Source organism: Paracraurococcus lichenis (genome assembly GCF_030657435.1).
GTDB lineage: Bacteria > Pseudomonadota > Alphaproteobacteria > Acetobacterales > Acetobacteraceae > Paracraurococcus > Paracraurococcus lichenis.
The window spans coordinates 1-55,542 of sequence record NZ_JAUTWS010000041.1; the positions used below are offsets into that span (position 1 = coordinate 1).

Annotated in this window: 48 protein-coding genes; 19 read left to right on the forward strand and 29 right to left on the reverse strand. The window is 73.3% G+C overall.

All coding sequences use genetic code 11. The features are described from left to right. Window positions 1–107: 107 nt before the first annotated feature. A complete protein-coding gene (locus Q7A36_RS27615; protein ID WP_305106999.1) occupies window positions 108–233 on the forward strand; it encodes a hypothetical protein in 126 nt (41 codons plus the stop codon). Window positions 234–757: 524 nt separating this feature from the next. Further along, on the forward strand, window positions 758–1,009 hold the full coding sequence (locus tag Q7A36_RS27620; protein ID WP_305107000.1) for an SDR family NAD(P)-dependent oxidoreductase: 252 nt from the start codon (window positions 758–760) through the stop codon (window positions 1,007–1,009). A gap of 56 nt (window positions 1,010–1,065) precedes the next feature. Here the strand turns inward: Q7A36_RS27620 and Q7A36_RS27625 are convergent, their stop codons facing one another. The 9 genes from Q7A36_RS27625 to Q7A36_RS27665 form a co-directional block, all read right to left on the reverse strand. Continuing rightward, window positions 1,066–3,111 (reverse strand): hydantoinase/oxoprolinase family protein, encoded by a 2,046-nt coding sequence (locus Q7A36_RS27625; RefSeq protein WP_305107001.1) that lies wholly within the window; start codon window positions 3,109–3,111, stop codon window positions 1,066–1,068. Window positions 3,112–3,118: 7 nt separating this feature from the next. Beyond that, on the reverse strand, window positions 3,119–4,882 hold the full coding sequence (locus tag Q7A36_RS27630) for a hydantoinase B/oxoprolinase family protein (RefSeq protein WP_305107002.1): 1,764 nt from the start codon (window positions 4,880–4,882) through the stop codon (window positions 3,119–3,121). Beyond that, window positions 4,879–5,877, reverse strand: coding sequence for an ABC transporter ATP-binding protein (locus Q7A36_RS27635; RefSeq protein ID WP_305107003.1), 999 nt, complete (start codon window positions 5,875–5,877; stop codon window positions 4,879–4,881). The genes Q7A36_RS27630 and Q7A36_RS27635 overlap by 4 nt, the downstream gene beginning before the upstream one ends. Next, complete coding sequence (locus tag Q7A36_RS27640; protein WP_305107004.1) at window positions 5,870–6,838, reverse strand: ABC transporter ATP-binding protein; 969 nt, start codon at window positions 6,836–6,838, stop codon at window positions 5,870–5,872. Before Q7A36_RS27640 ends, Q7A36_RS27635 begins: the two co-directional genes overlap by 8 nt. Continuing rightward, complete coding sequence (locus Q7A36_RS27645) at window positions 6,835–7,677, reverse strand: ABC transporter permease (protein WP_305107005.1); 843 nt, start codon at window positions 7,675–7,677, stop codon at window positions 6,835–6,837. Before Q7A36_RS27645 ends, Q7A36_RS27640 begins: the two co-directional genes overlap by 4 nt. Then, a complete protein-coding gene (locus Q7A36_RS27650; RefSeq protein WP_305107006.1) occupies window positions 7,674–8,687 on the reverse strand; it encodes an ABC transporter permease in 1,014 nt (337 codons plus the stop codon). The genes Q7A36_RS27645 and Q7A36_RS27650 overlap by 4 nt, the downstream gene beginning before the upstream one ends. Before the next feature lie 7 nt (window positions 8,688–8,694). Beyond that, window positions 8,695–10,272, reverse strand: coding sequence for an ABC transporter substrate-binding protein (locus Q7A36_RS27655; protein WP_305107007.1), 1,578 nt, complete (start codon window positions 10,270–10,272; stop codon window positions 8,695–8,697). 157 nt (window positions 10,273–10,429) lie between these two features. Then, window positions 10,430–11,599: an MFS transporter gene (locus Q7A36_RS27660; RefSeq protein ID WP_305107008.1), complete on the reverse strand. Its 1,170-nt coding sequence runs from the start codon at window positions 11,597–11,599 to the stop codon at window positions 10,430–10,432. An 83-nt stretch (window positions 11,600–11,682) separates the two neighbouring features. Beyond that, entirely contained in the window at window positions 11,683–12,177 is a 495-nt protein-coding gene (locus Q7A36_RS27665) for a cupin domain-containing protein (RefSeq protein WP_305107009.1), read from the reverse strand. Between the two features lie 492 nt (window positions 12,178–12,669). On the opposite strand from Q7A36_RS27665, the gene Q7A36_RS27670 reads away from it, so the two are divergent. Continuing rightward, window positions 12,670–14,061, forward strand: a complete 1,392-nt coding sequence (locus tag Q7A36_RS27670; RefSeq protein WP_305107010.1) for a TIGR00366 family protein — start codon at window positions 12,670–12,672, stop codon at window positions 14,059–14,061. A 385-nt stretch (window positions 14,062–14,446) separates the two neighbouring features. On the opposite strand, the gene Q7A36_RS27675 is transcribed toward Q7A36_RS27670, so the two are convergent. Beyond that, window positions 14,447–14,899, reverse strand: a complete 453-nt coding sequence (locus Q7A36_RS27675) for a hypothetical protein (protein ID WP_305107011.1) — start codon at window positions 14,897–14,899, stop codon at window positions 14,447–14,449. A 107-nt stretch (window positions 14,900–15,006) separates the two neighbouring features. On the opposite strand from Q7A36_RS27675, the gene Q7A36_RS27680 reads away from it, so the two are divergent. Together Q7A36_RS27680 and Q7A36_RS27685 are read left to right on the forward strand one after the other, a co-directional pair. Continuing rightward, a complete protein-coding gene (locus tag Q7A36_RS27680) occupies window positions 15,007–15,756 on the forward strand; it encodes a GNAT family N-acetyltransferase (protein ID WP_305107012.1) in 750 nt (249 codons plus the stop codon). Window positions 15,757–15,917: 161 nt separating this feature from the next. Then, on the forward strand, window positions 15,918–17,303 hold the full coding sequence (locus tag Q7A36_RS27685; RefSeq protein WP_305107013.1) for a tetratricopeptide repeat protein: 1,386 nt from the start codon (window positions 15,918–15,920) through the stop codon (window positions 17,301–17,303). Between the two features lie 67 nt (window positions 17,304–17,370). Here the strand turns inward: Q7A36_RS27685 and Q7A36_RS27690 are convergent, their stop codons facing one another. The 3 genes from Q7A36_RS27690 to Q7A36_RS27700 are packed head-to-tail and all read right to left on the reverse strand — an operon-like array spanning window position 17,371 to window position 19,833. Beyond that, entirely contained in the window at window positions 17,371–18,279 is a 909-nt protein-coding gene (locus tag Q7A36_RS27690) for a LysR family transcriptional regulator (protein WP_305107014.1), read from the reverse strand. Between the two features lie 55 nt (window positions 18,280–18,334). Beyond that, entirely contained in the window at window positions 18,335–19,303 is a 969-nt protein-coding gene (locus tag Q7A36_RS27695) for a quinone oxidoreductase family protein (protein WP_305107015.1), read from the reverse strand. After that, complete coding sequence (locus tag Q7A36_RS27700) at window positions 19,300–19,833, reverse strand: methylated-DNA--[protein]-cysteine S-methyltransferase (RefSeq protein ID WP_305107016.1); 534 nt, start codon at window positions 19,831–19,833, stop codon at window positions 19,300–19,302. The genes Q7A36_RS27695 and Q7A36_RS27700 overlap by 4 nt, the downstream gene beginning before the upstream one ends. A gap of 157 nt (window positions 19,834–19,990) precedes the next feature. Between Q7A36_RS27700 and Q7A36_RS27705 the strand changes: the two genes are divergently transcribed. The 7 genes from Q7A36_RS27705 to Q7A36_RS27735 all read left to right on the forward strand — a co-directional run bounded on the left by Q7A36_RS27705 (window position 19,991) and on the right by Q7A36_RS27735 (window position 26,643). Next, the gene (locus tag Q7A36_RS27705; RefSeq protein ID WP_305107017.1) at window positions 19,991–20,338 is read left to right on the forward strand and encodes a (2Fe-2S) ferredoxin domain-containing protein; all 348 of its coding nucleotides are present in this window, start codon (window positions 19,991–19,993) and stop codon (window positions 20,336–20,338) included. A gap of 180 nt (window positions 20,339–20,518) precedes the next feature. Then, window positions 20,519–21,844 (forward strand): tRNA uridine-5-carboxymethylaminomethyl(34) synthesis GTPase MnmE, encoded by a 1,326-nt coding sequence (mnmE, locus tag Q7A36_RS27710; protein ID WP_305107018.1) that lies wholly within the window; start codon window positions 20,519–20,521, stop codon window positions 21,842–21,844. Window positions 21,845–21,848: 4 nt separating this feature from the next. Further along, the gene (locus tag Q7A36_RS27715; RefSeq protein WP_305107019.1) at window positions 21,849–22,472 is read left to right on the forward strand and encodes a hypothetical protein; all 624 of its coding nucleotides are present in this window, start codon (window positions 21,849–21,851) and stop codon (window positions 22,470–22,472) included. Between the two features lie 38 nt (window positions 22,473–22,510). Continuing rightward, a complete protein-coding gene (gene mnmG / locus Q7A36_RS27720; RefSeq protein ID WP_305107020.1) occupies window positions 22,511–24,382 on the forward strand; it encodes a tRNA uridine-5-carboxymethylaminomethyl(34) synthesis enzyme MnmG in 1,872 nt (623 codons plus the stop codon). Then, the gene (gene rsmG / locus Q7A36_RS27725) at window positions 24,379–24,996 is read left to right on the forward strand and encodes a 16S rRNA (guanine(527)-N(7))-methyltransferase RsmG (RefSeq protein WP_305107021.1); all 618 of its coding nucleotides are present in this window, start codon (window positions 24,379–24,381) and stop codon (window positions 24,994–24,996) included. Before mnmG ends, rsmG begins: the two co-directional genes overlap by 4 nt. Beyond that, window positions 24,989–25,780, forward strand: a complete 792-nt coding sequence (locus tag Q7A36_RS27730) for a ParA family protein (RefSeq protein WP_305107044.1) — start codon at window positions 24,989–24,991, stop codon at window positions 25,778–25,780. The genes rsmG and Q7A36_RS27730 overlap by 8 nt, the downstream gene beginning before the upstream one ends. After that, a complete protein-coding gene (locus Q7A36_RS27735; protein ID WP_305107022.1) occupies window positions 25,777–26,643 on the forward strand; it encodes a ParB/RepB/Spo0J family partition protein in 867 nt (288 codons plus the stop codon). The genes Q7A36_RS27730 and Q7A36_RS27735 overlap by 4 nt, the downstream gene beginning before the upstream one ends. A gap of 50 nt (window positions 26,644–26,693) precedes the next feature. Here the strand turns inward: Q7A36_RS27735 and holA are convergent, their stop codons facing one another. Genes holA through leuS form a run of 3 tightly spaced genes read right to left on the reverse strand, consistent with a single transcriptional unit; the run spans window position 26,694 to window position 30,979 of the window. Beyond that, on the reverse strand, window positions 26,694–27,713 hold the full coding sequence (gene holA / locus Q7A36_RS27740) for a DNA polymerase III subunit delta (protein WP_305107023.1): 1,020 nt from the start codon (window positions 27,711–27,713) through the stop codon (window positions 26,694–26,696). A 4-nt stretch (window positions 27,714–27,717) separates the two neighbouring features. Further along, window positions 27,718–28,317, reverse strand: a complete 600-nt coding sequence (gene lptE / locus Q7A36_RS27745) for an LPS assembly lipoprotein LptE (RefSeq protein WP_305107024.1) — start codon at window positions 28,315–28,317, stop codon at window positions 27,718–27,720. Continuing rightward, window positions 28,283–30,979: a leucine--tRNA ligase gene (gene leuS, locus Q7A36_RS27750; RefSeq protein ID WP_305107045.1), complete on the reverse strand. Its 2,697-nt coding sequence runs from the start codon at window positions 30,977–30,979 to the stop codon at window positions 28,283–28,285. Before leuS ends, lptE begins: the two co-directional genes overlap by 35 nt. A 155-nt stretch (window positions 30,980–31,134) precedes the next feature. Between leuS and Q7A36_RS27755 the strand changes: the two genes are divergently transcribed. The 6 genes from Q7A36_RS27755 to Q7A36_RS27780 all read left to right on the forward strand — a co-directional run bounded on the left by Q7A36_RS27755 (window position 31,135) and on the right by Q7A36_RS27780 (window position 41,571). Further along, on the forward strand, window positions 31,135–32,220 hold the full coding sequence (locus Q7A36_RS27755; RefSeq protein WP_305107025.1) for an alpha/beta hydrolase: 1,086 nt from the start codon (window positions 31,135–31,137) through the stop codon (window positions 32,218–32,220). A 378-nt stretch (window positions 32,221–32,598) separates the two neighbouring features. After that, a complete protein-coding gene (locus tag Q7A36_RS27760) occupies window positions 32,599–32,844 on the forward strand; it encodes a hypothetical protein (protein ID WP_305107026.1) in 246 nt (81 codons plus the stop codon). Between the two features lie 373 nt (window positions 32,845–33,217). Further along, window positions 33,218–33,958: a hypothetical protein gene (locus Q7A36_RS27765; RefSeq protein WP_305107027.1), complete on the forward strand. Its 741-nt coding sequence runs from the start codon at window positions 33,218–33,220 to the stop codon at window positions 33,956–33,958. A gap of 442 nt (window positions 33,959–34,400) precedes the next feature. Continuing rightward, window positions 34,401–34,823: a DUF1489 family protein gene (locus tag Q7A36_RS27770; RefSeq protein WP_305107028.1), complete on the forward strand. Its 423-nt coding sequence runs from the start codon at window positions 34,401–34,403 to the stop codon at window positions 34,821–34,823. Window positions 34,824–34,998: 175 nt separating this feature from the next. Further along, window positions 34,999–38,106 carry an ATP-binding protein gene (locus Q7A36_RS27775; protein ID WP_305107029.1) on the forward strand — a complete coding sequence of 1,036 codons (3,108 nt, stop codon included), beginning with the start codon at window positions 34,999–35,001 and terminating at the stop codon, window positions 38,104–38,106. A 321-nt stretch (window positions 38,107–38,427) separates the two neighbouring features. Next, window positions 38,428–41,571, forward strand: a complete 3,144-nt coding sequence (locus tag Q7A36_RS27780) for an efflux RND transporter permease subunit (protein WP_305107030.1) — start codon at window positions 38,428–38,430, stop codon at window positions 41,569–41,571. Between the two features lie 113 nt (window positions 41,572–41,684). Here Q7A36_RS27780 and Q7A36_RS27785 read toward each other — a convergent pair whose 3' ends face one another. The 13 genes from Q7A36_RS27785 to Q7A36_RS27845 all read right to left on the reverse strand — a co-directional run bounded on the left by Q7A36_RS27785 (window position 41,685) and on the right by Q7A36_RS27845 (window position 55,189). After that, window positions 41,685–41,966 carry a hypothetical protein gene (locus tag Q7A36_RS27785; protein ID WP_305107031.1) on the reverse strand — a complete coding sequence of 94 codons (282 nt, stop codon included), beginning with the start codon at window positions 41,964–41,966 and terminating at the stop codon, window positions 41,685–41,687. A gap of 67 nt (window positions 41,967–42,033) precedes the next feature. Then, window positions 42,034–43,662 (reverse strand): glucans biosynthesis glucosyltransferase MdoH, encoded by a 1,629-nt coding sequence (gene mdoH, locus Q7A36_RS27790; RefSeq protein ID WP_305107032.1) that lies wholly within the window; start codon window positions 43,660–43,662, stop codon window positions 42,034–42,036. Window positions 43,663–43,673: 11 nt separating this feature from the next. Continuing rightward, window positions 43,674–44,288 carry a uracil-DNA glycosylase family protein gene (locus tag Q7A36_RS27795; RefSeq protein WP_305107033.1) on the reverse strand — a complete coding sequence of 205 codons (615 nt, stop codon included), beginning with the start codon at window positions 44,286–44,288 and terminating at the stop codon, window positions 43,674–43,676. Continuing rightward, complete coding sequence (locus tag Q7A36_RS27800; RefSeq protein ID WP_305107034.1) at window positions 44,285–45,010, reverse strand: PIG-L deacetylase family protein; 726 nt, start codon at window positions 45,008–45,010, stop codon at window positions 44,285–44,287. The genes Q7A36_RS27795 and Q7A36_RS27800 overlap by 4 nt, the downstream gene beginning before the upstream one ends. Then, window positions 45,010–46,251, reverse strand: coding sequence for a glycosyltransferase family 4 protein (locus Q7A36_RS27805; protein ID WP_305107035.1), 1,242 nt, complete (start codon window positions 46,249–46,251; stop codon window positions 45,010–45,012). Before Q7A36_RS27805 ends, Q7A36_RS27800 begins: the two co-directional genes overlap by 1 nt. Beyond that, window positions 46,248–47,153, reverse strand: coding sequence for a sugar phosphate isomerase/epimerase family protein (locus Q7A36_RS27810; RefSeq protein WP_305107036.1), 906 nt, complete (start codon window positions 47,151–47,153; stop codon window positions 46,248–46,250). The genes Q7A36_RS27805 and Q7A36_RS27810 overlap by 4 nt, the downstream gene beginning before the upstream one ends. After that, complete coding sequence (locus Q7A36_RS27815) at window positions 47,150–48,619, reverse strand: YcaO-like family protein (RefSeq protein WP_305107037.1); 1,470 nt, start codon at window positions 48,617–48,619, stop codon at window positions 47,150–47,152. The genes Q7A36_RS27810 and Q7A36_RS27815 overlap by 4 nt, the downstream gene beginning before the upstream one ends. Beyond that, the gene (locus tag Q7A36_RS27820; protein WP_305107038.1) at window positions 48,616–49,464 is read right to left on the reverse strand and encodes an MBL fold metallo-hydrolase; all 849 of its coding nucleotides are present in this window, start codon (window positions 49,462–49,464) and stop codon (window positions 48,616–48,618) included. Before Q7A36_RS27820 ends, Q7A36_RS27815 begins: the two co-directional genes overlap by 4 nt. Further along, a complete protein-coding gene (locus Q7A36_RS27825) occupies window positions 49,455–50,471 on the reverse strand; it encodes a Gfo/Idh/MocA family protein (RefSeq protein ID WP_305107039.1) in 1,017 nt (338 codons plus the stop codon). Before Q7A36_RS27825 ends, Q7A36_RS27820 begins: the two co-directional genes overlap by 10 nt. Further along, a complete protein-coding gene (locus tag Q7A36_RS27830; RefSeq protein ID WP_305107040.1) occupies window positions 50,471–51,565 on the reverse strand; it encodes a class I SAM-dependent methyltransferase in 1,095 nt (364 codons plus the stop codon). The genes Q7A36_RS27825 and Q7A36_RS27830 overlap by 1 nt, the downstream gene beginning before the upstream one ends. After that, the gene (locus Q7A36_RS27835) at window positions 51,562–52,521 is read right to left on the reverse strand and encodes a hypothetical protein (RefSeq protein WP_305107041.1); all 960 of its coding nucleotides are present in this window, start codon (window positions 52,519–52,521) and stop codon (window positions 51,562–51,564) included. The genes Q7A36_RS27830 and Q7A36_RS27835 overlap by 4 nt, the downstream gene beginning before the upstream one ends. Further along, on the reverse strand, window positions 52,518–53,729 hold the full coding sequence (locus tag Q7A36_RS27840; RefSeq protein ID WP_305107042.1) for an inositol-3-phosphate synthase: 1,212 nt from the start codon (window positions 53,727–53,729) through the stop codon (window positions 52,518–52,520). Before Q7A36_RS27840 ends, Q7A36_RS27835 begins: the two co-directional genes overlap by 4 nt. A 107-nt stretch (window positions 53,730–53,836) precedes the next feature. Continuing rightward, on the reverse strand, window positions 53,837–55,189 hold the full coding sequence (locus Q7A36_RS27845) for an MFS transporter (protein ID WP_305107043.1): 1,353 nt from the start codon (window positions 55,187–55,189) through the stop codon (window positions 53,837–53,839). A 158-nt stretch (window positions 55,190–55,347) separates the two neighbouring features. On the opposite strand from Q7A36_RS27845, the gene Q7A36_RS27850 reads away from it, so the two are divergent. After that, window positions 55,348–55,542: hypothetical protein (locus tag Q7A36_RS27850; protein WP_370655714.1), on the forward strand; the 195-nt coding region annotated here is incomplete at its 3' end.

Here is a 55,542-nt window from a genome sequence, read left to right on the forward strand (position 1 = left end):
AGCAGCGGTTCTTCCTGCGCGATGGCCGCCCTTGCCATGACGACCGGACCGCGGCTTGACGGGCCCATGGCCTTTCATCGGCGAAAGCCCTCGCCAGGCTGAAGGCCATGCTGCGTAAGGCAGCCGCGCGGACCGTCGCGGCGCCCAGGAACGCCGTCTTCCGCACCTTCACCCGTGCCGAGGCCGCCTCGGGTGGAGACTCGTCGGACACCACTCCGGGTTGGGCGACGTGACGATGCGCTCCTCGATATCGCCGCCGTCGAGGAGTTGCGCCGCTTCCAGGCCGATCAGGCCGAGAGCGGATGAGGCCGTTCGGCGTGGAGGAGATGCATCACAGGAAGCCGGATGCGCGGGCCGGGGATTCGGCCAGGGCATGTGCGGCGAACTCGAGTGCTGTCCGCACGGTGGAACGCGAGGCCGGTCCGCCGAGACCGACGCGGACCGCCTCCGGCAGTGAGCCGCCTGCCCCGAAGACATCACTCGCGATGACTCCCAGGCCGGCAGCGACGATCGGATCGTCCCGATCGCCGCATCGGCGATGCTGTCGTCGAAGCTCATCAGGAACGCCGCACTCAAGGTGTACGACGGCGCGCCGCACGGCATGTGCACGACGCTGAAGGACCGGGTGAATGCGGAGCTGCTGGGGTTTCTCGGCTGACATCCGGCCGACGCGCTCCGCCGCCCGGACCTCCGTGGCCGGCGATGCGCGCAGCCTGCAGCGACGATCAGGCCTTTCGACACCGCGAAAGTCACGGCCATGCCAGGCATGCTTGAAGGAAGTATCGCCGTCATCACCGGCGGCTCGACGGGCATCGGCCTCGCCACCGCCAGGTGCTTCGCGGCCGAGGGCGCCAGGGTCTTCGTCATCGGCCGCCGCGCAGCGGAACTGGCCAATGCCGTCGCCGGAATGGGGGCGAGCGCCACGGGCATCCAGGCCAGCTCCTCCGACCTGGGCGGCGCCCCAGATATGACAGCCACGATCCGGCCCCGGCCGCGCGGCGCCCCATGAGGCGGCTGCCCGGGCATCGCCCGCGTCGAGGTCCCGGCCGATGGCGGGCAGCACTCTCAGGCGCCGGCGCCCTCCCGCTCCATCAGGAGCGCGCCCGTCGGCAGCACGCGCGCGCGCCAGCCCGGCGGCACCAAGGTCGTCGCGTCGAGCTGCACCAGGATCGCCGGCCCCGCGAAGGCGGCGCCGGCGCCGAGCCGCGCGCGGTCGAGGATCGGCGCCCGGACCGGCCCCTGCGGCAGGCGCATCTCCTGCCCGCCGACCACGGCCCCCGCGGCCTCCCCGCCGCGCGGCGCCGGCGCCGCGGGGGAGGGCAGCCGGCCCGCCGCCTCCAGCCGCAGGGTCACGATCTCGATCGGCACCTCCGGCAGGTCGAAGCCGTAGAGCGCGCGGTGCGCCGCGGCGAAGCCGGACCCGAGGGCTGGGCGCGGGTCGCCCGCCTCCGGCCAGGGGATGGCGAGCTCGAAGCCCTGCTCCTCGTAGCGCATCAGGGCGACGCGCCGGGTGGCACGGTCCGGCGCCGCCACCGCCTCCTCGGCGAACCAGGCCTCGGCCTCCGCGGCCAGGGCGCGGAAGGCGGCCTCCAGGCGCGCGGGATCGGCGTGCTCCAGCCGCTCCGCGACGGTGCGGCTGAACTCCGCCTTGAGGTCGGCGGCGAGCAGCCCCTGGGCGCAGAGCACGCCCGGCGCCGGCGGCACCAGCACGCGGGTCATGCCCAGCAGATCCGCCAGCGCCGCCCCGTGCAGCGGCCCCGCGCCGCCGAAGGGCACCAGGGCGAAGCCGCGCGGGTCGTGCCCGCGCTCCACCGAAACGACGCGGATGGCGCCGACCATGTTGCTGTCGGCGATGGCGAGGATGCCGCGCGCCGCCGCCTCCACCGGAAGGCCGAGCGGCTCCGCCACATGGGCGCGGATCGCCGCCTCCGCCCGTGCCGGGTCGAGCGCCATGCTCCCCCCGAGCAGCGCCGGCGGCAGGTGGCCGAGCAGGAGATGCGCGTCGGTCACGGTCGGCCGCCCGCCGCCGCGGCCGTAGCAGGCGGGGCCGGGATCGGCGCCGGCGCTTTCCGGCCCGACCGTCAGCGCGCCCGCCGCGACGCGCGCGAGGGAGCCGCCGCCCGCGCCGATGGTCACCATGTCCACCATGGGCAGCGGCAGCGGCCATGGCCCGACCCGCCCGGACTGGGTCAGCGCGACGCGCCCCTCGCGGATCAGGCAGATGTCGGCGCTGGTGCCGCCGATATCGACGGTGATGATGTCGGGGATGCCGGCGGCGACCGCCATCGCCGCCGCGCCGACCACGCCGGCTGCGGGGCCGGAGAGCGCCGTCTGCACCGGCGCGCGGCGGATCGCCCCGGCGCCGGCGACGCCGCCATTCGACTTCATCAGCAGCAGCGGCGCGCGGATGCCGCCCGCCTCCAGCCGCTGCTCCAGCCGCGCCACATAGGTGGAGACGGCGGGCATGACGGCGGCGTTCAGCACCGTCGCCATGCTCCGCTCGTATTCGCGGACCACCGGCAGGACCTCGGAGGAGGCGGTGGCGGCGAGGCCGGGCGCCTCCTCCCGCAGGATCTCCAGCGCGCGCCGCTCATGGGCGTGGTTGGTGAAGCTGTGCAGGAAGCAGATGGCGATAGCCCGGGCGCCGGCCGCCACCGCCTGCCGCAGCGCGGCGCGGAGCGCCGCCTCGTCGAGCGGCACAAGTTCGGCGCCGTCGGCGGCGATGCGCCCGGGGACCTCGAAGACCAGGGCGGGCGGCACCGGCCGCCGCGGCTTGCGCCAGGCCCAGAGATTGTCCCGCCGCGGCAGGTCGGCGCGGCCGATCTCCAGCACGTGGCGGAAGCCCTCGGTGGTCAGCAGCGCGGCCGGCGCCGTCTTGCCCTCGAGGATCAGGTTGGTGGCGACCGTCGTGCCGTGCAGCACCCGGGCGATCTCCGCCGCGCCGCGGCAGGCGGCCTCGAGCGCCAGGCCGACGCCGGTGAGGAAGGCCTCGGAGGGATCGCGCGGGGTGGAGGGCGTCTTGGCCGTCCAGGCCTCGCCCGTCGCGGCGTCCTGCAGGGTGACGTCGGTGAAGGTGCCGCCGATGTCGACGGCGACGAGCAGATCGCGCACCCCGGGCTCAGGCGACGGCATCGGCATAGCCCCCGCGATGGAAGAGCCGCGTCCCGCCCCGCTCCGCGCGCAGCGCCGCGGTGCGCGCCGCATCCACCTGCCCGCCGGCGAGCGCCACGCCATAGTCCCGCGCCGCGGCCTCGGCGCCGACGAAGCCGCCGAGCACGTCCGCCAGCACCTCCTCCGCCGGCCGGTCGAAGGGATGCCCCCAGCCGCCGCCGCCGCCGGTCTCGAGGCGCAGCACATCGCCCCGCCGCAGCACCGTGCCGTCCGAGAGCGGCGGCAGCAGGCGCTCCTCCGCCGTGCCGGGATTCACCACGGCGCGGCCGCTGCCGCCGTTGCGCCCGCCCGCGACGCCCCAGGGCGGGTTCCGCACGCTGTCGATGCGGATCGCCACCTGCGCCGCCTCGCACATCACCTCGTACTCCCGCACCACGCCGCAGCCGCCGCGGAAGCGGCCGGCGCCGCCGCTGTCGCGGTGGATGCCGTAGCGGCGGAGCCGCACGGGGTAGGTCAGCTCCATGAACTCGGCCGGGTAGTTCTCCTGCGCGACGAAGTAGACGGCGTCCACGCCATCGGCGAAGGGCCGCGCGCCGTAGCCGACTGCGACGCCGTCGGTCATCAGGAAGCGCCGGCCCGCATGCTCGCCGCGCAGCGCCAGGATGACATAGGCGGAATGCGCCGCGGGCGCCTCGCCGCCGCGCGCCACGGCGACGAGGCCGTGCAGGGCGGCGAGCAGGCGCATCATGGTCAGCCCGCGCAGGCCGAGCGGCGCCGGCGCGCGCGGGGCGAGCAGCGAGCCCTCGCGCAGCCGCACCTCGTCGATGGCGCGCGGCCCGCCGGCGTTCAGCACCTGTCCCGCCTCGCCCTGCAGGAAGTAGAGGCCGAGCGCCATGCCCGGCACGTCCGGATGCATCAAAAGGTTCACCGGCCCGGCCGCCTGGTCGTCCGTCTCCGTCGCGTCGAGGATGAAGCGGTCCTCCTCCGTCCGGGTCAGGGCGAGGCGCAGCACGAAGGGGCCATGGCCCTGGCCGTCGCCGTCGATCGCGTCGGCGAAGCGCGTGGTGCCGACGGGGAAGGCCGCGCGCAGCTTGCTCCGCACCAGGGTCTCGGTGCGGCGGAGGAGCTGGGCGAAGGCATCGGCCAGCACCTCCGGCCCGAAGCGGGTGGCGATCTCCGCCAGCCGCGCCTCGCCCAGCCGCACCGCCGCCATCAGCGCCCGCGTGTCGCCCTGGGACTGCAGGGGGAAGCGGCTGTTGCGCCAGAAGGTGCGGAGCAGGTCCTCGTTGGTCACGCCGTCGCGCACCAGGCGCACCGGCGGGACGATGATGCCCTCCTGGAAGTGGTCGGTCGCGTCGGGGCTGAGCGAGCCCGGGCGCAGGCCGCCGATGTCGGAGAAATGCGCCCAGCCCATGACGAAGCCGACGCGCCGGCCGGCCTGGAAGACGGGCGCGAGGAAGACCTGGTCGTTGGAGTGGGAGACGGCGCCGCGGCTGCCGTAGCAGTCGTTGTACCAGTAGAGGTCGCCGGGCCGCATCTCCTCCAGCGGGTAATGGCGCAGCACCGGCCCGACGATGTCGCCGAAGATCGGCAGGTCGGAGCCGACGGCCATCGCGCCCGCGGCGTCGAAGATGGCGGTGTAGAAGTCCTTCTTCTCGCGGATGAAGGCGGACATGGCGGTGCGCTCGAGCAGTGCCTCCATCTCCGCCTGGGCGGCGCGGGCGGCGCCGCGGATGATCTCGAGGCTGACGGGGTCGCAGGTGGCGGTCATGCGGTCTCGATGCTCGGCTGGCGCGGGGCGGGCGCGGTCTCGCGCCAGCGGTGGCAGGCAACGTCCTGGCCGGGCGCCACCGTCTCGGGGAGGGGCTCCTCCGCGGCGCAGCGCGGCTCGGCCAGGGCGCAGCGCGGATGGAAGCGGCAGCCCGCGGGCACGGCACGGAGGCTCGGCGGGTCGCCCGGCAGGGAGGGACCGGCGGCGCGGCCATCGAGGTGCGGCGCGGCGGCGAGCAGCGCGCGGGTATAGGGATGCCGCGGCGCCTCGAAGAGCTGCCGGGCCGTCCCCTGCTCCACCACACGGCCGAGATACATCACCGCGACCCGGTCGCAGACGCGCCGCACCACCGAGAGATCGTGCGAGATGAAGAGGTAGGTCAGGCCGAAGCGCCCGCGCAGCTCCTGCAGCAGCCGCAGCACCGCCGCCTGCACGGAGAGGTCGAGGCCGGCGGTCGGCTCGTCCAGGATCACGACGCGCGGCCGCAGCAGCAGGATGCGGGCGAGGCCGATGCGGCGCTGCTGCCCGCCCGAGAGCTCGTGCGGGTAGCGCCCGGCGAAGGCGGGGTCGAGGCCGACCGCCGCGAGCGTCTCGGCGATCCGCGCCCGCCGCTCCGCCGCGTCGCGGAGGCCGTGGATGGCGAGGCCCTCGGCGAGGGTCGCGCCGACCCGCCACCAGGGATCGAGCGCCGCGCCCGGGTCCTGGTGCACGTACTGGATGGCGGCGCGGTCGCGCCGTGCCTCGGCCGGGGTGCGGCCGGAGACCACGCGGCCTTCCAGCCGGACCTCGCCCGCCGCCTCGCGCTGCAGGCCGAGCAGCGTGCGGGCCAGGGTCGTCTTGCCGCAGCCGCTCTCGCCGACGATGCCGAAGCTCTCGCCCGCCGCGACGGAGAGGTCGACGCCGTCCACCGCCCGCACGCCCGGCCAGTGCCGCAGCAGCCCGCGCCGGGCGCCGAGCTCGACGGTGAGGCGGCTCGCGCCGAGGATCTCAGGCAAGCTCGGCCTCCGGCAGCGCCTCCTCGTGGAAGGGGCAGGCGACGGCATGGCCGGGACCGGCCGGCAGCAGCGGCGGCGGCGCCTCGGCGCAGGCGGCGCGGGCGAGCGGGCAGCGCGGGTGGAAGCGGCAGCCCGGCGGCTGCGCCGTCGCGGCCGGCACCGTGCCGGGGATGCCGAGGAGCTCCGCGGCGCGGTCCGGGTGGCAGGCCAGCAGCATGCGCGTATAGGGGTGGCGCGGCGCGTCCAGCACCGCGCGCGTCGGCCCGGCCTCCGCCACCTGCCCGGCATAGAGCACGGCGGTGCTGTCGCAGACCGCAGCCAGCACGCCGAAGTCATGGGTGACGAAGAGCAGCGACAGGCCGCGCTCCGCGACCAGGCGCCGCAGCAGGGCGAGGATCTCCCGCTGCGTCGTGACGTCGAGCGCCGTGGTCGGCTCGTCCGCGACCACCAGGGCGGGGTCGCAGGCCAGCGCGGCCGCGATCAGCAGCCGTTGGCGCTGGCCGCCCGAGAATTGGTGCGGGTACTTCGCGAGCGCCGCCTCGGGGTCCGGAAGCTGCACGGCGCGGAAGAGCTCGACCAGCCTCGATCGGTGGTCGCGGCGCCTGCCCGGGGCATGGCGCCGCATCGCCTCCAGGATCTGGTCGCCGGCGCGGAAGACGGGGTTGAGCGAGAGATAGGGGTCCTGCGGCACGAAGCCGATCCGCCCGCGGGCGGAGGCGGCGCGGTCCGTCAGGATGTCCCGGTCCTCGAAGAGGATGGCGCCCTGGGGCAGCTCGGCGCCGCGCGGCAGGATGCCGAGGATGGCGCGCAGCAGCGTGGACTTGCCGCAGCCGCTCTCCCCGACGACGCCGAGGGTGCCGCCGCGCGGCACGGCGAGCGAGACATCCTCGAGGATGCGGGCGGTGCCGCCCTCGGTGCGGATGCGGACCGAGAGCCCCTCGACCGAGAGGACGGGCCTCACCGCCGGCTCCGCCGCAGGCGCGGATCGGCGATGTCGCGCAGCCCGTCGCCCAGCAGGTTGAAGCCCAGCACCAGCAGCAGGATGGCGAGGCCGGGGAAGGTCGGGAACCACCAGGCCTCCGGCAGGTGCTGCCGCGCCTCGCTGACGGCGAGGCCCCAGTCCGGCGAGGGCGGCGCCGCGCCGACCCCGAGGAAGCCGAGGATGGCGGCGGTCAGGATGGTGAAGCCCATGCCGATGGTGGCGCGCACCAGGATGGCCGGCGCCGCGTTGGGCAGGACGTGCAGCAGCAGGATGCGCGGGGTGGAGGCGCCGAGGCCGGCCAGCGCATCGACGAAGAGCGCGCCGCGCAGACGCCGCGTCTCGGCATGCACGGTGCGGGCGAAGAAGGGCCAGTAGGTCAGGGCCAGCGCCGCCATGGCGGTGCCGAGCCCGGGCGCCATGAGCTGGCCGAGGGCGAGCGCCAGGATGAGCTGCGGCACGGCGAGGAAGATGTCGGTGATCCGCATCAGCGCCTCCGACGCCCAGCCCTCGCGCCAGCCGGCCCAGAGGCCGATCGGCACGCCGATCAGCATGGAGCCGGCGACGACCGAGACGGCGACGACGAGCGCCCCCTGGGTGCCGAGGATGACGCGGGAGAGGATGTCGCGCCCGAGATTGTCCGTGCCGAAGGGGAACTCGGCCGAGGGCGGGCGCAGGCGCTGCAGCAGGTGGCTCTCGAAGGCGTCCTCGGGATAGGGGGCGATCCAGGGGGCGAGGACCGCGACGAGCAGGGCGAGGAGCACCAGGGCGAGGCCGAGGGCGGCGACCGGGTCGCGCAGCAGCAGGCGGAGCGCCCTCACCGACCCTCCTCCGCGATGCGGGGGTCGATCAGGGCCTGCAGCAGGTCCACCAGCACATTGACCACGGCATAGACCACGCCGACCACCAGCGTCACGGCGAGCAGCGCCTTGTAGTCGGCGGAGAGGATGGCCTGCACGGCGTAGGTGCCGAGGCCCGGCCAGTCGAAGATCGCCTCCACCGCCACGGCGCCCGAGATCAGCGCGCCGAAGAGCAGGCCGATCTGCGTCACCGTGACGGTGACGGCGTTGCGGAGGACGTAGACGGCCGCCAGCCGCACCCGCCCGTAGCCGGCGGCGCGGGCATAGAGCACGAAGTCCTTCTGCAGCGTCTCCAGCACGCCGGACCGGGTGAAGCGCGCGATGCTGGCGAGGCCGGGCAGGCAGAGCGTGACGGCGGGCAGGGCGAGGTGGCGCAGCGCGTCGGCGAAGAGGTCGGGCCGGCCGGCCAGCAGGCTGTCGACCAGGAAGAAGCCGGTGGTCTCGGGCGGCGGGCCGAGCGCGACGTCGATCCGGCCGCGCAGCGGCAGGATGTCGAGGTCCATGGCGAAGACGAGCTGCAGCATGATCGCCAGCCAGAAGGAGGCGATGGCGAGACCGCCGACCGAGAGCAGCCGCACGAGGTGATCGACCGGCCCGTTGTGGTCCAGCGCCGCCAGCAGGCCGAGCGGCACGCCGAGCAGGGTCGAGAGCAGCAGCGCGGCGAAGGTCAGCTCCAGCGTCGCGGGCAGGCGGAAGCGGATCTCCTCCGCCACCGGCCGGCCGGAGAAGATGGAGCTGCCGAGATCCCCCGTCAGCACCTGCCGGACATGCGTGACGGCCTGCCGCCAGAGCGGCTGGTCCAGCCCGTAGCGGGCGCGGATCTCGGCGAGCTGCGCCGGGGTCGCGGCATCGCCCGCCAGCGTCGCCGCCGGATCGGCCGGGACGACGCGCGCCAGCACGAAGGTCAGCAGCACCAGGCCGAACAGCGCCGGCAGCGCCAGCAGCAGGCGCCGGAGGAGGTAGCGGGCCACGCCCCGATCAGTCGGCCAGCGACAGGGTGCGGAGCTCGCCGCCCGAGCCGACCGGCGAGAAGCTGTAGCCCTGCACCCGCTTCGAGAGGCCGCGCAGGTTGACGGTGTTGTAGACCCAGATGTCCGGGCTGTCGGCGACGACGAGCTTCGTCGCCTCGGCGTAGAGCCGCGCGCGCTCGGCCTGGTCGAGGCTGGTGCGGGCCCTGGCCAGCAGCGCATCCACCTGCGGATTCGAATACCAGCTACTGGCCTTCCAGGTGCCGTGGAAGCGGCTGTCGTACATCTGGCCGATCCAGTTCTCCGGGTCGATGAAGTAGGCGCTGACCCAGTGGACCCACATGTCGGGCGTGGTCTCCGGCCGCCCCGTGGCGCCGGTGATGCCGGCCCAGGTGTCCGGCACGATCTTCAGGGTCACGCCGACGCGCTTCAGGTCGGCCTGGAACATCTGCGCGGCCTGGACGGTCTGCTCCAGCTCCGACTGGATGTGCACCTCGATCTCGCGGCCGAGCGGCGCGCCCGCGGCCCGCGCCCGGTCGCAATGCGCCTTCGCCTTCGCCAGGTCGTAGGCATAGGGCGCGAGGTCCTCGGGGTTGCCCCAGAGGTTGTTCGGGTTCGGCCCGGCATTGCGGACCACCAGCCCCTTCAGGATGATCTCGTTGAAGCCCGGGTAGTTGAAGGCATGGGCGAAGCAGAGCCGGGCGTCGTGGTTGTCGAAGGGCGGCTTCCGGTTGTTCATGCGCAGGATGAAGACGCGCATGCTCTCATCCTTCGCCACGCGGGTGCGGGCGTTCTTCTCGACGCGCTCCACCTGGTCGGTCGGCAGGTAGCTGTCGGTCGCGTCGATCTCGCCGCGCAGCAGGGCGAGCACGCGGGTGCTGGTCTCCATCACCGGCCGGGAGCGGACCAGGTCGACCGGCTTCGGGTTCTCGGACCATCCCCGGAAATGCGCCGGGTTGCGCTCGAGGTCGAGCGAGGTGCGCGGCCGGTAGGTGGCGGGGTCGATGCGGTAGGCGCCGGAGCCCGCGGCATTCGCCGCCAGCCATTCCGCGCCCCAGTCGCCGTTCTTCTCGTTCGCCTGCAGCACGCGCGGGTTGACGATGGCGACCAGCGGCATGGCGGAGAGGAAGGGCGCATAGGGCTGGGAGAGCACGAAGCGCACGGTGCGCGCATCCACCGCCGTGACGTTCTCCGCCTTCAGCACCGGCGTGAAGGCGGCGGCCGGGGCGCGGTTCATCGCCAGCAGGCGGCGGAAGGACCAGGCCACGTCCTCGGCCGTCATCGGGCTGCCGTCCTGGAAGCGGATCCCCTCGCGCAGGGTGAACTGCCAGGTCAGCCCATCCGCGCTGGTGGTGTGCGTCTCGGCCAGCCAGGGGACGAGCTGCGGCGGGTTGCCCTGGTAGCGGTAGAGCCCGTCATAGACGTTGAGCAGTATGAACTGGCTCGGCACGTCGAAGACCGCGTGCGGGTCGAGCGTCGCCGGCAGGGTGTCGCCCCAGACCAGCGGGCGCTGCTGCGCCGCGGCGGGCGGCGCGGCGGCCAGCGGGGACAGCAGAAGGGCAGCGAGCAGCGCGGCGCGCAGGCGCATGGGCGGGTCCCCCGGTCTTGGTCTCCTGCCGGGAGTGAAGCCGCCCGCCCTCCGCGGCACAAGGGGCGCCGCGGCGGCGGGATGGCGCGGCGCGGCGCCGCCTGCCTGCCGGAGAGGCAGGCCGGCGCTGCCCCGCCCGCCGCGCACGCAGCCGCGGTCAGCCGCGCGGCCGGAGCCCGAGGCCGGCGAGGCCGGCCAGCAGCAGCGCCGCGCCGATTCCCGCGACGCAGCCGGGCCAGCCGAAGGCCTCGAAGGCGAGGCCGAGCAGCGCGCTGCCCGCGATCCCGCCGGCGAAGTAGCTGGCGAGGTAGATGCCGCTCGCCGCCGCGCGGTCGCCCTGCGCGGCGCGCCCGACGAGGCCCGTCGCCGTCGCCTGCGCGAGGAAGGTGCCGATGGCGAGCAACGTGAGCCCGAGGAGGACCGCGGCCAGCGAGGAGGCGAGCAGCAGCGGCAGCGCCAGCGCGGCCAGGCCGAGCCCGCCGAGCAGCACTGCGGGGGCCCCCAGCCGGGCCACGGCCGCGCCGGCGAGCGGCGTCGTCGCGATCGAGGGCAGGAAGACGAGGCAGGCGAAGCCGATCTGCATGGGCGAGAGCGCGAAGGGCGGTCGCGCCAGCAGGAAATTCGCGTAGGTGAAGCCGCCGATGAAGGCGAAGAGGATGCAGAAGCCGATGGCGAAGCAGCGCCGCAGCACGGGATCGCGCAGATGCCCGCGCCAGGCGCCGGACATGGCGGGCATCGCCCCCTCGCCCGGGCCGATGCAGGCCGCCGCGAGCGCCGCCCCGGCCAGGTTCAGCGCGGCGAAGCCGAGGAAATTGGCGGCGAGGCCGAGATGGTCGGCGAGGCCCGCCGAGACCAGTCGGCCGATCAGGTTGCTGGCGACGTTGCCGGTGACATAGGCCGCGAAGGCGCCCGCCGCCTCGGCGGCGCCGCAGCGCTCGCCGAGATGCGCGAGCGTCAGGGTGAAGGCGGTCGCCATGCAGAGGCCCTGGACGACGCGCAGCGCGGCGAAGCTCGCCAGGTCCGGCGCCAGGGCGAGCAGCGAGGTCGGGACCGCCAGCAGCAGCAGGCCGAGCACGATGCCGCGCCGCCGGTCGATGCGGTGGCCGAGGAAGGCGACCGCGAGGCAGGCGGCCGCCATGCCGATGGTGCTGGCATTCACCGCCGTCCCCATCGCCGCCGGGCTCACCGCGTAGTGCCGGGCGAGCGAGGGCAGGATCGCCTGGGCGGCGAAGAGGTCGACGAGGGTCAGGAAGGCCATGGCGGCGATGATCGCGTGGCGCCGGAACGCGGCGCGCGGCAGGGGCGCGGCGAGGACGAGGTCGGACATGGCGGCGGGCTCCGCGGGGCGCGGGGCGGGAGAGGTATCCGCCCCGGGGCGAGGGTCACATCACCGGGGTCGCACCACCGGGGTCACATCATGTGCGGGTCCTCGCCGGTGCCGAAGACATCGGCCGAGAGGATCACCGCCGGCACGCGGCCGGTGTTGCGCCACCAGTGCACGACGCGATGGTCCTCGGGCGTCGCCTCGCCGGCGCGGTGCAGGATCGGCACGGCGCAGATGTTCTTGAACTCCGTCATCTCGCCCTCGGCGATGTAGATCAGCGCCGGGCGGCTGGCGTGGCTGTGCACCGGCACCTCGCCGCCGGGCTGCACCACCAGGCGACGCAGGCGGAGCTGGTAGCCCCGCAGCCGCACCTTCTCGGCGCCGAGGTCGAGCGTCGTCAGGACCGCGTCGGTCACGCCCTTGCCCTCCTTCGGTCCCTCGATCCCCTCGGCATTCGTGCCGCGGTCCGCCGGGCACTCGGCCGCCTGCGCGGCGGAGAGCGCGACGAGGGTGCCGCCGAGGCCGAGCGCGGCGGCGACCATGCGGCGGCGCGTGGAGTCGGTGTCGGTGCTGTCGGTCATGGCTCCATCTCCGGTGCTGGCGGCCCTGCCTGGCGGGCCGCGGCGGCCGGAGACTCGCATCCGCCATCCGGGGGCGGAAATGCCAGGCGCTGATCGTGCGGATGCCGCGGCGGCATCGCCGCGGTCAGACCAGCGTGTCGAAGGCGTGCTCCATCGGCGCCGCGGCGTCGAGCCGCGGCGCCGCACGCGGATGGCGTCCGGGGTGAGGCCGGGCCCGCCCTGCCGCCCAGGAGGAGGCGGCGCCCCGCGCGTCGCGCGCCGCGAGACCTGCCGGTGCGCGCTCGAGGTCTCGCCCACCGCCTCGGGATCCTGCTCTCGCCGGGAACGCGCCGCCCGCAGCCGCGTCCCTGCCCCTGGAGGAGACGGCCCGGCAGCATCCCCGACCGCTCGGCGGCAGGACAGGCCACGCCAGCGGGCCCGCGATGCCGCCATCGACGCTTCGCCTCCGCAGGCCCGTCCCAAGCAATTCCCGTTACGGATAAGGAGCGTCCCGTGCCGCAAGCCCCCGCGATCGAGGCCCGCATCGCTGCCCGCTCGCCGTTGCAGAAGCTGGTCGCCTTTTTCGTCTACCTGTTCGAGCGCGTCATGCCCGACCCCTTCATCCTGGCAATCGCGCTGTCGGTGCTGACCGCTGGCCTGGCCGCGCTGCTGGCGCCCAAGGGCTCGCTGCCGGTCATCCTCACCTCCTGGTACGGCGGCATTTTCAGCATCGCAGGCTTCGCCTTCCAGATGATCCTGGTGCTGGTCACCGGCCATTCCCTGGCCAGCGCGCCGGCGGTGCAGGCCGGGTTGCGGCGGCTGGTCTCGCTGGCCACCACGCCGAGCCGCGCCGTCGCGCTCAGCTTCCTCGCCGCCGCTCTCGCCTCCTGGCTCAACTGGGGCTTCGGCCTGATCATCGGCGTGCTGCTGGCCAAGGAGGTCGCCCGCCGGGTGCGGGTCGACTTCGCCTGGCTCGTCGCCGCGGGATATTCCGGCTGGGTGATCTGGGCGAGCGGCCTGTCGAGTTCCATCGCCCTGACCCAGGCCAGCCACGGCAATGCGCTGAACGTCATCGAGAAGCTGACAGGCCGGCTCACGCCTCTCGGCGAGACGGTCTTCACCACCTACAACCTCGTGCCGACCGTGCTGATCGTCGTCATCATGCCCTTCGTGCTCATGGCGACCCGGCCGTCGGAGGCCGATGCCGTCATCGTCGAGGCCGGCCGGCTCGGCCCCGACGAGGCACCGGAGCCCGCCACCGGCCGGCAGGCGGGCTTTGCCCGCCGCGTCGAGCACTCGCCCGTCGCGACCGCGGTCTTTGTCGCGGCAGGCGTCGCGGCCCTCGGCACGGCGGCCGTGCTCGGGCAGCTTTCCTTCGACATCAACGCGGTGATCTTCATCCTGCTGCTGGCCGGCCTGGCGCTGCATGGCCGGCCCATGGCCTATGTCGGCGCGGTGAAGCGGGCGGCGGGGCTCACCGGCAGCATGATGCTGCAATATCCGATCTATGGCGGCATCATGGGCATGATGACGGCGACCGGCCTCGCCGAGCGGATCTCGGAGGGATTCATGACCTTCGCGACGGCGAAGACCTTCCCCTTCTGGAGCTACATCGCCTCCCTCGTGATCACACTGTTTGTGCCGAGCGGCGGTGGCCATTGGGTGGTGCAGGGCCCCTTCACCGTGCCCGCCGCCGTCGAACTGCACGCCTCGGTGCCTGCCTCGGCGATGGCGGTGGCCATGGGCGAGCAGGTCGCCAACATGGTGCAGCCCTTCTGGGTGCTGCCGGTCGTCGCCATCGCCGGCATCGGCGTGCAGCGCGTCATGGGCCATACCATCATCACCTTCCTGGTCTGCGGCGTCATCTACGGCATCGCTCTGCTGACCCTGGTCCCGGTGGGCTGACCCGAGCGGGGAATGGTCGGGCGTATTCGCGGCCATGGCCCCAGAGGCCGGGAGGGGGCCATGGGGTATGGGCGCCTCGATGGTCGGGCGGGACAACCGGCCGCACTCACCGCGGTTGGGCATGCGCTGCCGACCGGCGGAAATCCCCGCGGAGTGACGGACGGAACCCGCCCCAGCCTGGGGCAGACCGTCCTGCGCTCCAGCGGCGACAGCAGGCCCCGCAGACAGGCCAAGGCCGCGCGGCGCGGCTCCGACCGGCCGAGCCCTGCCGCAAGCCGCATCGCCGGCCCTTCGGGATCCCGGGTCCGATCCAGCGCCGGCAACCCCGCAGCCATGCCATGCCTCCCGCAAGGACACGCTGCGATGCGGAAACCCTGCTGCAGGACTAACGCAGCAGCACCGCCGCGCCGAAACCGGCCAGCAGCGCCAGCCCGAGGACCCAGGTGCCGACGCCGAGCCCGGCACGCCGCGGCGGCGGGGTTGGCGGTCGGATGCTGCGCGCGGCTGGCGGCGGGCCGAGCGCCGCGGCCAGCTTCGCCCGTTCCCCCGCGCCCAGCCGCTGCATCTGCTTGCGCTGGATCAGGGGCGCCGCGCCGCGGCTCTCCAGCACGCGGTCGCGGAACAGCCCCGTCGCCGCGTCATGCACCGCGGCGACCAGCAGCAGCTTGACCCTGGGATGCGGGAATTCGCGGTTCAGCTCCTCGTACTGCGCCGTGGCGCCGCGGCGCGAGGCATGGCTGCCCGCGATCAGCCAGCGCCGCTCGATGCCGAGCCGCGTGCCCATATCGGCGAAGAGCAGCACCTCATAGGTCGTGGCGATGCGCGGGCTGCCGTCCATCCTGCCGCTCCCCTCCGCCCTCGCTTCAAGCACGGCGCGGGTTTCCATCCGGTTTGCCCCGCCGGCGGGGTGACCGGCCTCGCGGCGCGCGGCATCCTGGCCGCGCCATGCACGACATCGCCGCGCTCGAACGCGCCTGCCTCACCGCCCTGCCCGCGCTCCGCCATGCCTGGGATGGGCCCTTCGTCCTGAAGGCCTATCTCGGCGGCACCGGCCGGGCCAATGCCTGCTGCTCGCTCGACCCCTCGCCCGATCCGGCGCTTGCCGCCCGCATCGGCCGGATCGCCGCGACCTATCATCGCCTCGGCCTGCCCAGCCGCTTCCGCTCGACGCCGCTCGACCCGCCCGGCCTCGCCGAGGCGCTGCTCGCCGCGGGCCATGCCATCGACAAGGAGGACAGCATCGTCTTCGCCGGCCCCGCCGCGCCCGTCGCCCGCGCCGATGCCGCCGTGCGGGACGAGGGCGGGCCGGGCGAGGCCTGGACGGCATTGATCGCCACCGCCGAATACCAGACCCCCGCCCGCCGCGCCGAGAAGCTGCGCAACCCGGAATTGCTCGCCGCCCCGGGCGCCTGGCTGGTGTTGCGCGAGGACGGCGTGGACGCCGCCTGCCTCTTCGCCGTCGCGGACGGCGCGCATTGCGGCATCTTCGACCTGGCGACGCGGCCGGAATTCCGCCGCCGCGGCCTCGGTGCCCGGCTGATCCGCGCCGCGGCGCATTGGGCGCAGGGCCTCGGGGCGCAGGTGCTCTATGCCCAGGTGGCGGAGGGCAATGCCGCCTCGCGTGGCCTGCAGGAGAGCCTCGGCCTGCGGGAGGCCTATCGCTACCGCTACTACGTCAGGGCGGCCGCGGGCTGAGCCTGCGGCCCGGGAGCGCGCTCCAGGGCAGCCCCGCGCCGCCGCACGGTTGCACCTGGTCCGGGCGCCGGGCGTGAACTGCGCCACAGTCCGGCGGTCCGTGCCGTCGCATCCTTCGCCACGACAGGATGTCGCCGCCCCCGGGGCGGGAGGAGACTGCGATGGAAGGCCTCGCCAAGCGCGCCACCAACCTCGTGACGCTGAGCGCCGCGCTGCTCGGCCTCTGCCTCGCCGCGACGCTCTTCGCCATGCTCGGCGCCCGCGCGGCGAAGGAACTGCAGGGCCGGGTGCTCGAAGTGCAGCCCATCGCGGTGCAGGGCGAGAAGGCCTCGGTCCTCGACCCGCAGCGCCTTGCCGCCCGCGTCGCGGCCGAGATCAACCGGGTCCTCGCCGCCGGCAACGAGCTCGGCAGCCTGACCGCCGCGGCCGGCATCCAGGACCTGCCGGAGGTCTCCATCCCCGAGACCGGGCTCTCCCTCCGCCTCGTCGGCCAGGTCCTGGACGCCGTGCTGAAGGACCCCGCGCGCAGCGTGAGCGGGGAGCTGCAGGCCGGGGCCGAGGGCATCACGCTGACGCTCTGGCAGCCGCTCGGCGCCCGGGTCGCCAGCGGCAGGGGCACCGGCCGGGCCGATCCGGCGGGGCTCGACCGCGCCATCACGGCTGCGGTCGCCCAATTGCTGCGGGAGACGCAGCCGGTCATCTACGCCGCCCATGCCTATGCCGCCTGCCGGGAGGTGCGGGGCGTGAAGGAGGAGTGCCTCGACCCGCAGCCGGATACGGAGGGGAAGCGGCGCCCCGTGCTCGCCCTGCTGCAGGCGGCCGCGCGCGGGACGGCGGGCCTGCCGGCCGAGCCGGCGGCGCTGGCCCAGGCCGCCTATCTCCAGGGCATCTGGTTCCACGAGCACCACGACCGCGCGGCGGCGATCGAGCACTACGGCCGGGCCATCGCCCTCTCGCCCGGCGACGCCGCCACCGCCCACTACCACCGCGGCAATGCCTGGCAGGAGCTGGGCGATGCCCGGCAGGCGGAGCGCGATGCCGGTGCGGCCGGGGCGGCGCGGGACTATTACCGCCAAGCCGAGTGGGATTTCCGCCGCAGCCTCGCCCGCCGGCCGGACAATGCCTTCGCCTGGAATGGGCTGGGCAATGCCATCGCCAAGCTCGATCCGGCGGATGAGGAGGCGGCCGAGGCCTATCGCCGGGCCAGCCGGCTCATGCCGCTCTACCTCGCTCCGCAGGTCGGGCTCGGCAGGCTCTGCCTGCTGCGGCGGGACCGGCGCGGCGCGACGGAGGCCTTCGAGCGGGCGGCGCTGCTGGCCGGCCAGGAGCCGGCCCTGGTGCTGGACCTCGCCGCGGCGCTGCGGCCGCTCGACGCCGATGCCGCGCGGCGGCTGCTCGCCCGTGCCGCGATCGCGCATCCCGGCGGTCCCGAGGCGCAGACGCTGGCCGCGGCGCTCGAGGGCTGGCCGCCCGCCGCCGCCCCGGCACGCGGCAGGGCGCCGCAGGCGACGATGCTGGCGGCGCAGGCAGCGCAGCCGGGGCGTTGAGCGGGCAGCGGTCCAGCGGCCCCGTCCCGGCCGGGGCGTCGCCCCGGCCCATCCGCCCCGAGGCGTGCTACCGCGCCCGCAGCCGCGGCTCCGCCGCCGCCTTCTCCACCAGCAAATCCAGCACCGCCCGCACCCGCCGCGGCAGCGCCCGGCCGCCGGGCCAAACCGCATGCACCTCCCGCGGCTCCGCCCGCCAGCCCGGCAGCACCGGCACCAGCCGCCCCGTCGCCACCTGGCCCATGACGCTCCAGGGCGCGAGCAGGGCGAGGCCGAGGCCGGCCTCCGCCGCCACCTGCACCGCGCCGATGTCGTCGGTGGCGAAGCGGCCATGCATGGCGACCGAGGTGGCGGCGCCGTCCGGCCCCTCCAGCACCAGCACGTCGCTCGGCCGGACGCCGCGGAGGACGCAGAACTCGTGCTGCGCCAGCCCCTCCGGCTCCTCCGGCATGCCGGCGCGGGCCAGGTAGGTGGGGGCGGCGAAGAGGGCGAAATCGACCCGGCCGAGCCGCCGCGCGATCAGCGATTGCTGGCGGATGGGCCCGAAGCGGATGCCGAGGTCCATCCCTTCCTCGATCAGGTCCACCGAGCGCGGGCCGAGCCGGGCCTCGACCGAGAGGCCGGGATGGCTCTGCAGGAAGGGCGCCAGCCAGGGCAGCACCACCGCATTGTAGAAGGAGGCGACGCAGGCGATCCGCACCAGCCCGGTCGGGGCGCCCTGCAGGCCGCGGGCATTCGACTCCGCCTCCTCCAGCGCATCCAGGATCCGCACCGCCTCCTGGTGGAAGGCGGAGCCGGCCTCGGTGGCGGAGAGCCCGCGGGGGGAGCGCAGCAGCAGCGGCACGCCGAGCCGCTGCTCGAGCTCGCCGATGATGCGGGAGACGCTGGGCTGGCTCATCGCCAGGTCGCGGGCGGCACGGGTGATGTTCCCGGTCTCCACCACGCGCCGGAAGACCTGGAGTTGCTGCAGCCTGTCCATGTGGCGGGTGTAGCCGGTCGGGCGGCCTTCCGGCCGGCCCGCCGCCGGTCACATCTTACGGGATCAGCACCGTGCTGCCGGTGGTCCGGCGCGATTCCAGCGCGCGATGCGCCTCGGCCGCGTCCTTCAGCGGGAAGGTCTGGTTCACCGCGATCTTCACCGCGCCGGACTTCACCACCCCGAACAGGTCGTTCGCGGTGGCGACGAGGTCCTCCCGCTTCGCGGTATAGGTGTTGAGCGTCGGGCGGGTGACGTAGAGCGATCCCTTGGCGGCCAGCACGCCGAGATCGGTGGTGACGGGGCCGGAGGCATTGCCGTAGCTGATCATCAGCCCGAAGGGCCGGAGGCAGTCGAGGGAGGTGAGGAAGGTGTCCTTGCCGACGCTGTCATAGACCACGGGCAGCATGGCGCCGCCGGTGATCTCCTTGACGCGGGCGGGGATGGCCTCGCTGGTCAGCAGGGCATGGTCGGCGCCGAGCCCCTTGACGAGGTCGGCCTTCTCCGGCGTCGAGACCACGCCGATGACCGTCGCGCCGAGATGCTTCGCCCATTGCACCAGGATGCTGCCGACACCGCCGGCTGCGGCATGCACCAGGATGGTGTCGCCCCGTTTCACCGGATAGGTGCGCTTGACCAGGAACTGCGCGGTCATGCCCTGCAGCATCATGGCCGCGGCCTGGGTGAAGTCGATGCCGTCGGGAATCTTCACCAGCTTCTCGGCCGGGGCGCAGCGGTATTCGGCATAGGCGCCGAGCGCCCCGGCATAGGCGACGCGGTCGCCGGGCCTGAAGTCCGTGACGGCCTCGCCGACCGCCTCCACCACGCCCGCACCCTCCATGCCGATCGTCACGGGCATGGAGGGGGCCTTGTAGAGGCCGGTGCGGAAATAGACGTCGATGTAGTTCAGCCCGACCGCATGCTGCCGGATGAGGACCTCGCCCGGCTTCGGGTTCGGCTTCGGCAACTCGTCCCAGGTGAGCTTCTCGGGGCCGCCGTGCTCGTGGACGCGGATGGCGTGGATCATCGGGAGCTTTCCTGGTGTTGGCCGCCGGGCGGCGGGGAAGAGAGTGGGAGTTCGCCGGTCGGGGCGCCGGTGCGGGCCCGGGCCTCGAGGGCGAGCAGGTAACGCTTGGTAGCCGCGCCTTCGCCGCCGGAATAGCCGCCGAGCGAGCCGTCCGCCGCCACCACGCGGTGGCAGGGGATGATGATCGGGATGGGGTTGTCGCCATTGGCCTGGCCGATGGCGCGGGGTGAGCGGCAGCCGATCTCGCGCGCGATGTCGAGGTAGCTGCGCGTCTCCCCGGGCGGGATGCGGCGGAGCGCGTCCCAGACCTTGCGGCGGAACTCGCTGCCCTGTGGGTTCAGCGGCAGGTCGAAGCCGGTGCGCTGGCCATCGAAGTAGTCCTGGAGCTGTGCCGCGGCCTCGCGCAGCAGCGGCGTCGGCGCGGCGTCGTCCGCGCCGGCGCCGCGGCCCCAGTCGAGGGCGACGATGGCGCCGTCGTCTTCGAACACGGTCAGCTCGCCGAGCGGGGTGTGGAGGGTGATGTGGGGCATGGAAGGGGCGGATGGCACACCCGCGCCCGGGCTTCGTCAAGCGGGGCAAACCTATGCGAAATCAAGTAAATGCGGCGGCCCTGGCCGGGGCGGGGGCGGGTCGCTACATGGGGCGGGACGTGCCGGCACCCTCGTCGGCTGACCGGAAGGAGCCGCCGTGCCGAGCGATCCGCCCCAGTATTTCCGCGCCCATGTCTTCGTCTGCTGCAACCGTCGACCGGACGGGCACAGGCGCGGCTCCTGCGCCGCGAAAGGCAGCGAGAAGCTGCGCGACTACATGAAGGCCCGGGCGAAGGAGCTGGGGCTGGAGGGCGTGCGGGTGAACCAGGCGGGGTGCCTCGACCGCTGCGAGTTCGGGCCAACCCTGGTGATCTATCCGGAGGGGGTCTGGTACCGGCCGGAGACGCCCGCGGATGTGGACGAGATCCTGGAGGCGCACCTGCAGGAAGGCGGGCGGGTGCCGCGGCTGATGCTGACCGAGAGGGATGTTGTACCGAAGGGGTGATATGAGGGCTCTGGGGGTCCCCATCGCGCACTGCGCGATGGGGTGCCCCTGTCCCCCACGCCCCCGCCGGGAGGAAGGCTTCTCCCCGGACCTCGCCCTGAGTCTTTGCGAGGTTCAGACTCAGGCCGGTCCAGGGGGCGCTTGCCCCCTGGCGGGGGTGAAGGGGGCAGAGCCCCCTTCATGGCGCCTGTGAGCGACGACACGATCTTCGCCCTGGCGACCGGTGTCGGCCGCGCCGCGGTCGCGGTGCTGCGCCTCTCCGGCCCCGGCACCGCCGCCGCCGTCGCGGCCCTGGCGGGTGCCCTCCCCGCCCCGCGCCACGCCTCGCTCCGCCGCCTGCGTGACCCGCGGACCGCCGAGGTGCTGGACCGCGCCCTGGTCCTCTGGTTCCCCGGCCCGGCCAGCTACACCGGCGAGGACAGTGCCGAACTCCACCTGCATGGCGGCCCGGCCGTCATCGCCGGCGTGGCCGAGGCGCTGGTCGCCGCCGGCGCCCGCCCGGCGGAGCCCGGCGAGTTCACCCGCCGCGCCTTCCTCCACGGCAGGCTGGACCTGACCGCGGCCGAGGGCATCGCCGACCTGATCGCCGCCGAGACCGCCGCCCAGCGCCGCCAGGCCCTGCGGCAGGCGGAGGGCGCGCTGGCGAGCCTCTATGGCGGCTGGGCGACGCGGATCACCGCCCTGCTCGCCCGGCAGGAGGCCTTCATCGAGTTCGAGGACGAGGACCTGCCCGCGGGCCTGGACGACGTCGTCGCCGCCGCTGCGGCGGCGCTGCGGGCGGAGATCGAGGTGCATCTGGCCGATGCTCATCGCGGCGAGCGGCTGCGGGAGGGTCTGCTGGTCGCCATCATCGGCGCGCCGAATGCGGGGAAATCCTCCCTGCTGAATGCCCTGGCGGGGCGGGAGGCGGCGATCGTCTCTGCCCGGGCCGGCACCACGCGCGACGTGGTGGAGGTGCGGCTGGACCTCGCCGGCGTGCCGGTGACGCTGGCCGATACGGCCGGGCTGCGGGAGGCGGCGGACGAGATCGAGGTGGAGGGCATCCGCCGCGCCCGCCGCCGGGCGGAGGAGGCCGACCTGGTTCTGGCCGTCTTCGCCGCCGACCAGCAGCCGGATGCGGAGACGCTGGCCTGGGTGCGGCCCGGCGTAGTGGTGCTGGCGAACAAGACCGACCTGGCGCCCGCGCCGGCGGCGATCGGTGGCGAGGCGCCGCTCGCCGTCTCCGCCCGCACCGGCGAGGGGCTGGCCACGCTGCGCGCCCGGCTGGCGGAGGAGGCGACAGCCCGGGCTGGCCTTGCCGCCGAGGCTCCCCTCACCCGTCCCCGGCATCGTGCCGCCCTGACCGAGGCCGCAGGCTGGCTGGCCGAGATCGACACCGCCCCCTTGCCGGAGCTGAAGGCCGAGGCGCTGCGGGCGGCGCTGCGCGCCATCGGCCGCATCACCGGCCGGGTGGGCGTAGAGGCGGTGCTGGACGTTGTGTTCGGCGAATTCTGCATCGGGAAATGACGCCATGGCGATGACCGGCGAGGAGATCCGCGACTTCTATGGCCGCTGCGCCGAGGCCCGGACGCGGCTGCAGGAGCTCGCGCTGCATGCGGTGCCGAAGGCCAAGGTGCTGGAGCAGATGCAGCGCCTCGGCCTGAACCTGGACCCGGAGGTGGGCCAGGCCTCGGAGGAGGAACTGGCCTATGCCTTCGACCTGGCGGTCTATACGGCGCCGCCGGGCCGGTCGCGGGCCATCGAGCGGGTGGCGCGGCAGCATGCACGGCTGCCCGGCGAGGGCGCGCTGGTGCTGAACGCGCTGACCCATTCGTGGCTGTCCATCTTCCGCGTCCTCGACCGGCACCCGGAGGAAGGGCTGATCCTGGAGGATGCGCTGCTGGGCGGCGAGGTCTGGCTGGTGGACCACGCCATCGCCGAGACGGCACCACCCGGCACGATCGTCGCCAGCCGCATCGGCCGGGTCTGGGGCTTCTGCATTACCTCCGGCGTGGTGGCGGTGCTGGACGAGGGCCGGCTGGCCGGCATCCGTGGCGTGCTCGAGCGCGGTGGCGTCGGGGCGGAGGACCTGATCGTCGATCCGCGCTTCGCGCAGGCTCTGTGGCGGGACGGGTTGGGTTTCCGGGTCGGCTGAGGCTTCGTCGCGCGGCGGGGCTTCGCTATATCCCCGCCATGTACGACGTAACCTTCGACGTGGTGGTGGTGGGCGGGGGCCATGCCGGCTGCGAGGCGGCGGCGGCCGCGGCGCGTTGCGGCGCGCGCACGCTGCTGTTGACGCATCGGGTAGAGACACTCGGGGAGATGTCCTGCAACCCGGCCATCGGCGGGATCGGCAAGGGGCATCTGGTGCGGGAGGTGGATGCGCTGGACGGCCTGATGGGCCGCGCCGCGGATGCCGCCGGGATCCATTTCAAGCTGCTGAACCGCAGCAAGGGCCCGGCGGTGCGCGGGCCGCGTGCCCAGGCGGACCGCAGGCTGTACCGGCAGGCCGTGCAGGCGCTGCTGCGTGCGACCGAGGGGCTCGCCATCGAGGCCGAGGCGGCCGAGGACCTGATCCTCTCCGGCGATGGGCGCGTCGTCGGCGTGGTCGGGGCGACCGGTCGGCGGATCGGCGCCGGGGCGGTGGTCATCACGACCGGCACCTTCCTCCGCGGCATGATCCATATCGGCGAGGAGCGCATCCCGGCGGGACGGGTGGGCGAGGCGCCGTCCATCGGCCTCTCCAACACGCTGCGCCGCCTTGGCCTGCCGCTGGCCCGGTTGAAGACCGGTACGCCGCCGCGTTTGGACGGCCGGACCATCGACTGGGCGGCTCTTGAGCCAGACCCGGGCGACGACCCGCCCGAGCCGCTCTCCTGGATGACCGAGCGGATCACCAACCGCCAGGTCGCCTGCGCCATCACCGCAACCACGCCGGCGACGCATGATCTCATCCGCGCCAATCTGCATCGCACCGCCGTCTATGGAGGGCGGATCGAGGGGGTGGGGCCGCGATATTGCCCCTCGATCGAGGACAAGGTGGTCCGCTTCGCCGACAAGGCCCGGCACCAGATCTTCCTGGAACCGGAGGGGCTGGACGACGACACGGTCTATCCGAACGGCATCTCCACCAGCCTGCCGGCATCGGTGCAGGAGGCGTTGATCGCCAGCATTCCCGGCTTGGAGTGGGCTCGTATCCTGCGGCCGGGCTATGCCATCGAATACGACCATGTCGACCCGCGATCGCTTCGCCCCACGCTGGAGGTGCGGGCGGCTCCGGGCCTCTTCCTCGCCGGCCAGATCAACGGCACCACGGGCTACGAGGAGGCAGCCGCGCAGGGGATCATGGCCGGAATCAACGCTGCCCAGCGCGCTGGCGGAGGTGAGCCGGACGCGGTGCTCACCCGCGGCGAAGCCTATGCCGGCGTTCTGGTGGACGACCTTGTTCTGCAGGGCGTCACGGAGCCCTACCGGATGCTGACGGCGCGTTCCGAGTTCCGGTTGGCGTTGCGCGCCGACAATGCTGGGCTGCGGCTGACCGGGAAGGGCATTGGCTGGGGCGTGGTCGGGGCGGAGCGGGCCCAGGCGCACCGGGAATTCGCTGCGACGCTGACCGTGGCCATCCAGCGGGCCCGGCAGGAAGGCGGCTCGCCGGCTTGGTATGCCGCGGCGGGTGTCCCGCTGAATCAGGATGGCCGTTGGCGTAGCGCCTTCGAAGCGCTCTCCCTCCCGGCGTTGACGTCTGATGCGGCGGATCGTCTCTTTCCTTGGCTGCGCGATCTCCCATCCCGTGTTCGGGGTGAACTTGAGACGCAAGCCCTCTATGCGCCCTACCTGGAGCGGCAGGCGGCGGAGTTACGGGTGCTGGAGCGGGAGGAACGACTGCCGATCCCGGCCGGCATCGACTTCGGCGCGGTGGCCGGCCTTTCCGCCGAAATGCGACAGCGGCTGGCGAAGGCGCGGCCGACCACTCTCGGCAGCGCTGGGCGGGTTCCAGGGATCACGCCTGCTGCCCTTGCAGCGCTCGCGGTTCATCTCCGGCGTTCGGAGGCGCGTTCCACGTGAAACATCCCGATCTGGAAGTGTTGGGTGTTTCACGTGAAACAGGAGAGCGTCTGGGCGATTTCGTCGCCCTGTTGTCCCGCTGGAACAGCCGCATCAATCTGACGGCCGAGCGCGATGAAGCCGCACTTTGGCAACGCCACATCCTGGATTCCCTTCAACTCGGCCCCCTGCTTCCCCCGGGCGAAGACCCGATCGTCGACCTCGGCTCCGGTGCCGGCTTCCCCGGCCTTATGCTGGCGCTCGTTTCCGGCCGTGAAACCCATCTCGTCGAATCCGATCGCCGCAAGTCGGCCTTCCTGATCGAGGCCGCCCGCATTCTCGGCCTGCCCCAGGTCAAGGTTCATCCCACGCGCATCGACGCCGCCAAGCTTCCCCCGGCCGCCGTGGTCAGCGCCCGCGCCCTCGCACCCCTCCCCGACCTCCTTGCCCACGCGCACCGCATTCTCACTCCCGGCGGCGTCGCGCTGTTTCCGAAGGGCCGGACGGCCGAGCAGGAATTGACGGACGCCGCCCGCGCCTGGATCATGCGCGTGGAGCGGTTCCCGAGTCGGACCGACCCCACCGCCACCATCCTCAGAATCAGCGAGATCCGTCCTGACGGCGCACCTGCCTGACCGGGCCAAGCCCCGCGTCATCGCCTTCGCCAACCAGAAGGGCGGCGTCGGCAAGACGACCACCGCCATCAATCTGGCCACTGTCCTCGCGGCGGCCCACAAGGTCCTGCTCATCGATCTCGATCCGCAGGGCAACGCCTCCACCGGCCTGGGCCTGGACCGCACCGAACGCGGCGCTGGCGCCTATGCCCTGCTGATCGAAGGCCAGCCCCTGGCCGAGGTGATGCGGCCGACCGGCGTCCCCGACCTCTCCCTCATCCCCGCCGATACCGACCTGGCCGGCGCCGAGGTCGAACTCGTCGCCATGGAGGACCGCGAACGCCGCCTCCGCCAAGCCCTCCATACCGACAAGGCCCGGACCGCCGGCTTCGACTACATCCTGCTGGATTGCCCACCCTCGCTTGGCCTGCTGACCGTCAATGCCCTGGTCGCGGCCGACAGCGTCATCGTGCCGCTGCAGACCGAGTTCTTCGCCCTCGAGGGCGTCAGCCAGATCACCCAAACTATCGACCGCATCCGCCGCGCCCTGAACCCCAGCCTGGCGCTCGAAGGCATTGTCCTCACCATGTATGACCGCCGGAACAACCTTTCCGAGCTGGTCGCCCAGGATGTCCGCGGCTTCTTCAAGGACAAGGTATTCGAGACCGTGATCCCCCGGAACATCCGCATCACCGAGGCGCCCTCGCACGGCTTGCCGGTCACCGTCTACGACGCCCGCTCCCCCGGCGCCCTCGCCTATGTCGCGCTGGGCGAGGAGATGCTGCGCAGGCAGGGCGCCCGATGAGCGGCGCCAAGAAGCCGCTGCGCCTCGGCCGCGGCCTCTCCGCCCTGCTCGGAGACGCCCCGCCGGCGACCGGATCCCCCGCCCAGCCTTCGACCGGTGACGGCCTCCGTGCCCTGCCGATCGAGATGCTGGAGCCCGGCCCCTTCCAGCCCCGCGGCGCCATGGAGCCCGGCCCGCTGCAGGAACTGGCCGAGAGCATCCGCGAGCACGGCGTCCTGCAGCCCATCCTGGTCCGCGAGAAGCCGGGCGCGCCCGGCCGCTACGAGATCATCGGCGGCGAGCGCCGCTGGCGCGCCGCCCAGCTCGCCCAGTTGCACGAGGTCCCGATCGTCCTGCGGAACCTCGACGACCGCGCTGCCATGGCGGCCGCGCTGGTCGAGAACCTGCAGCGCCAGGACCTGAACGCACTGGAGGAGGCCGAGGGCTTCCGCCGCCTGATCGACGAGTTCGGCTTGACCCAGGACCAGCTCGGCCAGGCCGTGGGGAAGAGCCGCAGCCACGTGGCGAATACCCTGCGCCTGCTGGCCCTGCCGGAGCGGGTGCGGGAATTGCTGCGCGACGGCGCGCTCACTGCCGGCCATGCCCGCGCCCTGTTGACCTCGCCGGAGGCCGAGACACTCGCCCTGCAGGTGGTGGATCGCGGCCTCAACGTCCGCCAGACCGAGGCGCTGGTCGCCACCAAGCCGCGCGAGCCTGCCGCCAAAACCCCACCCGCGCCGGAGACAGTGGCGCTGGAGCGCGACCTCACCAGCCGCCTCGGCCTCAAGGTCAGCATCCGGCATGGCGAGCGCGGCGGGCAGGTGACGATCGCCTACCGGGACCTGGATCAGCTCGACGGACTCATCCGCCTGCTGAACCAGTAAGAAGAGCCGGGGGAAGGTATTCCCCCGGGCCCCCTTCTATTTCTGTGAGTTCAGCGCCGGGCGGCGGCTTGGCGCGCCAAGCCCGTTACCGCGCTCCGGGCGACCACCACGGAAGGCAATCCGGTCGTCTTCGTCCGCCGCTCCGCCTCCAGCAGCGCGGCGCCGGCCGCCTCCAGCGTGTCGGGCCGCCACACCCGCAGCGCCCGCTCCATCACCGGCTTGTGCCTGAAGAAGACCGGCGGCCGCAGCGCATCCAGCGCCCCCATCGGCGCCGCCCCCGCCGCCACGGCCAGCGCCGCCAGATGCAGCCGCTGCACGTGCCGCAGTGCCGCGCGCACCACCTGCACCGCGTTGGCGCCTTCGGCGAAGGCCGTGTCCAGCGCACTGTCCGCCGCGGCGACGTCGCCCGCCATGGCGGCCATCAGCGCCTCCTCGAGGTCGAGCGCCGAGCCCTCCGCCACGCAGGCCACCGCATCCTCGGGCGTCACCTTGCCGCCCTGCCCCACGAAGAGGGCGAGCTTCTCCAGCTCCCGCCGCAGCAGCATGCGGTCCTCGCCCAGCCGCTGCGCCAGCCACTCCGTCGCGGCCGGCTCGGCCGTCACGCCCAGCTCCCGCAGGATCTGCCCGATGGAGGAGGCCAGCTCCGCCCCCCTCTCCCGATAGCAAGCGATCACGGCACCGGCGGCCGAGCCCTCCACCGCCTTGAACAGCGCCGCGCTGGTCCTGAGCTCCGGCGCCTCGATCACGACGAGGCCCGGCCCCGGCCCGGCCAGCGCCGCCCGCGCGGCATCCGTCACCTGCTTGCCGTCCGAGGCATCGCGCAGCCGCACCAGCACCCGCCCGCCGGTCAGCGGCGAACTCGCCGCCTCGTTCGCCAGGGTGTTGGGGCTGCGCAGCGCATCCTTGCCCAGCTCGACCAGCCGCAGCGCATCGCCCTCGGTCACCGTCCGGATCAGCGCCTCGCAGCGCTCCCGGATCAGGCCGGGGTCGTCGCCATGCAGCAGCACCACGCGGCAGGCGCCGGGATCGGCGAGGAAGGCGCCGACCCGCCGCGCATCGAGCTTCGCCACGCCCTCAGCCCGTCGCCGTCCCGGCTTCCCTGCGCTTCCTGAGCGCCATGGCGACCTGCCGGGTGATCTCCTCCGACATCATCTCCATCGCCCGCGCCTCCATCGCGTCCCGCGCGCTGTCGGCCGAGAAGAACTGCAGGTCGGGGATGTTGAAGCTGTCGAGCGCCCGGTAGGGGATGATGGAGCGCGCCACCGGCTGCGGCGGCACCGACAGCGTGGCGAGGTCCCAATTGCCGGTGAAGGTGTAGCGGATGCGGGTGATGGTGCCGTCCCGGCGATAGCCCAGCACCTCCAGGCCCGGGACGTAGGAGACATTGAGCTGGTAGCGCGCCGGCGTGCCGGGCGCGCTGTCCTCCATCCGCCGCTGCAGGTTCCGCCGCAGCAACTGCCCCGTCCGCTCGTAGATCGGCCCGATGCGCACGGCGGCGAGTTCCGTCGTCAGGTCGGCCTCGCTGCCATCGGCCGCCGTCACCGGCCCATAGAGCGGCCGGAAGCCGCAGCCGGACAGGCCCAACAGCCCCACCGCGCCGAGCAGCGCCCGGCGCGTCGCCGGACGGCCGGCCCGGCCGTCAGACGACGAAGTTGACGACACGGCCCGGCACATGGATGCGTTTCCGGATGGGCTTCCCGGCAATGGTCCGCTGCACATTCTCCTCCGCCTCCGCGAGCGCGAAGATCGTAGCCTCATCCGCGTCCACGGACACCTCGATCGTTCCGCGCAGCTTGCCCAGCACCTGCACCGCGAGCGTCACCGTCTCGGCCTTCAGCAGGGCGGGGTCGGCCTCCAGCCAGGGAAGCTGCGCGACCAGGCTGTCCCTGCCCGGGTTCAGCAGCGCCCACAGCTCCTCCGCCAGGTGCGGCATCATCGGCGCGGAGAGCCGCGCGATCGCCTCCAGCGCCTCGCGCTTCGCAGCCCCCATCCCCGTCCCGCCGTCCTTCGCCTCGGCGATGGCATTGGCGAATTCATGGATGCGCGCGACCGCGACGTTGAAGGCGAAGCTCTCGAGTGCCTCGGTCACCGCGGCGATGGTCCGGTGCGTCGCCTGGCGCAGCGCCTTCGCCGCGCCCGTCGCCCCTTCGGCCGCGGTGCCCGCCGGCGGCAGGCCCGGCAGCGCCGTGGCGACCAGCCGGTAGAGCCGCTGGGTGAAGCGGTAGGCGCCGGCGACGCCGGACTCCGTCCACTCCATGTCCCGCTCCGGCGGGTTGTCGGAGAGAATGAACCAGCGGGCCGTATCCGCGCCGTAGCGGTCGATGATGGCGCCCGGGTCCACCGTGTTGCGCTTCGACTTTGACATGGCCTCGACGCGGCCGATGGTCACGGCCTCATTCGAGCCCTTCACCGTGCCGCTGCGCGTCCCGTCCGGGGCCAGGCTGAACTCCACCTCCTCCGGGTAGAGCCAGCGGCCATCGGCGCCCTTGTAGCTCTCGTGCTGCACCATGCCCTGGGTGAAGAGCCCCGCGAAGGGCTCGGCGAGCTGCAGGTGCCCGGTGTCGCGCATGCCGCGGGTGAAGAAGCGGGAGTAGAGCAGGTGCAGGATCGCATGCTCGATGCCGCCGATATACTGGTCGACCGGCAGCCAGGCATCCACGGCGGCCTTCGTCACCGGCTCCTCCGCCCGCGGCGAGCAGAATCGCGCGAAATACCAGGAACTGTCGACGAAGGTGTCGCAGGTATCCGTCTCGCGCCGCGCCGGCTTGCCGCAGGACGGGCAGGCCACGTGCTTCCAGCTCGGGTGGTTGTCGAGCGGGTTGCCGGGCTTCGAGAAGTCCACGTCGTCGGGCAGCTTCACCGGCAACTGCTCGTCCGGCACCGGCACGACGCCGCAGGCCTCGCAATGGATGAAGGGGATCGGGCAGCCCCAGTAGCGCTGGCGGGAGACGCCCCAGTCCCGCAGGCGCCAGTTGACCACGCCGGTCCCCTGCCCCGATCGCTCCAGCGCCTCGATCGCTTTCCGCTTCGCCGCGGGCACGTCCAGCCCATCCAGAAAGGCGGAGTTGAAGATCGTGCCGTCCTCCGTATAGGGCAGGCCCTCCAGCGCGACGCTGGCGGGGTCGGCGCCCGGCGGCAGCACCACGGGCCTGATCGCCAGCCCGTATTTCGTGGCGAATTCGAAGTCGCGCTCGTCATGGGCCGGGCAGCCGAAGATCGCACCGGTGCCGTATTCCATCAGCACGAAATTGGCGATCCAGACCGGGAAGGTCGCGCCCTCGATGAAGGGATGCCTGACGCGGAAGCCGGTGTCGAAGCCGCGCTTCTCCGCCTGCTCGATCGCGGCTTCCGAGGTGCCCATGCGTCGGCACTCCGCGACGAACTCGGCAGCGGCCGGGTTCCGCGCCGCGGCGGCTGCGGCCAGCGGGTGCTCGGCGGCAACCGCGAGGAAGCTCATGCCGAACAGCGTGTCCGGCCGCGTGGTGAAGACCTCCACTTCGCTGATCTGCGCCTGCGGATTCAGACCTCCAGGCCCTTCGGCCTTCCGGTCATCCTGGGCGGTCTCGCCCGCCGGCTCGGCCAGCCTGAAGCGCACCCGCGCGCCCTCGCTGCGGCCGATCCAATTGGCCTGCATCAGCTTCACCCGCTCCGGCCAGCGGTCGAGGCCGTCCAGCGCCTCCAGCAGGTCCGGGGCGTATTTGGTGATGCTGAAGAACCACTGGCTGAGCTTCTTCTTCTCGACCAGCGCGCCCGATCGCCAGCCGCGCCCGTCGATCACCTGCTCGTTCGCCAGCACGGTGCCATCCACCGGGTCCCAGTTGACCCAGCTTTCCTTCCGCTCGACCAGCCCGGCCTTGTAGAAGTCGAGGAAGAGCTTCTGCTGCCGGCCGTAATACTCGGCGTCGCAGGTGGCGAATTCCCGCTCCCACTCGATCGAGAGGCCCATGCGCTTCAGCTCGGCGCGCATGTTGGCGATGTTCTGGTAGGTCCAGGTCCCCGGATGGACGCCGCGCTCCCGCGCCGCATTCTCGGCCGGAAGGCCGAAGGCGTCCCAGCCCATCGGGTGCATCACCATGTGTCCGCGCGCCCGCTTGTAGCGGGCGACCACGTCGCCCAGCGTGTAGTTGCGCACATGGCCCATATGGATCTTCCCGCTGGGATACGGGAACATCTCAAGAACATAGTATTTCTTCGCGCCGGCCGGCGGGATATCGGGGACCGCGAAGCAGGCCCGCCTTTCCCATTCCGCCTGCCAGCGCGGCTCGGCGCCCTTGAAGTCGTGCCGGATCTCCTGGGCGCGCTGGTCCGGTCGGGAAGCGGTCGTCGCGTCTTTCATGGCCGTCATGGTTTGCTCGGGCCAAGGGAATAAGCCGTGGCCCCGGCAGAGGGAAGGGCGGCGCTGCACCGGCCGCCGCCCGAGGTCGAGGCACCGGCAGCATTGCCGCCGCTGCCGCCGGCGCCCATGCTCCGCGCCTTCCTGCCGGGTCCGCGATGCGCCGCCTCCTCGCCCTCCTGCTGCTGCTCCTGCCCCTGGCCGCACCGGCCCAGGTGCCGCCGGACGAGGCTGCCTATCGCGAGGTCTTCTCCCTCGAGGCCTTCGGCCCGCCCAATCCCTCCGCCCTGGCGGCAGCCGCCTTCCGCCTCGCCTATCGCGGCAGCGTGCCGAATGCCGCCTTCGCCCTCGCGCGCGACGCCAGCGGCCGCTCCGCCTGGGGCTATGCCGGCGGCGCCGCCTCGCCCGAGGCCGCGGAGGCCGCGGCGCTCTCCAACTGCCAGCGCTCGCTCGGCCCGCTGCAGGCGGAGTGCCGGGTCTTCGCCCGCAATGCCGTCCGGCCCGGCGGGCCCGGCATTGCGCCGGTCGAGGGCGGCATCGGCCCCTTCCGCTGGGCGCCGCTGCTGCTCCATCGCGGGCCGGAGGCGGCGCGCGGCGTGCTGGTCTGGGGCCATGGCTATGGCGGGCCGGACCGCGACCTCCGCAATACCGCGACGCCTCCCTTCGTCTCGCTGCTCAACGACAATGGCTGGGACGTGCTGCGCTTCGACCGGCATCCGGGCGATGACGGGGTCTATGCCAGCCTGCCGATGCTCACCGGCGGCCTCGCCCTGCTGCGCCAGGCGGGCTACCGGCGCATCCTCCTCGGCGGCCAGTCGCGCGGCGGCTGGCAGGCGATCATGGCGGCAAGCGAGCGGCCCGACCTGGTGGAGGCGGTGATCGCCACCGCCCCGGCGGCGCATGGCGAATGGACCCGCGGCAACAACCTCGGCGCCGCCATGGACGATTTCCGCCGCCTGCTGGCCGGGCTCCCGGCGGGCGGCCCGCGCCTCGCCGTGGTGGTCTTCGACGGCGACGACTTCGACCCCGATCCGGAGCGCCGCGCGGCGATGCTCGAGGCCAAGGCGGCCGAGCGCAGCGCGCCCACCCTCGCCCTCTGGCCCGAGCCGCCGCTGCGCGGCCATGGCGGCGCGAAGGAGCTCCGCTTCACCCTGTCCTATGCCGGCTGCCTGCTCAGCCTGGTGCAGGCGCCGGAGGCGGCGGCGCCGCGCGGGCTGCGGCGGGCGGCCTGCACCGGGGGGTGAGGGCTGGACAGGCCATCGGCCGGGGCCAGGTTTCGGGCGTGAAGACGCACACCGAGGCTTTCGAACTGCAATCGGCTCCAGTCCCGCCCCTCACGCCTTTGCTGCCTGCTGCCGCGGCGCGGCGGCAGCGCGACCATCTCCGGAAGGCTCGGCAGCGGGTCGCATCTGCGGCAACCGTAGCTGAGGTGCTGGATAAGGACGGAATTCCTCACCCCTGCGGCAGGTACGGACAGTTGATGGTGTGCTGCCGCACCTGTCCTTGACTTCAAGCGCTTCAAACTCCCGCTCGCCCATCGGCTTGGCTTGAATCTGGAGAGAAACTGGACTAAACCAGGCCGCCATTCGGGATGCGCTTGGCCAAACTCAGGAGAGATTGCCATGGAGCTCAGGGTACAGATCCCGGACTCGGTGATCGCGGACCTCAAGGCGAAGCTCGGCCATGATATCAAGGTGACCGACATCGCCAGGGACGCCCTCACACTTTTCAACTGGGCGGTGCAGGAGCGAGCGGAGGACCGGTTCATTTTGTCGGCCAACCGAGATGGGCGCGATGTGGCACGCCTCGCGCTCTCCTCACTCGACCGTGTTCAGCCAAACAAGAAAGCACACGCCGTGAATGGCTGATTTCTGTTGCTCCAGGCTGGACCGAACAACCATTAAGTAAGAATGGTGTTTGAGCCTGCATTCTGGAGTCCGGATTATGCCAGGCGCGCGACGTATTGATCCTGGATATTACGCACAGGGCATTAAGGTATACGAGGTCGGAGGGGGCAGATCGCCGTCCACAACCAATTCGCCTTATCGAGGCAATGGAGTGGATGTCGACGACCGCTGTCCTGGCAGCGTTGAGCCGCCCACCAAGGCCCGTGTCGTTCCTCCGCACCGTTACGATTCGGAAGCGAGAGTCGTCGAGGATCGTTCCGGAATCAGTGCATGACGTACCGGAACGGGTCGGCAAACTTGGATCGTCCAGGGCTGGTGGCCGGACAGTGCTCCGTTGACCGACACTAGCGGCGATGTCGGGGGGCCGGGCACGGTCGATCCCCCGAAAGAAGCGCGCAGCGTGCCATCCGAAGAATACCGCATTCCCGGAGCCGTCTCGGAACTCGATCCGAAGTCCAAAGCGGGCGTCAATCTTGCCTATGTCGTGCTGTTCCTCCTCGGGTCGTCCATTCTGCTGTTGTTTGGCTACCTTCTCATTGCCGATCTTGCAAAGATCAGCCAGTTGAAACTCGCCTATGAGGGGGTGAACCGGACGTTTCTCACCTCGCTCCCCTCGCAGGACCGACAAAGGCTCGAGACGTTCCAGCACCAGTTGGCGGTTGCCGCGGCCGGCCAGGGCGGCTTCAACGACGTTGAGGTGACGGCGGCGAATGCCTCGCTTCAGAATGCCATTCGGAGCGCGCCGGCGCTTTCCGTTCCCGAGCGGACGGCACTCGAAACCTGCCTGCCTTCGGTTCAGGCCCTGGTCCGCGACCCGGCTGCCGGGACGTCTGTGCAGGCCTGCCTTGTCGCCCTCGAAAGCCTGAAGCGGCAGATTGATCTCGATCCGGAACGCATCCGTCAGGCTGTCGGCTTTGCCACCGAGGTGAACAATCATTGGGCAAGCTTCCACACCTTCTGGCTGCAGGCTGCTCAACTCGTCTTGCTCAACCTCCTCCTGCCGTTGTTGACTGGCCTCTTCGGCTACATCTTCGCAACGCAGCAAACCGGAGCCCAGCGCAGCGACAACGGTTGACGGCTGCCTGCCTCGTCCGGGTACCGCCCGCAGCCAGCCCCGATCCTGGACGAGAGGCATTCCATCGCGGCAGCGGATTTCCGCCCGCCGGTGGCCGCATCCTCTCTTTCTGGCTCGCAGCCGGCGTCTGCCCGGGCGTCCCCTCGCATTTCGGCTCGCCCCCTGCGGCCGGTACGCCGCCTCCGGCGCCCGGATCCGATCGAGACCGGCGAAGAGGTGCAGGGTGCCGAGCGGATGCGCCTTCGTCCGCGCCTCCGCCTCCGCCTCGGCCAGCGCGCCCGTTTCCTCCAGCGCCACGGCCAGGTCGTGCACCGCCAGGACAGTCTGCCGCAGCGCCGCGCCGGGCAGAATGGAGACGGCGATGCCGAGGCGCAGGGGTCCTCCGCCCCGGAGGCTGCACGCGGCATCTTGCGAGCGGCGCCCCGCGGGGTACATCCCCGGGGTGCTTCACCTCATCAAACTGTCGGTCGGGCCGAAGGATGTCGGCCAGCTCCGCGACATCCAGGCGCGCCGCGCGGTCGCCGAGCCGCCGCTCCGCCACCAGACCCGCACGATGCCGAAGCGGGCGGCGGAGATCCTCGCCGGCGGCAGCATCTACTGGGTGGTCGCCGGCTTCCTGCAGGTGCGCCAGCGCATCCTCGACATCCGCGAGGAGGCCTGGGACGACGGCAGCCCCTGCACGGGACTCGTGCTCGACCCCGAGCTGGTGCCAGTGGCGGCGCGGCCGGTGAAACCCTTCCAGGGCTGGCGCTACCTGGAGCCGGAGGCCGCCCCGCCGGATGTCTCGGCGGCAGCGGCGACCGAGGGGGTGGAGGCCCTGCCCGCCCGGCTGCGGCAGGAATTGCGCGCCCTCGGCCTGCTGTAGTGCGGCGAGCCGCCGGGGCGATGGCCGGCGCAGGCATGGGCAGTCGTCGTGATGGGGGGGCGGGCGACACCCTTCCCTCCCCCCACGGCGTGGTAGGATGCGCAACCGGCCCGCGGTCCCGCGGGCAGCCACGATCCTGCCTGCCCGGCGGCGGTTCGGAGGGCTCCGCTGCGCTGTGACGCCACCCCATGACCTCCTCTCCCCGACACCGGCATCCGACCCTTCCGTCCCGCCGCCAGCCTTCGCCTGGCGGCTGCGCACCCTGCTGCTCGGCCTTGCCGCCGCCCTGCTGCTGCCCACCCTGCTCCTCGCCGGCGCGGCCATCTGGCAGGCCGCCAGCGGCCAGCGTCAGGCGGCCGAGAACCGGCTGCGCGACACCGCCCAGGGCCTCGCTTTGGCGCTGGACCGGGAGGTCGCGGGTGTCGTCGCGGCGCTGACCGCCTATGCCACCTCCCCGGCCTTCACGGCGGCGGGCGGCGGGCCCGACCTGGCCGTGCTCGACGCCCAGGCGCGGCGGATCGCCGCCAGCCTCGGCGCCAACATCTTCCTCGGCCGTCCCGACGGCAGCCGGCTGCTGACGACCCGCCAGCCGCCCGGTGCGCCGCTGCCGCCGCTGAACTCCACGGCGCTGGTCGAGCGCGTCTTCGCCACCGGCCGCCCCGCGGTCGGCGACCTCGTCACCGGTTCGGTCTCCGGGGCGCCGAGCGTCAGCATCGGCGTCCCGGTCCGCGGCGCCGACGGCGCCGTCGCCATGGTCGCCGGCGCCTCCTTCGAGGCCGACCAGATCCGCGCCCTGCTGCTGCGCCAGGGCCTGCCCCCCGGCAGCTTCGCCGCCATGACGGACGCGGCCGACGTCGTCGTCGCCCGCTCGGACGCGCTGCACGACCGGTTGGTGGGCCAGCACCTGCCGCCGGAGAACACGGCGCGGTTCGCCGGGCGGATGGCCGGGACCTATCGCGCCACCGCCCTCGACGGCACCGAGCGCCTCTTCGCCTTCCATGCCGTCCCCTCGGCCCCCGGCTGGACCATGGCGGTGGCCCAGCCGGCCGCCGAATTCGCCGCCGGCTGGCGCGCCCTGCTCGACGGCCTCGCCCTCGGCGGCCTGCTCGCCCTGCTGCTCGGCAGCGCCCTCGCCCTGCTCGCCGCCCGGCCCATCCTGCGGCCGGTCGAGGCGCTGCGCATCCATGCCCGGGCGGTGGCGCAAGGGATCGGCGAGACCGGCGGCGCCGCGCGCCTGCCGCCCGCCCGGGTGGCGGAGCTCGAGGACCTGCGCCAGGGCTTCGCCGCCGCCGAGTCGGCGCTGCGGGCGCGGGAGGCGGAGTTCGCCCAGGCGCTGGAGGCGACGGCGGACGGCGTCCTCATCCTCGACCGCGACTGGCGCGTCGTCTTCCTCAGCCGGCGTGGCGCGGCGCTGCTGACCGGCGGGCGCGACCTCGCCGGCGAGGTGCTGTGGGACGTCTTCCCCGAGGCGGTGGGCGGTCCCTTCCGGCAGGCCTATCACCGCAGCATGACGGCGCGGGTGAGCGCCACCGCGGATGCCTTCTACGCACCGCTCGGCCGGCATTTCGAGGCCGAGAGCCACCCCCGCTCGCCCGAGGGCATCATCGTCTTCTTCCGCGACGTGACCGAGCGCCGCGCCGCCGCCGCCCGCCTGGCCGAGAGCGAGGCGCGGCTGCGCATGGCGCTGCAGGCCGGCCAGGTCGGCACCTTCGACTGGGACATCCGCAGCGGCGGGCTCGACTGGGATGCGCGGACGCGCGCCTTCTGGGGGGTCGCGCCGGACATCCCCCTCACGATCGAGACCTTCTATGCCGGGCTCGACCCGGAGGACGTGCCGCGGCTGGAAGCCATCATCGCCGCCGCGCTCGACCCCGCCGGCGACGGCGCCTTCCGGGCGGAATACCGGGTCGTGGCGCTGGCCAATGCGCAGGAGCGGCACCTCATCGCCCATGGCCAAGTGCTCTTCGAGGCGGGGCGGGCGGTGCGCATGCTCGGCACGGTGGTCGACGTCACCGCCCAGCGCCAGGCCACCGAGATCCTGGCGCGGGAGGCCGAGCAGCTCGGCCGGCTCGCCGAGGAGCGCGGCCGGGCCCTGGTCGAGAGCGAGGCGCGGCTGGCCGAGGCGGCGCGCATGGAGGCGCTCGGGCGCCTAGCCGGCGGCATCGCGCACGACTTCAACAACGTGCTGCAGGCGGTGCAGGGCGGCCTGAAGCTCGCCGAGCGGCGGCTGCCGCCGGAGGCCGGGGCGGCGCGGCGCTACCTGACGATGGCGCTGGACGCGACCCAGCGCGGCGCGGCGGTGACCGGCCGCCTGCTCTCCTTCGCCCGGCGCGGGGAGCTGCGGGCGGAGCCGGTCGCCGCCGCGCCGCTGCTGGAGAGCCTGGCGGAGATGCTGCGGCACACGCTGGGCCCGGACCTGACCCTGCGGGTGGAGGTGTCGCTCGGCCTGCCGCCGCTGCTCGCCGACCGGGCGCAGCTCGAGGCCGTGCTGGTGAACCTGGCGAACAATGCGCGCGACGCCATGCCGCGCGGCGGGACGCTCCGCCTGCGGGCCGAGGCCATGCCGCCCGCCACGCTCCGCCCGCCCGGCCTGCCGCCCGGGCGCTGGCAGCGCCTCTCGGTCCAGGACGAGGGCGAGGGGATGCCGCCCGAGGTGCTGGCGCGGGTGACCGAGCCCTTCTTCACCACCAAGCCCCGCGGCCAGGGCACCGGCCTCGGCCTCGCCATGGCGCGCAGCTTCGCCGAGCAGTCGGGCGGCGCGCTGGCGATCGAGAGCGCGCCGGGGCAGGGGACGACCGTCGCGCTCTGGCTGCCGGAAGCGCCGGCGGGGCAGGCCGACGGCGGCGGCACGCCGGATGCCGCGGCCCGGGCCGGCGGGGCGGGCGCGCTGGTGCTGCTGGTCGAGGACGAGCCGCAGGTGCGCGAGGTGCTGGCGGCCGGGCTGGCGGAGCACGGGTTCCGCGTGGAAGCGGCGCCGGACGGGGCCGCCGCCGTGGCGATGCTGCAGGCGGGGCTGCGGCCGGAGGCGGTGCTGACCGACCTGGCCATGCCGGGTGGGCTGGACGGCCTGGCCATGCTGCGGGAGTTGCGGCGGATCCTGCCCCGGCTGCCGGCGGTGCTGCTGACCGGGCATGCCGAGGAGGCGGCGCCCGAGCAGGTGCCGGATGCCGACCGCGCCGGCCCCTTCGCCCTGCTGCGCAAGCCGGCCGGGCCGGAGCTGCTGGCCGCGCGGCTGGCCGCGGTGATCGGGCAGGCGGAGCGGCAGCGCGCCCCGGCCGGCTGAGGCGTGTCGATGACCGAAGGGCCGAAGGGGTCCCCACGAAGCGGCGCTTCGTGGGGTGCCCCGGATGGCCCGGAGGTCTGAATCGGCTCGCCCAACTTACAAGGCGGGCCGGGAGCCTGTCGCCCTCGGTCCCGGCATGGGCAGAGGGATCGGGCGCGCCGCGGCATGGCGGGCGCGTAACCCCCAGCCATCGCGAAATGGCGAAGCCGTAAGCCGCAGCCATCGCCGGCGGCAAGCCGCCCCATGCGATACCGGACAACCGGGACTCGCCTGCCCGCGATCCCGGCATGGCTCCGGCCGGCTCCCTCGTCAGGATACCGCATGCGCTCGCTCGTCGCCTTCGCCCTGCAGAAACGGGCGCTGGTCATCCTCCTGTTCGTCGCCTTCCTCGGCATGGGCTTCGCCGGCTTCCGGCAGCTCAACATCGAGGCCTATCCGGACCCGGTGCCGCCGACCGTCGTCGTCATCACCCAGAATCCGGGGCAGAGCGCCGAGGAGATCGAGCGCTACATCACCATCCCGATCGAGGTCGGGCTGTCCGGCATGCCGAACCTCGCCAAGGTGCGCTCGACCAGCCTCTTCGGCCTCTCGGTCGTCTCGGCGCAGTTCACCTTCGCCTACAACTACGAGCAGTCGCTGCAGCAGGTGCTGAACCGCCTGGGCCAGATCCAGTTGCCGAACGGGGTGCAGCCGCAGATCAGCCCCTGGTCGCCGATCGGCGAGATCCTGCGTTACCGCATCGTCGGCCCGCCCGGCTTCTCCCTGACCGACCTGCGGGTGCTGCAGGACTGGGTGCTGCAGCGCCGCTTCAAGCGCGTCCCCGGGGTCATCGATGTCACTGCCTATGGCGGCCCGACCAAGTCCTACAACGTCGTCATCGACCTGCCGAAGCTGACGGCCTATGGCCTGTCGCTGCCGCAGGTGGTGGAGGCCATCGGCAACGGGGATGCGACGACCGGCGCCGGCATCGTCGATGTCGGCCCGCAATCGGCCGTCGTGCAGGGCGTCGGCCTGATCCGCTCGATGGACGACGTCCGCAACACCGTCATCGGCGCCAACAACAACATGCCCATCCTGGTCTCGGACGTCGCCAGGGTGGAGGTCGGGAACCTGCCGCGCCTCGGCATCGCCGGGCAGGAGGCGGATGACGACGTCGTCATGGGCGTCGTGCTCATGCGCCGCGGCGAGCAGACCCTGCCCACCATCCGCGCCGTCGAGCAGGAGGTGCAGGCGGTCAATGCCGGCGGCGTCCTGCCGCCCGGCGTCAAGATCGTGCCGATCTACGACCGCAAGGACCTGGTGGAGGTGACGACCCACCACGTGGTGAAGAACATCATCATGGGCATCGCCCTGGTCGTCTTCATCCAGTGGCTCTTCCTCGGCGACCTGCGCGGCGCCATCGTGGTCGGCGCCACCATCCCCTTCGCCTTCTTCACCGCCGTCATCGTCATGCTGCTGCGGGGCGAGAGCGCCAACCTGCTCTCCCTCGGCAGCCTCGACTTCGGGCTGCTGGTCGATGCCACGGTCATCATGGTGGAGAATGTCTACCGCCACCTGCACCTGACGCATGCGGCGCATGGCCACCGGATCGTCCATCCCACCGCCTCGCGCGGCCTCTCGGGCGTGCCGCTGATCGTCCACCGCGCGGCGGGCGAGGTCAGCACGGCGATCTTCTTCTCGGCGCTGATCATCGTCGCGGCCTTCATCCCGCTCTTCACCATGGGGGGGATCGAGGGGCGGATCTTCGGCCCCATGGCCAAGACCTATGCCTATGCCATCGGCGGCGCGCTGTTTGCCACCTTCACCGTCGCCCCGGCGCTCGCCGGCGCCCTGTTCCGCGACGAGACGACGGAGAAGGTGATGCCCATCGTCCGCTGGATGGGCCGGGCGCATCTCTACCTGCACCACCTGGCCATGCGGCGGCGCTTCGCCACCATCCTGGTCTCCGGCCTGCTGCTCTCGGGCGCGGTCTTCCAGTTCACCCGCATGGGCGGCGAGTTCCTGCCGACCCTCGAGGAGGGCAGCATCTGGATGCGGGCCACCATGCCGGCGACCATCTCGCTCGACGAGGGCAACCGCTACGTCAACCGCATGCGGCTGGTGCTGCAGGAATTCCCCGAGGTCATCACCATCACCTCGCAGCAGGGCCGGCCGGATGACGGCACCGACAGCGCCGGCTTTTTCAACGCCGAGTTCTTCGTCCCGCTCAAGCCGATGGACGAGTGGACGACCGCGAAGACCAAGGACGAGCTGATCGGCAAGATCCAGGCCCGGCTGAACCAGGAGTTCATCGGGGTCGACTTCAACTTCTCACAGTACATCTCCGACAACGTGCAGGAGGCCTCCTCCGGCGTGAAGGGCGCCAATGCGCTGAAGGTGATCGGGCCGGAGCTCGACGTGCTCGCCCGGGTCGCCGAGCAGATCCGCCAGCAGATGGAGAAGGTGGAGGGCATCGCCGACCTCGCGGCCTTCCGCACCCTCGGCCAGCCCACCGTCTCCATCCGCATCGACCGCGCCAGGGCGGCGCGCTACGGCCTCGCCGTCTCGGACATCAACCAGGTGATCCAGGCGGCGATCGGCGGGCAGGAGGCGGCGCGGCTCTATGAGGAGGGCGGCGACCGCAACTTCCCGATCATCGTGCGGCTGGATGCGCCCTACCGCATCGGGCTGGACGCCATCCGGCGCATCCCCGTCAGCCAGCAATCCGGCGCGACGCTCGGCGACGTGGCGAGCATCCGCCTGGTCACCGGCGCGAGCTACATCTACCGCGAGGATGCGAGCCGCTACGTGCCGGTGAAGTTCAGCGTCCGCGGCCGCGACCCGCAGAGCGCGGTGGAGGAGGCGATGGCGCGGGTCGAGCAGAACGTGACGCTGCCGCCCGGCTACAAGCTGGAATGGGTGGGCGAGTTCCGCAACCTGCAGGACGCCATCGCCCGGCTGAAGATCGTGGTGCCCATCGCCCTCGCGCTCATCGGCGTGCTGCTCTACGTGCAGTTCAGCTCGCTGCGGGACACGCTGCTGATCTTCGCGCTGCTGCCGCTCTCCTGCATCGGCGGCGTCGCGGCGCTGGACGCGATGGAGCTGCACTTCTCGGTCCCCGCCGCCATCGGCTTCCTCGCGCTCTTCGGCATCACGGTCATGGAGGGCATCATCCTGCTCTCCCACTTCCATGGGCTGCGGGATGCCGGCATGCCCTGGCGGCAGGCGCTGGACCAGGCGGGGGTGGACCGGATGCGGCCCGTCATGATGACCTGCCTCGCCGCCATGGTGGGGCTGCTGCCGGCCGCCGTCGCCACCGGCATCGGCAGCGACTTGCAGAAGCCGCTGGCCGTGGTGGTGGTGGGCGGCACGACGCTGTTGCCGGCCTTCATCCTGGTGGTCTTCCCGGCGATGATCGACCTCTTCGGCAAGCCGGCCTCGCTGCGCCGCCGGGCGCCGCGCGGGGCAACCGTCGGGGCGCGGTAGCCGCCCCGCCTGGAGCATCCTCACGCTGACCGTGCAGCGTGAGGATGCTCCAGGCTCTTGATCTGCAGCGCAGAGTCTCGCCTCCGAGCGTTCCCGCTCTGCGCTGATCTGCTCTAGCGGTCGTCGATCGGCCGGCCCTCCCGGTCCAGCGGGAAGGGCCGCCGCGGCGACCGGTTCAGCCGCCGCCAGTAGCCGGGATCCTGCCGCTGCCGCCATTCGAGGAACTGGCACGTCACGGCGACGAGATAGCAGCCCGCCACCGCCCAGTTCAGCAGCGGCGCCGGCCCAAGGCCGGGGATGCGCATCGGCTCTCTCAGCGTCGCCGGCACCAGGAACAGGGGGAGCAGCAGGTTGAGCACCTCGTGCTTGTAGATCCGTGGCAGGAGGCGGCGCATCGCTGAACTCCCTGGCGGCCTGGAATGCCCGCCATGCTCCGCGATGACCCGCCGCGCGGGCAAGCGCCTATTCCGCCGGCGGCCGGGCCGGGCGCAGCGCGGCGGGATGGCGCCGGCGGGGTGCCTCCGGCCGCGCGGTCAGCACCGCGAGCGGCACGGCGAGCAGCAGCCCGGCCAGCGCCGGCAGCGCCGCGAGCAGCGGGAAGGCCCCGCCCGAGGCGAAGGCCGCGGCCAGGGCAAGCCCGGCAAGCGTCTGCGGCCCGAAGCGCCGCGCCGCCTCCGCCCAGCCGATCGCCCGCGCCTCGCGCCGCTGCGGCGCCCAGCCGCCGAGGCGGCGGAGCCCGAGCACCGCGAGCGTCGCCGTGCGCTCCAGCGCCTCCAGCACGTCGAGCAGCAGGCCGAAGAGCAGCGCCTGCCCGAGGCCGCGCGTGCCGAGGCCGGGGCGCAGCAGCGCCTCCGCGTATCCCGCCAGCGCCGGCAGGTTCGCCGCGGCGAAGCCCGCGAGCAGCAGCGCCAGCAGCAGGTCGCGCGGCGTCCCCTCGCCGCCGCCGGTCGCCACGTTCAGCGCCGCGAGCGGCAGCAGCGCCAGCCAGGGCGGCGCCAGCGCGTAGTGCAGCACGGCAAGCAGCATCTGGAACCGCCCGAGCCGGCCGAATTCTGGCCGCCGCAGCAGCCGCAGGTACTGCATGTTGCCCGCCGCCCAGCGCAGGTCGCGGCCGAAGAGCGCCTGCAGGTCGGGCGGGTGCCGCTCATGGCTGCCGGCGTCGTCCGGCAACACGCGCACGCCCCAGCCCGCGGCGTGCAGCATGGCTGCCTCGGCATGGTCGTGGCTGAGGATATGCGCGCCGCCCGGCAGCAGCGGCAGGCGCGCGTCGCGGCGGAAGGCGGCAATGCGCAGCAGGGCGTTGTGGCCCCAATAGGGACCTGCCGGCCCCTGCCACCAGGCCTGCCCGGTGGACCAGATGCGCCCGCCATGCCGGATGCGCAGGCCGAGCAGCCGCGCACAGGCCGTCTCCGCCCCGGTCGGTGCGGTATTGGCCTGCAGGATGGCGAGGCCCGGATCCGCCTGCATCACCCGCACCAGGCGCAGCACGGCCGCCGCCGTCATTTCCGAATCCGCGTCCAGCACCAGGGCGAAGTCGAAGCCCGCGGCGTGACGGTCGAGGAAGTCCATCAGGTTGCCGGCCTTGAAGCCGGTATTCGCCGCCCGCCGCCGGTAGCGCACCGCGCCCGGCGGGAAGCGCGCGGCGAGGGCGGCGACGGCCGCCGCCTCGGCCGCCGCGTCCGGCCCGGCCGGCGTGTCGGAGAGGATGCCGAGGACGAAGGCATCGCCGTGTTCGGCTTGCAGGTCGCGCAGCAGCCGGGCCAGCGGCGGCAGCACGGCGCCCATGTCCTCCAGCCGCACGCAGCAGGCGAGCAGCGTGCGGCCCGCGACCGGCCCCTCCGCCGCCCGCAGCGCCGGCAGCACCATCGCGTCCGGGTCGCGCGCCAGCAGCCGGATGGCGAGGCCGGCGAGGCCCGTCGCGGCGGCGAGGCCGAGCCAGGGCGCGTTCACCGCGAGGCAGAGCAGGATCAGCGCCTCCCACACCGTCCAGCCGCCGCCCGCCAGCACCGGCCAGGCCAGGGCCAGCAGGCCGAGCGTCAGGCCGGCGGTGAGCGCCAGCATGGCGGCGCGGCGCGGACCGAGGCGCTCCATCGGCTCTGGGCTCAGGCGGCGGCGTCCCGGCAGGGCGGGAGCAGCGCGGCGGCCTCGGCCAGCACCGAGGCGATGAGCGCCGGCACGGCGGGGCTGGTGCAGGTATAGGTCGGGCTCGGATGCGGCATGCGCAGCACCGGCAGGCCCGGGCGCGCGGCCTGCAGCGCCGGCGCGGCCCGCGCCGCGAAGCGCCCGGCCAGCACCGCGACGGCCAGATGCGGCAGCAATTCCAGCAGCGGCGGCAGCAGGGCGAGGCCCGCCTCGCGCTCCGCCGCATCCGGCGCGCGGTTGCGGGCGCCGGGGGCGTGGATGAGGAAGGGCACGGCGTTCCAGATCAGCACCTCCGCCCGCGGGATGGCGGCGAGGAAGCGGCGGAGATTGGCGCCCGTCGGCGTCGGGTTGTCGCGGGAGACGAGGCCGGTCGTGGGCATGGAGGGTCCCGGCGTCTCGAGCAGCAGGAGCAGCCGCGCGCCGATGCCGCCATCCGCCGGATCGGCATCCGGGACGGCGAGGCCGGTCGTGCAGCGCAGCGCCGCGGCGAAGCGGGCGAGGGGCGCCATGTGCGGTGCCGCCAGCGCGGCGCGGCGCGCGGCCAGCACGGCGGGATCGGCGAGCGGCGCCGTCATGCCGCGGCCTCGCCCTCGGCGCGGAACTGCTCCAGCGGGCCGGCGGCCGCGAGGGCTTCCGCGAGGCCCGCCGTCCCGCCGAACTGGAAGCCGAGCTGGCTGCGATAGGCGGCGCAGGCGGCGAGTCGCGCGGTGGCGTCGCCCTCGATCGCGCGTTCGGGCAGGGATGCCATGGCGGCCTCGAAGGGCCGGGCGGGGTGGCTCTGCGGTTTCAGGCTATAGGGGAAATCCGTCCACCACAGCACCGGCAAGCCCGGCGGCAGCACGGCGCGCAGCGCCCGGACCAGCAGCACATGGTCGACATGCCCGCCGATCGCCTGCGGCGCCAGCAGCAGGTCCGGCGCGGGGTCGAGCAGCGGCGCCAGCGCCGCGGCGAGCGGTGCCGCGACATGGTCCGCCGCCAGCGGCGCGGCGAAGAGTGCGCGCGCATCCCGGTAGCCGCGATGCGGCGCCTCCGGCAGGTCGAGCCAGAGCGGGCGGGCGCCGAGCGCGGCGCAGGCCGCCGCGTCCTCCGCCCGGCGCAGCGCCATGTAGTCCACCTCCGCGCCGAGGCCCTTGTCGAGCTGGCAGGCCAGGGCGAAGCCGGTCGGGTCCGGCACGCTGCGCGTGAAGGCGGTGCAGAGCGTCACCGTCCAGCCCCCCGCCGCCAGCCGCGCCAGCGTGCCGCCACAGGAGAAGGCGGCGTCGTCGAGATGCGGCGAGAGGGCGAGGGCATGCGCCATCACAGCAGATGCGGCTGGGCGCGGAAGCGGCAGGCGGCGTCGCGCGGCAGCACGGGGTCGAAGCCGGTCCTCGGCGCCTGCCCGCGCACCGCCTCGTAAACCTGCATGATCTGCCGGCCCACGGCTTCCCAGGAATAGGTGCGGCGGCATTCCTCCAGCGCCGTCGCGGCGAGGCGGCGGCGGAGCGGCGCATCCTCGATGATGCGGCGGAGCGCCTGCGCCTGCGCCGGGATGTCGCCGGGCTGCACCAGCAGGCCGTTCTCCTCGTTCCGCAGGCAATCGACGACGCCGACGGCGTAGCAGGCGACGGAGGGCAGGCCGCTCGCCATGGCTTCCAGGATGGTGTTGCTGAAGCCCTCGGCATAGGTCGGGCTGACGAAGACGTCGGCCTCCCGGTAGAGCGGCGGCGCGGCGTCGTAATCGGCATAGCCGCTGAAGCGGACCGGCACGCCGAGCTCCTGCGCCAGCGCCTGGGTCGAATCATGGTCCGGGCCGATGCCGGAGACTGTGGCGGCGAAGGGCACACCCTGGTCCTGCAGGATGCGCAGTGCCTGCATGAAGTCGAGCGAGCCTTTCCGCCGGTCGACGCGGCCATGGTAGAGCAGCCGCACCGGATCCGCCGCCTGGCCCGGGACATGCCCGGGCGCGGGATGGAAGCGGGAGGTATCGACCGCGCCGGGCACGATGGTGAAGATCTGCCGCGGCACCTGCAGCCGTTCGACCACCTCGTGGGCGAAGCTCTCGCAGCCGATCAGCAGCGCATTGGCGTTGTTCAGCACGTTCAGCATGCCGAGGCGATGCGTCTCGCAGCAGGAGCCGACCCAGTGGCCGTCGCCGCCCTGAATGGAGACGACGGTCGGGATGCCGATCTGCCGCGCCGCCAGCAGCACCGCCCAGCCATTGGGGTAGCCGTATTGCGCGTGCAGCAGATCGAAGGGCTGCTTGCGGTGCTCGACCAGGATGGTGTCCACCATGTCCTGCACATCGCGCTCGAAATCCGCGCCGCCCGGCTCGGCAAAGGCCTCCTCGCCGAGCGACTGCCGGCCGATGACGGTCACGCCGGGCACGGGCGGCGGCGGGCCGCCGCCATAGACGCGCGTGCCCGTGGGGTCGCCGCGGTACTGGCTGACCATGGTGACGTCATGGCCCGCCGCGACGAGCTGGCGCAGCAGGTTCACGGCATAGACGCTCATCCCGCTGATGGCGGGGAAGAAGCGGCGGGAGCAGAAGAGAATTCTCATTGTTTGCGTTCCTCCCGGCACCGCAGCAGCCAGTCCAGCGACTGCGGGATCATCCTGTCGGCGCGGTGGCTCTCCCGCGACAGCTCCACGCAGACCAGGCGCGTGAATCCGATGGCCTCCAGCTCATCGAGGCAGCCACCGATGTCCATGTCGCCCTCGCCGAAGGGCAGGTGGGTGTGGTCGCCGCGGCGCATGTCCTCGATGGCGACGGTGCCGATATGCGGTGCGAATTCCCGCACCGCCTCGGGCGGCTCGCGCTCCTGCGTCACCAGGCAGTGGCCAAGGTCGAGGGCGAGCTTCAGCGCGGGAAGCTGCTGCTGCAGCAGCGCCCAGTCGTCCAGCGTCTCCACCAGCATGCCCGGCTCCGGCTCGAGCGCCGCCGTCACGCCGTGCTTCGCCGCGTAGTCCAGCACCTGCGCGACGCCCTCCAGCAGCCATTGCCCGGCCTCGCCGCGGTCGACGCCCGGCAGCGGCACGCCGGCCCAGAAGGAGACCGCCTCGGCGCCCAGGATCCGGCCAATATCGATGGCGCGCTGCAGGAAGGCGACGCGGCGGGCGCGGCCCTCCGGGTTCGGCGTCAGCAGCGTCGGCTCGTGCTTGCGCCGGGGGTCGAGCAGGAAGCGTGCCCCGGTCTCGATGACGCAGCCGAGGTTGCGGGCGTGCAGATCGCGCGCCAGCGCCTCCGTCCGCTGCACCCAGCCATCCTCCAGTGGATCGAGGTGATGGTGATCCAGCGTCAGCGCGATGCCGTCATAACCGGCGATGCCGATCAGCGCGACCGCGTCCGACAGCCGGTGGTTGGCCGCACCATTGGTGTTGTAAGCGAAGCGCAACCCGCCGGTCGGCTGCGGCGCCGGATCCGTGGCGCCGAGCTCCGGCGCGGGTTCGACGGCCTCGCTCATGCCGCGCGCCGCTGGCGATGGAGCTGCGCCGAGAAGGGCCCGCTCTCCCGGTAGAGCGGATAGAGCGAGCCGACGATCCGGTCGGCCTCGGCCGCATCGAACCAGGCCGGGCCGCCGGCGCGCGCCTCATCCTCGGGCCGGAGGCGCACGCGGCGCGCGCCGTCGCGCGGCGCGTCGAGGATCAGCGGATCCTGCCGCGCCCGCAGGCGCCGGACGCCGCGCCAGCCGATGCGGTGGTAGCTCATCGTCTCGCTCTCGAGCCCCGGGACAATGGTCTTCACCACCTTCACCGGGCCGCGGGCGGGCGAGCAGTCGACGACGATCGGCTCGAGCGTCTCGGCCGCGAGGCGCTGCACCAGCAGGTCCAGCCGGGCGCCGCTATCGGCGATGCCCGCGGCGGGCACGGTCGGCAGGTCCGAGAGCCTCACCCGCCGCCGTTCGGCGAAGACGCTGCCGCCGAGGCGCCGGCGCAGCTCGGCCGCATCCTGGCCGACCCATTCCGCCATGGCCTCCAGCGCGCGGTTCTCCTCCTCCTCCAGCATCGCCACCTTCATCTGCCGCTCGACATAGTCGCGCGGCATGGCGGCGGAGACGGTCTCGATCGGCCCATGCGTCGCCGCCTTGCGGGCGCGCGAGCCGCAGAACTCCAGCAGCGCCTTGCGCAGGGACCGCGCGCGGTCGGGATGCGCCGCCTCGCCGCAGCTCGTCACCTGCACCGGCGCCGTCGGCTCGCCCTGGTCGTCGCCCACGACATAGAGGTTGGGAATGCCGAAATCGGTGCAGGCCAGCTTGATGCGCACCCCGATGCCGAGCCGGCCGAGATGCTCGAGCAGCGCCGCGACATCCTCCTCCTCCACCGCGTCGGGCTCGACCACCACGCCCTGGTCGAGGGCGCGGTAGGTCACGACATTGCCGTCGCGCTGCAGCGCCTCCATCAGCCCGTGCGCGATGGCATGCGGCAGGTCGAAGCCGGCGCCGAGGCCGTTGGTGATGGGCGTGATCAGCCGCGGCTTCTCCTCGCCGAGCTGATAGGGATAGGCGGCGACCCATTCGCGCGGGACCAGCACCGGCTCGCCCGAGAGGCGCTGCCCCCATACCCAGGTCAGCGGCATCTCGGGCGAATAGGCGCTGCCGGCCGGCAGGCAGAGGGTCAGCGGATCGACGACGCCGCGCTCGCCATGCCGCCGCACCAGCTCGGCACGGGAGCCGAGGATGCGCTCCGCCTGCTTCACCCAGGCATGGACATGCACCTCCTCGCAGAGCTCGCCGAGCGCGCCGACCTCGGCCTCGATCGGCTGGAAGCCGTAGCCATAGCCGATGGTCGCGGGCTCGTCGGGCAGGATCAGGTTGGCCTGCACCACGGGGATGCCGGTGCGGTCGAGCTGGTCGATGCGGAAGATCGAGACATGGCCGGTCCGCGGCATCGATTCGCGGAAGGCCTTGGCGACCTCGTGCAGGTCGGTCATCGCGTCGCTCTCCTGCGCAGTTCGTCGATGGGGATGTGCCGCACGCCGGGCGGGCCGCGGAGCTGGTCGTCCAGCACGGCGAGCGCGATGTCGCGCGTGACGCCGGGGGCGCGCTCGAAGGGCGTGCAGACCGTGTCGAAGTCGAGCGGCTCGATCACCGCGCGGTAACGGCGGATCTCGGCCGGCGTCAGCGGGATCGACTTGTGGAAGGCCTTGTGCGTCGAGACGGCCAGGCTGTTGCCCTCGGCGTCCTGGTCCACCTTGAAGGCATCGCCGCAGAAGAGGATGCGGCGGTTGGCATCGTGCAGCACGGCCTGGCCCTCGTAATGGCCGCCGACATGGTACAGCGTCAGGCCCGGGCGCAGCTCCAGTGCCTCGTCATAGGGCCAGGTGACGCGGAAGGCCTTGGTGAGGCGCAGGTCCTCCTTCTGGATCGCCAGCACCTCGGGCTTGAACACGTCCTGCAACTGCCACAGCGCGCCGTAGCCATGCACATGCGACGCGGCGAGAAAGCGGATGCCGCCGAGGCGGTCGATCTCCGCCAGCATCGCATCGGTGTAGAAGGGCGCGGCCTCGAAGGCGATGTTCCCCTCGGGGTGCAGCAGCAGCCAGCCCGTGCCGTTGAGGCCGTAGCCCGGCACGATGGAGAAGGCGACCATGTCGCGGTCCAGCCTCCGCCAGCGCCCCTCGCGGATGGAGGCGCGCACCTCGGCGGGCGGCAGGAAGCGCCAGCCATCCTCGGGCAGGTCATTGCGCGTGTCCGTGCAGACCGGGCAGTCCGGCGGCGCGGCGAAGTAACGCTGCCAATGGCCGCAATTGGCGCAGGACCAGGGTGTCAGCGGCATGATGCCTCCCCATAGGCCCGGGCAAGGAGCCGCATGGTGTGGATGTCGCGCTCCAGGCAGAACAGCCGCGGGTGCTCCTCGCCGCGGAGCCAGCGGGCGAAGGCGGCCATCTGCCGCGCGAAGGGGGAGGCGCCTGCCTCCGGCACCGGCAGCGGCGCGGACAGGCCCAAGCGGCCGTCGATGCGCGTCACGCAGCCACCGGCGCTCTGGCCCATGGTCCGCTCTGCCAGCAATTGCCCTGTCGTGCCCAGCACCTCCAGCCGCCGGCGCGGCAGGCCCTCGGGGCAGTTGTAGGCGACATGCATCTGCACCAGCACGCCGGAGGCGGTGTGGCCGATCAGCAGCGCGCCGTCATCCACGGCGTAGCGCTGCACGCGGTGCTGGGTCAGGGCCGCGATCTCGACCACCGGCTCGCCCAGCAGGTGGTCGACCAGGTCGATGCCATGCGGCGCCAGGTCCATCAGCGCGCCGCCGCCCGCCCGCGCCGGATCGGCCCGCCAGTTGTCCGCCGCCCAGCCGGCATCGACCCAGCAGGCATAGGCGATGCGCACCGCCGTCACCGTGCCGATGGCGCCGGCGGCGATGGCATCGCGCATCGCCACATGCGCGGGATGGTGGCGCTGGTCGAAGGCGGTGCCGTAGGGAATGCCGGCGCGGCGCACCGCCGCCGCCATCGCTTCGGCCTCCGCCAGGCTCGCGGCCATCGGCTTCTCGCAGAGCACGGGCTTGCCGGACGCCGCCGCCGCCTCCACCGCCGCGCGGTGCAGGTGGTTGGGCGTCGCGACATAGACCGCCTGCACCTCCGGATCGTCCAGCAGCGCGCGCAGGTCGGCTGCGGCGCGCGCGCCGAGGCCCGCGGCGTGGCGGCGCGCGCCGGCATCCGGATCGGCGACCGAGACCAGCCGCCCGCCGGCGGCCAGCAGCCCGGGCACGGCATAGTCCCGCGCCACCCAGCCATAGCCGATGACGCCCCAGCCGAGCGATGCGGTGCCGACGGCGTCCAGCATCACCAGCGCTCCGGCAGGTCGAGCAGTTCGCGCCGCCGCGCGGCCTCCACCGTCGCCGCTTCCAGCACCGCGCGCGCCGGCGCCGCCGCGCGCGGCGGATAGGTGGCGCGCGCGCCGTATTCGCGGCCATAGCGCTCGGAGGGCCAGGCGATGTGGCCATCTTCGCCATAGAGCGGATTGCGGCGCAGCGGCGCGCCCGCGGGCGGCAGGGCGAGCAGCCCGGCGACGGGCATGGCGGGCGCGAGGCCCGGGCCGGCGACGGCGGCGAAGGCCTCGGCGCCGCGCAGCACCTCCGCCGGCGCCGGTCGCGGGGCGCGTGATTCGGCCAGGGCGCGCGTCAGTTCGGCATCGTCGTAGAGCACGGCATCGGGCAGCAGCGCCGCCATCGCATCCGCGGTCACCGCAGCGCCGGCCGAGAAATTCGCCCAGTCCCGGTTGTGGACGTGGCCGATGGCGAGCAGCCCGCCGAGCCCGCGCAGCTTTTCGAGGATCGGAGCCTTGGGCTCGAGGAAGTAGAAGGCGTCGTGGCAGGCGACGAGGTCGAAGCGGCCGAGCGCCGGCCAGTCCTGCGCCGCATCGAGGCAGAGCAGGCTCGCCTCCGGGCAGACCCAGTGCCGCGCGACCCAGAGCTTGGCAAAGACTACGTCCGTGCCCGTCACCGCGACGCCGCGCCGCGCGAGTTCGCGCAGATGGTGGCCGATGCCGCAGGCCAGTTCGAAGGCGCGCCGCGGCGCGGTCCAGTGCGCCTCCACCAGGGCGAGGCCGGCGAGGAAGGTCGGGTCCGACCAGCGATGCGCGAAGTAGTCGGCGACGGGACCCCAGGCGAGCAGCGTCATGGCCTCCCGCAGGCTCAGCCGCGCCTGCTGCCGCACCAGCTCGCGCAGCGCCTCCGGCCCGGCGGTCGGGCCGCGCCACCAGTCGTCCTGGTCGGCCAGCAGCAGCACCAGCGCGCCCTCCCGGTCGCCGGCATCGAGGCGGGCGAGGGCCTCGGCGGCCAGCGCCTCCCGGCCCGCGCGGAGGAAGGGGATGCCGTCCGGCGCGGGCCAGCGGCGGCCCGCGGCGTCGCGCAGCGAATGCGGCGAGTCCGGCGTCACGCCGGCAGGCCCCCGCGCGCTTCCAGCGGCCAGGCCGGTGCGGCATCCGGCAGCAGGCCCATGCGCGCCAGCACGGCGTCCTGGAATTCCTTCACCGGGCCGGCATGCACCAGCTCCATCTCCCGCAGCACGTAGTCCATCCGCGTGCTCGCGGCGCGCAGGTGGTGCTCCACCTGCAGCACGCGGTCGAGTGTGTCGGCGGCGTGGAAGGCGCGGCCCTCGGGCGTGTTCGCGTCGGGGATGACGCGCAGCGCGGCAGAGACGCGGTCGCGCGGGATGGTGGAGAGTTCCTGCAGCGCCAGCGCGGTGGCGCGGGCGAAGGCGGGGCCGAGCCACTCGCCCAGCAGCACCTCTCCGGCGAAGCCGGAATCCGGCAGTAGCGCATTGTGCAGGTGGTGCGCGAGGCCGGCGAGGAAGACGGTCTCCGGCCGCGCCTCCCAGCAGGGGGCCAGCAGCGCGCCGGTCACCGCGACCAGCAGGCAATGCTCGGCATGGCTCTCCGGCGGCTCCAGCACCAGCCGGCCACGGCCCGGCGCCGTCGCGCCGGCGCGCGGCTGCGCGGCGAGACGGGCGACGAAGCCGGGCGGCGCGCCGGCCACGGGCGCCTCGCCGCCGCTGCCCAGCCAGGCGCAGCAGGCCATGTCGAGCGGCGCGCAGGCCTCCTCGAAGGCCGCGCCGCGGATGCGGCCGACCTCCTTCGCCGGGATGCCTGCCACCTCCAGCACGCCGGCATCGAGGTCGCCGAGGCGCGTGGCGATCAGCGCCTCCCGCACCGTCCGGCGCGCGACGGCCTCCATCGCCTCGCCGGCCGCGACGCCGGCCCAGGCGCCGGCGAAGAGCCGCTCGGCGATCGAGCCCGCGCGCCCCGCGGAGCGGATGCGCTTGAGGTCGCCGAGCGCGCGGCACAGCGGCAGCAGCGCCGGCGGCGCGCGACGGCCCTCCCCGGCTGCGCTCATTCCGCGGCGGCGGCCGGCGCGGGGATGCCAAGCCAGTCGTGCAGCATGCGCTCCTGCAGGTGGAAGGCATGCTCCGGCGCATGGCCGTTCGCCGTCATCGGCGCCTTGAAGAACAGGCTGAGCTGCTCCTGCGGCCCGCCTTCCCCGCGCTGATGCGCGAGGTCGAGCACGCGCGCGATCTCAAGCACCAGCGGCGCGGCCAGCACGCTGTCCTTGCAGAGGAAGTTGACCTTGATCTGCATGCGGTGACCGAGGAAGCCGGAGACGTCGATGTTGTCCCAGGCTTCCTTGTCATCGCCGCGCGGCCGGTAGTAGCGGATGTCGACGATGTGGTCCTCGACGCGGTAGCCGAGGATGCTGTCGAGCACGCTGCCCTTGGTGCCGAGCTTCGACTTCAGGCTGTCCGGATCCTCCAGCGCCTGGCCGTCGCGGTTGCCGAGGATATTGGTGGAGAACCAGCCATCCACGTGCAGTGCCCGCGCCCGCAGCGCCGGGGCGAGGACGGTCTTCATCAGGGTCTGGCCGGTCTTGCCGTCCTTGCCCGCCACCGGCACGCCGCGGCGGCGCGCCATCTCCATCAGCGCCGGCGCATCGGCGGCGACGGAGGGCGTGAAGTTGCCGTAGGGCACGCCCGCCTCGATCGCCGCGGCGGCGTAGAGCATGGCGGGGCCAATGCTTGCGTCGTCCGTGTCAAGTGCGCGGGCGAAGGCTTCCGGCGTGCGCAGCGCGGGGCTGTCGGCCGGCGTGCGCTCGGTGGAGGCGAGGTTGATCACGACGACATCGTCCACGTCGTTCGCCGCCTTGAAGCGCCGCAGGTCGTCGACGATGGCGTCGATCGCGGCGCGATGGCCCTTCGCCTCGCGCGCATTCGCGCCCTCGATCCTGCGGCAGAAGGCGCTGCTGGCGACCGCGGGCCAGGGGCGGATCTGCGACAGCGCCGGCCCGGTCTCCTCGAGCTGGTTGTCGTTCAGCACGCGGTGCTCGGCCGCGGCCTCCGCGAGGCTCTGGCCGTTCAGGTCCCAGCCGCCGAAGACCAGATCGTCATAGCCGGCGAGGCCGGGAACCGAGAGGCCGGCAAGCGGCAATCCGTCCATGCGGTTGCTGCCGCGCTTGAGGATCTCCACGCCCGCCGCGGCGGTGCTCGCCACCGCACCGCCGAGTCCGACCACCGCCACGCCGACGCGGCGCCGCTTCGAGGCTGCTGGCATCTCACTCCCACCGTCATTGTCAGGGTCGGGAGGTCATGCCGTGCGGCAAAAGCGCCAGTGTCGCCGCGCATCACGACTACCGGAGAATTTCCGGCAGAACGGATGCGCTATCGGAGAACGGTTTCCGCAGCCGGCGCGGAAACCGAACCGTTCCGGGGCGAGGCCGGCACGGTTCCGGCCTCCGGATCGCGGAACAGGCGCGCCGGCCGCAGCGCCACCAGCGTGCAGCCAGCGAAGATCGCGGCCGAGAGCAGCACGGTCTGCCAGGGCCGCAGCAGCGCGCCGACCGGACCGGAGGACGCGGCGCCGAGCGCGCTGCCGAGGTTGAGCGCGGCCATGAACAGCGCGAAGCGCGTCGCCGCCGCAGCGCCGCGGCTGCTGCGCATGACGGCGGGCGCGAGGGAGACGAAGACGAGCGCCGGCACGATGCTGGTCAGCGCCAGGGCGATGGAAGAAGGCAGGCCGGAGGGCGGCCCGACCAGCAGCCAGGCGCTGCCCGCATAGGCCGCGGCGCAGAGCCCGAGCAGCCGCAACAGCACGCGATAGGGACCCGCGCGGTCCGACCACCAGCCGATGACGAGTGCGCCGAGCGTGCCGCCGAGCACCGCGATCCCGCCCTGCAGCCGCGACAGCGCGGCCGGATCCCAGCCGCCGGCCTGGATCATCTCGATGGCCAGGCGCACGCCGAAGACGGCGGTGGCGAATTCCAGCGCGATGCAGAGCGCAACCAAGGCAAGCGCTTCGCGCCGGCGCATGACGAAGAGCAGCCGCCGCAGCATCCGCCCGAGCGGCAGGCGCGCGGCCGCCGCGGCCTCCGGGCGGCGACGGAGCGAGAGCAGCGCATCCCCCGGCGCCTCCCGCACCGAGAAGGGCAGCGTGGCGAGCACCGCGCCGAGCAGCAGCAGGAGCAGCGCCGCGCGCGGCAGGCCGAGCGCCGGGATCGCCCAGGCGAAGCTCGCCGCGCCCAGCGCCGTGCCGCCGACGAAGCCCATGCGCGTCAGCGCCGTCGCCTGGCCCAGCCGCGCGCGCGGCGTGCGGTCGATGATCATGCCGTCCAGCGCCGTGTCGAGCAGCGCGGCGAAGACGGCATGCGCCATCAGGATCGGGCCGAGCCGGGGGATCGCCGCCGGGCCGTCGCCGGCGAGCGGCAGCAGGGCGAGGCAGAGCAGCGCGCCCGCCATCCCCGCCACCACCCAGGCGCGCCGCCGGCCCATGCGGAAGCCGCCATGGCCGTCCACCACCGGGCCCCAGAGCGGCTGCAGCGCCCAGGGCAGGCCGATCATGGCGGCGAGGCCGCCGATGGCGCCCGGCGCGGCGCCGAGCGCGGCGAGGTGGTTCGGCAGGGCGGTCAGGCCGAAGCCCGCGACCAACCCCTGGTAGCCATAGACGGCGAGGATGACGCGCCGGCGCCAGCCCGGATCGGTGAAGGCGCGCGGCGCGCCGGCTGCGGTATCCGTCACGCGGCGGTCCCCCGGTTGCGCCGGCGCCAACGCCGGAGACCCCGGGGGCGGATGCGCACACATCGGACTCTCATCGACTGGGCGGGACCCTCGGCAGGCTATAGGAAAGGACAACCAGCCATCGGCCCGCGGGCCGCCCGGGGAGGGGGCCCCGCCGCATGAACGCGTTCCCGCTGCCGTCCTTCGACCAGCCGGACCTGGCCCGGGCCGTGGAGGCGCTGCCGCCCGAGGCGCTGGACCGGCTGCCCTTCGGCGTGATCCGGCTGGACGAGGCGGGCGTGGTCCGGGCCTATAGCGCGGCGGAGCGGCGCCTCTCGGGCTCGGGCGAGCGGCCGCGCCTGGGTCTCGGCTTC

What these genes read in the sequence shown, in the direction of transcription:
- Q7A36_RS27825 (WP_305107039.1), bottom strand. Translation starts at nt 50,471, where the DNA reads ATGCTGGACGCCGTCGGCACCGCATCGCTCGGCTGGGGCGTCATCGGC.
- Q7A36_RS27760 (WP_305107026.1), top strand. Translation starts at nt 32,599, where the DNA reads ATGGAGCTCAGGGTACAGATCCCGGACTCGGTGATCGCGGACCTCAAG.
- Q7A36_RS27660 (WP_305107008.1), bottom strand. Translation starts at nt 11,599, where the DNA reads ATGTCCGACCTCGTCCTCGCCGCGCCCCTGCCGCGCGCCGCGTTCCGG.
- Q7A36_RS27690 (WP_305107014.1), bottom strand. Translation starts at nt 18,279, where the DNA reads ATGGACAGGCTGCAGCAACTCCAGGTCTTCCGGCGCGTGGTGGAGACC.
- Q7A36_RS27835 (WP_305107041.1), bottom strand. Translation starts at nt 52,521, where the DNA reads ATGAGCGCAGCCGGGGAGGGCCGTCGCGCGCCGCCGGCGCTGCTGCCG.
- lptE (WP_305107024.1), bottom strand. Translation starts at nt 28,317, where the DNA reads ATGTGCCGGGCCGTGTCGTCAACTTCGTCGTCTGACGGCCGGGCCGGC.
- Q7A36_RS27795 (WP_305107033.1), bottom strand. Translation starts at nt 44,288, where the DNA reads ATGACGGCGCCGCTCGCCGATCCCGCCGTGCTGGCCGCGCGCCGCGCC.
- Q7A36_RS27820 (WP_305107038.1), bottom strand. Translation starts at nt 49,464, where the DNA reads ATGCCGCTGACACCCTGGTCCTGCGCCAATTGCGGCCATTGGCAGCGT.
- Q7A36_RS27780 (WP_305107030.1), top strand. Translation starts at nt 38,428, where the DNA reads ATGCGCTCGCTCGTCGCCTTCGCCCTGCAGAAACGGGCGCTGGTCATC.
- Q7A36_RS27695 (WP_305107015.1), bottom strand. Translation starts at nt 19,303, where the DNA reads ATGATCCACGCCATCCGCGTCCACGAGCACGGCGGCCCCGAGAAGCTC.
- Q7A36_RS27805 (WP_305107035.1), bottom strand. Translation starts at nt 46,251, where the DNA reads ATGAGAATTCTCTTCTGCTCCCGCCGCTTCTTCCCCGCCATCAGCGGG.
- Q7A36_RS27655 (WP_305107007.1), bottom strand. Translation starts at nt 10,272, where the DNA reads ATGCGCCTGCGCGCCGCGCTGCTCGCTGCCCTTCTGCTGTCCCCGCTG.
- Q7A36_RS27785 (WP_305107031.1), bottom strand. Translation starts at nt 41,966, where the DNA reads ATGCGCCGCCTCCTGCCACGGATCTACAAGCACGAGGTGCTCAACCTG.
- Q7A36_RS27800 (WP_305107034.1), bottom strand. Translation starts at nt 45,010, where the DNA reads ATGGCGCATGCCCTCGCCCTCTCGCCGCATCTCGACGACGCCGCCTTC.
- leuS (WP_305107045.1), bottom strand. Translation starts at nt 30,979, where the DNA reads ATGAAAGACGCGACGACCGCTTCCCGACCGGACCAGCGCGCCCAGGAG.
- Q7A36_RS27755 (WP_305107025.1), top strand. Translation starts at nt 31,135, where the DNA reads ATGCGCCGCCTCCTCGCCCTCCTGCTGCTGCTCCTGCCCCTGGCCGCA.
- Q7A36_RS27700 (WP_305107016.1), bottom strand. Translation starts at nt 19,833, where the DNA reads ATGCCCCACATCACCCTCCACACCCCGCTCGGCGAGCTGACCGTGTTC.
- mdoH (WP_305107032.1), bottom strand. Translation starts at nt 43,662, where the DNA reads ATGGAGCGCCTCGGTCCGCGCCGCGCCGCCATGCTGGCGCTCACCGCC.
- mnmG (WP_305107020.1), top strand. Translation starts at nt 22,511, where the DNA reads ATGTACGACGTAACCTTCGACGTGGTGGTGGTGGGCGGGGGCCATGCC.
- Q7A36_RS27810 (WP_305107036.1), bottom strand. Translation starts at nt 47,153, where the DNA reads ATGAGCGAGGCCGTCGAACCCGCGCCGGAGCTCGGCGCCACGGATCCG.
- Q7A36_RS27620 (WP_305107000.1), top strand. Translation starts at nt 758, where the DNA reads ATGCCAGGCATGCTTGAAGGAAGTATCGCCGTCATCACCGGCGGCTCG.
- Q7A36_RS27685 (WP_305107013.1), top strand. Translation starts at nt 15,918, where the DNA reads ATGGAAGGCCTCGCCAAGCGCGCCACCAACCTCGTGACGCTGAGCGCC.
- Q7A36_RS27715 (WP_305107019.1), top strand. Translation starts at nt 21,849, where the DNA reads ATGGCGATGACCGGCGAGGAGATCCGCGACTTCTATGGCCGCTGCGCC.
- Q7A36_RS27675 (WP_305107011.1), bottom strand. Translation starts at nt 14,899, where the DNA reads ATGGACGGCAGCCCGCGCATCGCCACGACCTATGAGGTGCTGCTCTTC.
- Q7A36_RS27840 (WP_305107042.1), bottom strand. Translation starts at nt 53,729, where the DNA reads ATGCCAGCAGCCTCGAAGCGGCGCCGCGTCGGCGTGGCGGTGGTCGGA.
- Q7A36_RS27630 (WP_305107002.1), bottom strand. Translation starts at nt 4,882, where the DNA reads ATGACCGCCACCTGCGACCCCGTCAGCCTCGAGATCATCCGCGGCGCC.
- Q7A36_RS27665 (WP_305107009.1), bottom strand. Translation starts at nt 12,177, where the DNA reads ATGACCGACAGCACCGACACCGACTCCACGCGCCGCCGCATGGTCGCC.
- mnmE (WP_305107018.1), top strand. Translation starts at nt 20,519, where the DNA reads ATGGCGCCTGTGAGCGACGACACGATCTTCGCCCTGGCGACCGGTGTC.
- Q7A36_RS27735 (WP_305107022.1), top strand. Translation starts at nt 25,777, where the DNA reads ATGAGCGGCGCCAAGAAGCCGCTGCGCCTCGGCCGCGGCCTCTCCGCC.
- Q7A36_RS27680 (WP_305107012.1), top strand. Translation starts at nt 15,007, where the DNA reads ATGCACGACATCGCCGCGCTCGAACGCGCCTGCCTCACCGCCCTGCCC.
- Q7A36_RS27615 (WP_305106999.1), top strand. Translation starts at nt 108, where the DNA reads ATGCTGCGTAAGGCAGCCGCGCGGACCGTCGCGGCGCCCAGGAACGCC.
- Q7A36_RS27815 (WP_305107037.1), bottom strand. Translation starts at nt 48,619, where the DNA reads ATGACCGACCTGCACGAGGTCGCCAAGGCCTTCCGCGAATCGATGCCG.